Origin of the sequence: Halobellus salinus (genome assembly GCF_014646875.1) — an archaeon.
Taxonomy (GTDB): domain Archaea; phylum Halobacteriota; class Halobacteria; order Halobacteriales; family Haloferacaceae; genus Haloquadratum; species Haloquadratum salinum.
This window is the reverse complement of the sequence record NZ_BMOC01000012.1, coordinates 56710-102298: the sequence shown is the minus strand read 5'-3', so window position 1 is coordinate 102298 and position 45589 is coordinate 56710. Positions and strand designations below refer to the sequence as shown.

Sequence of the window (45589 nt, the reverse complement as noted above, 5' to 3'; positions counted from 1 at the left end):
GACAACCGCCACGGAGAACACTTCTGTTGCCAGAAGTGTGAATACGAGGTGAACGCGGATTATAATGCAGCGAAGAATATCGGGCTACGGTACGCCCGAAAGCGGACACACAGACTCCGTTCCTCGCCCAAGTCGGGGAGCGGAGACGCAGAAGTAGACCTGCGTGTGAATGGTGGGATGTTGAACGGGGAGAGTCACCGGCCTATTGCTGGTGACTGATTGCCGGGAGTCCACATCAAAGCCCCACCCTCAAGAACCGAGGCGCGTATGCGCCGAGGGAGTAGGGTGGGGTAGTTTACGTCCGTGTCGACCCCGGCGCCGCGGGAGTCGCGTCGGTGGGCGTACACCCGATCCGGCTCCCCGAGGAACAGCCGCGCGGCCGACACCGCGTAGCAGCCGACGTCCGCGAGTGCGCCGCCGGCGAGCGACGGGTCCAGGCGCACGTCGTCTGGCCGGCCGTCGAGCCGGAACTTGAACGACGCGTTCACCGCGTGGACGCCGTCGAGTTCCGCCTCGACGAGTTCCACCGCGCGTTCGGTTCGGGGGTGGTACCGGTACATGAACCCCTCAAGCAGCGTCACGCCCGCGTCGCGGCAGTGCTCGACCACCGACACCGCCTCGTCGGCGTCGGCGGTCAGCGGCTTCTCCGAGAGGACGTGGAGCCCCTCGTCGGCCGCCCGCTTGGTCCACTCGCCGTGGAGACCGTTCGGGAGCGGGTTGTACACCGCATCCAGGTCCGGCGCGCCCAACAGCGCCTCGTAGGAGCCGAACGCCCGCGGGATGTCGAGCTCGTCGGCCACGGCGCGCGCCCGCGACTCGTCACGGGAGGCGATGGCGTCGACCGTGTGGTCGGTCCGCTCGATGGCCGGGATCAGTGCGTTCTGAGCGATCTCCGCGGTTCCGATTATTCCGAATCGCATACCTCGAAATCGCCGCCTGCGGGCATAACTCTCCCGTGGATCCGGGCGCGACAGCGACCCACTTATGACCCAGCGCCGGCGTCTTTCGATCGAGCTGTTCACGCAATGTACGAGGTACGCGCCCCCGGCCGAGTCAACCTCATCGGCGAGCACACTGACTACACCGGCGGCGACGTGATGCCGGTGGCGACCGACCTCCACACCTCACTGGTCGCCGACCCCGCTGACGCGGTCGAGATCCGGTCGGACGCGCTCGACGCCACGGGTCGGTTCGACCCGACGGAGTTTGACTCCGACGGCACCTGGCTCGACTACGTCAAAGGCGTCTACCACGCCCTCCGGGCCGCGGGTCACAACCCCGGTGGGTTCCGCGGGGAGCTCGGCGGCGACCTCCCGCTCGGGTCGGGGCTGAGTTCGTCGGCGAGTCTCGAACTCGCCGTGCTCGCGTTCCTCGAGGAGGCGTACGACCTCGGGGTCGACCGGACGGAGCTGGCGCGTCTCGGCCGGCGGGTGGAGAACGACTACGTCGGAGTCTCCTGCGGGATCATGGATCAGTTCGCCGTGGCGCTCTGCCGGGCGAACACCGCGCTCCACATCGACACGGAAACGCTGGACTACGACCCGGTCTCCATCCCTGCCGACGCGCGGGTGCTCGTGTTCCACACCGGCGTGGAACGCGAGCTCGTGGAATCGGCTTACAACGAGCGCCGCTCGACTGTTGAGGCCGCGTTAAGCCGGCTCGGCCGGGACTCCTCGAAGGCCGTGACCGAGGCCGACCTCGCGGCGCTGTCCGGGGTGGAGCGCCGGCGTCTGGGGTACCTCCGCCGGGAGAACCGACGCGTCGTCGAGGCGAAAGACGCCCTCGCGGCCGGCGACCTCGACCGGTTCGGCGACGTGTTGGTGACGGCACACCGCGACATCGCCGGCAACTACGAGGCGAGTTGCCCGGAACTCGACTTCGTCGTCCGGGCGGCGGTCGACGCCGGCGCACACGGGGCGCGGCTGACCGGCGCGGGGTGGGGCGGGGCCGCGGTCGTGATCGTCGATGCCGACCGCGCGGAGTCGGTCGCCCGCGGCCTCGAAACGCGCTACGCCGACCGGTACCCCGAGCACGACTCCGAGACGTACCTGATCGCACCCGCCGGCGGCGTCACGGTCCGCACGCGGGAGTGAGACGCCCGCGCAGCGGGCCGGGTCACTCGAGGCCGGTGACGTCGTCGCTCCGGCGGGTCGTCGCCGCCACTTCGGCCGTGCTCCGGACCGGTCGGGGACACAACCCACTTGCCCCCGGCGGCCGAACCCTCGGAGCATGACAGACGCGCTGCTTTCGGCCGGGATCGACCGGTGTCGCCGCGCCGGATGGACGGTCTCCCGATCGACTGACGCCGCTGAGCCGCCGGCGATCGCTACCCCGACCGAGTCGGCCGACAACGCACTCCGCGCCGGCGATTCACCGGAGGCTCCGCCCGACGAGGCAGCGACCCCGCCGACCACCGAGGCGCTCTTGGCTCCGGGCCGGCCCGTCGCGGTCGAACCGCTCCGGGAGGCCGACCCGACGATCACGCTCTCGCGGGTGTGGAACAACCGGAACGAAAGCCGGGCAACGCTGTTCGTTGTCCCGACCCACGAGGTCGCCGAGAGCGTCGAGCGGGTGCTCGCCCCGCCGGCCGGGGTCCCAGAGGCCGACGACAACGGGCGGCGGTTCTACTCGGGACCCGACCGAATCCGCCTCGAAGAAGGCGGGTATGCGGCGGTGCCGACCGGCCAGGAGGTGGTGTGGCGCGAGACGCGGACACCGCCGGAGCCGACGGGGATTCGACGTTCCGACCCCACCGAACAGGGCCCCGACGCGGACAGCGACACGTCCCCCGCGCCGGCGGTGGCGCAACCCGGTGAGTCGACCGCGCCGTGGCTGGAACTCCGCGCGGGTGACACCGTTCTCGCCCGGCTGGAGGGCGTCGACGCCCTGGCGTGTCCGCCGCGGGCCCGGTTCCCGTACGCGTACCGCCGCGACCGCGACAAGCAGATCCGAGTGTGTGACTTCGCCGGTCGCCCCGTCCAGCGGTACCCCGGGGTCGCGGCGATGCGCCGCGGGGGGTTCCGGCCGGTCCCCGCGCCGCTCGTCCCCGAACAGCTGTTCGACGGCGCCATCGAGGGGTGGTGGGCCGTGCTCCCGACGGTCGCGACGGAGTAACCCACGCCGCCCGCCCCAACCCACCCCCGATCGGCGGTCCGCTCTTTAGTCCCGGCCTCCTATCGGGGCCCGTGACACGCCTCTCCGAGACCGACCGGTCGAAGATCGACTCGGGATCCGACGCGACGTTCTACGACGACCCGCGGTTCGTGACCCACGCCGACGACGGGTTCTGTCGGCGTCTCACCGAGGTGTACGATACGGTGCTCGCCGACGGCGACCGGGTGCTCGACGCGATGAGCAGCTGGGTGTCGCACCTCCCACCCCGCGGGTACGACCGAGTGGTCGGCCACGGCCTCAACGGTGCCGAACTCGACGCCAACGACGCGTTCGACGAGTGGTTCCTCCAGGACCTCAACGCGGATCGGAGCCTCCCGATGGCGGACGGCGTGTTCGACGCCGTGCTGTGCGCGCTGTCGGTGCAGTATCTCCAGTATCCGGGCGAGGTGTTCGCGGAGTTCGAGCGGGTGCTGGCGCCGGACGGAGTCGTGGTCGTGAGCTTCACCAACCGGATGTTCCCAACAAAAGCGATCCGCGCGTGGCGGACGGCCGACATGGACGAACGGGCGGAACTGGTGTCGTCGTACTGCGACGCCGGCGGGCTCGGTACCGTCGACGTCGTCCGCGACCGTCCGGAGACGGATCCGTTCGTCGCCGTGGTCGCCCGCCCCGAGTAGGGCCGGCGGCGCCTCACCCGAACAGCCGCTCGCGGATCGAGCGCGCCGACGGCCGCTCGGCCAGGAGCACCGGCGTCTCGAGGGTTTCGACCGCGTCGATCACGAGCGACCCGCGGACGATCCGCGACAGCAGCCCCCTGTCGGTCGCCCCGACGATCACCAGGCTGTAGTCGTCGCCGATGCGGCCGAGAACGTCGCCGATTCCCCCGGTCTCGACGAGGATCTCGGCGTCGGGGAGGCCGTGGTCGTCTGCCCACCCGGTCAGGAACTCCCGGCCCTGCGTCTCTTCGCCCGCATCGACGGCGTGGAGGAGCGAGACGTCCGCGCCGACGGTCGTCCGGAGCGCCCGCGCCACGTCGGCCGAGAGGTCCGACGAATACCCCCCGGCGGTCGGGACCACCACGTCGGTTACGTCGAGGTCCGCGCCGTCGAGCACCAGGAAATCACACGGGAGGTCGTGGGTGAGTTCGTCGAGCGCGCCCTCGACCCGCCCGGCGGCGAACTGCGCGCCGCCGTAGCCCATGACGACCGTGTCGGCGTCGTTTGTCTGTGCCGCGTCGAACACCTCCTCGATCCCCCGGTGTGACAGGATGGTCTTGGTGTCGATCGGGACGTCGAACTCCTCGGCGTCCGCCGTCGCGGCCGACAGCAGGTCCTTCGACGACGCCTCGATCCGCTGCCTGTTCTCGGCGGCCCGGCTGAGTGCGGTCTGGTCGGGCACTGTGACGATGTGGGTCGCGAGCACGCGACCGCCCTCGGCTTCCGCAACGGCGCCGGCGAGCGTGATGAGCGCGCTCTCGGTCCGGGGGTTCGACAGCGCGACCATGACCGTCGGCCCCTCGTCACCGGTTGGGGCGACGGTGTCGGCGGCGTCAACGACCTGGTCGGGGAGTTCGGCCTCCCGACTCCGGATGTAGTTCGAGAGCACGCCCTGGTTCGGCGTCTCCGAGCGGGCGTAGAGGAAGTACCACACCACCGCCGCGACGACGAACCCGCCCGACAGCGCGATCTCGATCGCGTCCATGAACGCCACGAGCCCCAACGACAGGACCGCGCCAAGGATCGGCGTGATCGGGTATAACGGAACCGTGAACTCGGGGTCGTACTCGGAGACGTCGGCCTCGCGGAAGACAATGAGTGCGAGGTTCAAGAGCGCGTACACGATGAGGTGGAGCACGCTCGCGGCCTTGGCGAGCACCTCGATCTCGCGCCCCAGAAACGCGATGAACACGACGATGAGGGCGCCGGTCACCAGAATCGACCGGTAGGGCGTCGCGTAGTTGGGGTGGATCTCGTTGAGCCAGTCGGTCACGATCCTGTCGCGACCCATAGCGAAGTTGATCCGGGCCGACGCGAGGATCGAGGCGTTCGCGGAGGAGGCGGTCGCCAGCAGCGCGCCGATCGTCATCACGGCCGCGGCCGCGGCCGCGACGCCGCCGACCGGCCCCACCGATGACGGGAACGCGATCGACGCCGCCTGCGCGACGGGGGCGTCCTGGCTGAGCTCCGGCCACGGCACGATCCCGAGCATCGTGGTCACCAGGATCGCGTAGATGACGGTGACGAGCCCCACGCTGCCCAGGATCGCGATCGGGAGGTTCCGTCCGGGGTTTTTCAACTCTTCGGCCACCGTCGCGATCTTCGCGTACCCCAGAAACGAGACGAACACGAGCGCAGTCGCCGGCAGGATCGCACCGGTGCCGAACGGCGTGAGCCCGTCCGCGCCCGACAGCGTCGCGTAGTCGAACGAGAAGAAGCCAGCGACCGCGAACGCGGTGAGGATCGAGAGCAGAATGAACACGATGACCGTCTGGATCCCGCCGGTCTCTTTCGCGCCGATGTAGTTGATGCCGACGAACAGGACCCCCGCGATCAGGGCGCCGAGTTGGATCGGGTTCAGGAACGCGATTTCGGGGAGTCCGACGAAAACGGCCAGATACTGGCCGAACCCGATACAGTAGAACGCCGACGCAAAGGCCAACCCCATCCAGTCGCCCATCCCGGCGATCGACCCGAACATCGGCCCCAGCGCCTTGTTGATGTAGTAGTACCCGCCGCCGGCTTTCGGCATCGCCGTCCCGAGTTCCGAGACCGACAGCGCGTTCACCATTGCGATGATCCCGCCGACTACGAACGAGACGACGACGATCGGCCCGGCCGCGTTCGCGGCGACTCCCGGCAACACGAAGATGCCCGCCCCGATCATCGTCCCGATCCCGATGGTCATAGCCGACACGAGGCCGAGGTCCTTCGCGAGTTCGTCCTCGGTCATCCGCCGGTGTTGCTGTCCGGCAGCGCGATCACGGGCCGGTCGGTCTCGGTCACCAGCCGAAGCGATTTATCACCCGACAGGAACTGTACCAGCCGGTTCCCGTCCCGGGATCGGTACGCGACCGCGGTCGCCCCGACCTCGGCTCCCGCCTCGAAGATCGCCCCGACGACGTCTCGGGCGTACGCGGTGTGGTCCTCAGCGTCGGGAAAGACCTCTCGGACCGCGGCGTAGGACGCCTCGGCGACCTCTTCGGACTGTGCGACCGGCGTCTTGTCGGGGACCCCTTCACCCTTCTCGACGACGTGGAGCGCCGTCACCCGACCCGGAGCGTACGGCTCCAGGGCGGCTGCCGTCTTCCGGGCGTCGTCCTCGTGGGCAACCGGGAGAAGCACGTGCCCCAACAGCTCACGGTCGGTGTCTGCGGCGTCGTTCGTCACACCAAGTTTAATCTCGTCCTGGTATAAAGAAGTGCGTGACGGCGCCGGCCCACGTGACCCCGAGCCACACCGCGAGGCCGCCACCACCGAGCACGACAACTGCACCCCACCCCAGACGATCCGCCGCTCCCAGAGGCGTCGCGTCAGCTCCGGCCTCCGGAGCAACACCACCTCGACGCCCACCATCCCGACACACCCGGCGACGGCGAGAAACGGGGTCACGAAGACGCCACCCTCAACGCCGAGCGACAGGGACCCGACCGGGAGAACCGCACACGTCGCTGCCGCGAGCGGACCGTCGCGGTAGAGCTGTCGCCGGTCCATCGCTTCGGAGTCGCGGTCCGACCGTCTTGTGTGGATCGGGGTGGTGGACGACGGTCGCCCCCGGCCCCGATGGGGTTTTGAGAATCCCGGTTCTACGCCCCCTATGTCCGAGATCGACGCCGACGACATCCTGCCGAACGATCGCGTCCAACAGTCCGTTTCTGACGGCGAGATCACGCAGTTGACCCGCGGAGCGAGCAACCGGTACGCCACCGAGGGAGACACCTTCGAGATCGACGGCGACGCGTTCGAGGTGGCCGGCGTCGAGCGCCGGACGCTCGGCGACTTCACCGACGCCGACGCGCGACGCGAAGGGTCGGAGTCGCTTGCGGCGTACAAACGGCGGATGCAGCGGGTCCATCCGGGCGACTTCACGTGGGACGACACCGACGAGGTGCTCACTTACCGGTTCGATCGGGTCGATTGATTCTCCGGGCGGCCCCAACTGGATTGCGAGCGGTCGGGCGCGGTCTTCCTCCAACGGGCCCCAGTTCCAGCTCTCGCCGGATTCTATCAAATATATGGGTTATATAGAGAGTTGAAATAAAAGCGGAGAAATAGGATTTCAGCGCCCGAAAAAGCTGAAAAGAGTACCCAAGATAAGATATCTGAACTATACAACTCCCGTTATATGTGGTATCTGTCTTATCGTGGTCCGGAGAGATCGGGACCGCGTTCTCACCCGGCACGCCCCGACTGCCCGCGGCGCCGCTACCACTCGTCCCACGGACCGACGTCGTCGGTCGCGGCCTCGTGGTACGAGTATTCGGGTTCCCAGCCGTAGGCCGCGCCCGCGTTCGCGGTGGAGAGTGCCGATTCGGTTCCCGCGAGGTCACACGGCGTCGGCACGGACCCGAACGCCTCCTCGAACAACTCGCGGGTTGGCCGACCGACGTAGTTCTCGGCAGCGGCGGCGTGGACCGTTTCCTCGCCGTCCGGTGGAGATTCGAGCGCCGCCCGGACCAACCTGACCACGTCCCGGACATCCACGTACGACCAGAAGTTGTCCACGACGTCTTCGCCGTCGGCGTCGGTGCACTCGTAGGCGCCCGGGTGTTGGATCCAGGAGGGCCGGATCGTGGTGACCGGAACGTCGTACCGGCGGGCCACCGACTCGGCGGTCGCTTCCGCAGCGGCCTTCGAGACTCCGTACTGGTCTTCGGGTCGACACGCGTGATCGACCGAGACCGGCAGCGCGTCGGGGAACACCTGCTCTTCGGCGAACACCCACCCGTACACCGACTCGCTCGACGTCCACACCACGTCCGCGCCAGCCTCGCCCGCCGCGGTCAACACGTGGTACGCCGCGAGCGTGTTGTTCTCGTACACCCGCGAGGGGGCGTAGTACTGCGGACCCACTGCGGCGAGGTGGACGACCGCCTCGGGGTCGACCGCGAGGACTGCCTCCAGCGTCTCCCCGGCGTCCGTGAGGTCGGTTTCGACTGCCGTCACGCCGGGTGGCGTGTCCTCGGCGGGGTGTTCGTGATCGAGGCATCTGACCCGCCAGCCGGCACGCACCAGCGACCCGACGACCCATCGGCCGAGGTCCCCACCGCTGCCGGTCACGACTACGTCTGCCATCTCCGAATCCTAAGTGTGCTGGCCGTATTAGCTTCTTTGCCCACTGGACGGCTGGCGGGTGGGCGACATCATTCACGAAAGCCGAACAGAATACTATTACAATAGTAGTACTGTAATTGCTACACGGATCAGACCACCGCCCGTACTGCGTTCTTTGCATCCAGTCCGGGAAGAGACGCCACTCCGCGAAGGCACCACTCGGGCGGCGGTGGTTGCTCCACCCCCGAAACGTCGGGATTCCGTCCGGTAGGTGCGCAGAGCCGTTTGCGACGCGCAAACGGGGCCGTGAGCAGCCGACCCGTGGACCGCTTCGGCTGCGGTTGAGCCTCAGCGGGTGTCGGAAGCGAGTGTAGCAGCGCCTGCAGGTGGTTACACATCTGACCGACTGCCGTCGTGCGACCGCGTGAGCCACGGGTTGGACCCCGGCTACTCCCGGACGCAGTCAACGGGTGTCGCGCCACCGGAGCGACGGAGCAGACAGCCTCCCGCGACGAACCCGCGTCCAGCACGCGGCCGGTCGGGACCCGGGTAGCCGCCGCGGCGTTCGCAGAGGGCGAACGGTTACACCTGCACCGCGTTGACCTCGATGACGTTCGCCGCGTCCCGGATCAACTCCGGCAGCGTCTCGTGGAACCGGTCACCCTTGAACCGGCTCGTTGGGCCGGAGACACTGATCGCAGCCGCCCGATCGCCCGCAGTGACCGGCGCGGCAACGCACCGGAGTCCTTTGACAACCTCCTCCTCGTCGAACGCGACGTTCCGTTCGCGTACCGTCTCCAACTCCGCGAACAGCGCCTCAGAGTTGGTGATGGTGTTGGACGTGTGGCGCGGCAGCCCCGTCTCGTCGATGATCGCTCGGATCCGCTCCCTGGAGAACTGCGACAGGATGGCCTTCCCCAGAGCCGTGCAGTGGAGTTGCATCCGGCTCCCGACGTACGAGGAGGTCTGGATCGCGTTCTCACCGCGTGCCTTGTGCAGGTACACCCCCTTGCCGTGCTCTTCGACCATGAACTGCGCGACTTCCCCGGTTTCCCGTGCTACCCGTGGCACCTCTTCGCCCGCGATGTCGTGGATGTCGACGCCGGATTTGGCGTGCTCGCCGAGTTCCACAAACCTGAGGCTGAGCGCGTACTCGGTGCCCTGCTTCACAACGAACTCCTGGTCGAGCAACGTTGCGAGGTGGCTGTGCACCGTGGCCTTCGAGCGTCCGAGTTCGGCCGCGAGCTCGGACACCCCCGCGCTGTTGAACCGTTCGAGTGCTGTCAGTAGCTCACACGAGATCTCGACCGCCTGAATCCGGCGTCCCTTCGAGGCGTCTCCGTTGTCCATACCCGGATGTGGAACGGGTCGTACTTAACTATTCGCGAGAGGCGAACGGACGCACCGACGGGGTGGCAGGGTCGGTCGGGTCACGGTTCGGGGTGGTTCGAGGGATCGCCGAGTCGGTCGACGTTGCTGTTTTTGATCGCCGCCCCGTCGGCCTGATCGAACAGGTGGATCTTGTCCTCCGGAAACACTACGTGGACCTGTTCGCCGGCGACGGTGCGACGCTCGCCGTCGATGCTCGCGGTGTGTGTCGCCCCCCCGACGGTGAAGTACGCGTAGGTCATCTCCCCCATCGGCTCGACGACTTCGATCTCGGTTGCAACGGCGTTCGGTTCCTCGGCCGTACCGAGCTCGATGTGCTCGGGTCTGATACCCATCGTGAGCCGGCTCGAGGCGGTATCAACCGCGTTTCGGGTCTCCGAGGAGATCTGATACGAGAAGGCGCCGGCTTCGAGGGTGTCGCCACTCCGCTCTACGTCGATGAAATTCATGGACGGGGAGCCGATGAACCCCGCGACGAACTGGTTTGTGGGTTCGTGGTAACACTCAAGCGGCGTGCCGAGCTGCTGGAGTTCGCCGCCGTCAAGCACCGCAATCTTGTCGCCCATGGTCATCGCTTCGGTCTGGTCGTGGGTGACGTAGATGGTTGTCACGCCCATGTCCTGCTGGAGCTGCTGGATCTCGGTCCGCATCGTGGTTCGGAGCTTCGCATCCAGGTTCGACAGCGGCTCGTCCATGAGGAACACCTCGGGTTCGCGGATGATCGCCCGCCCGAGCGCAACGCGCTGCTGTTGGCCGCCCGAGAGCTCTTTCGGCTTCTTGTCAAGGAGGTCCGGGATTTCGAGGAGCGCTGCGGTGTCCTCGACCCGGTCGTTGATCTCGGAACTGTCCAGGTCGGTGGTGATCTTCAGCCCGTACCCGATGTTCCGGCGGACGGTCATGTGCGGGTAGAGGGCGTAGTTCTGAAACACCATCGCCATGTCCCGATTCTTCGGTTTCGCGTCGGTGATGTCCCGGCCGTCGAGCCGTATCCGTCCGGATGTCGCCCGCTCTAACCCCGCGATACAGCGGAGCGTCGTTGACTTCCCACACCCCGAGGGCCCCACGAGCACGAGGAAATCACCGTCTTCAACCGTGATGTCGAGTTCGTCGACGGCGACGATCACGTTCTCCCCCTCGTCGAAGGTCTTCGTCAGTTGTCTTATGTCTAGTCGACCCATCGTGTGTTGCCGCACGTTTCACATCTCACATAATAAATCCCTTCCATTCACCGGGGTCGTGTCGCGACACCGTGTCGGCGGGGACTGGGGTACGGCTGCGGGGTCCGTATTCCGTGGCCCCTCACCACTGCGCCACCACCGACCCGGTGTCCGTGACGGCCCACTCTCCCGCGTCCGGATCCTCGCCAACGCGTGCGAGCGACTCCCCGTTGACGACGAGGGCAGCCGGCGTTGACACCCGGTCGGCGGTTCGGAGCACCACGGTGACGGCCCCGGCGCTCACCTCGCCGCACTCGACTGTGACCCGTTGTCCGTCGTGGTCGACGGTCACCGAGACCATCGTGTCGGCGTCCTCGTCGTAGACCCGCCCCTCTGCGACCTCTCGGCCACGGCCCACTGTGGCGTGGAGTTCGAGGTGTTCGGGAGTGCCGGGACGGGTCCGCTGTGTCGGTTCCCGCTGTGGGACCACGCTCCCCGCCCGGACGAACATCGGCTGTCGCTCCAGCGGGGCATCGACCGTGACCCACCGGCCGCCCTCGTGATACTCGTCGGTCCAGTGGTCCCGCCACTCGCCTTCGGGAAGGTACACGTCGCGTTCCGTGTCGGCGGCGAACACGGGCGCGATCAGTAGGTCCGGCCCCAGCGTGTACTGATCGTCGAGCGTGTGAGTGGCAGGGTCGTTCTGGTACTCGAACACGAGCGGCCGCACCACCGGCAGCCCGGTCCGGGCGGCGGCCTCCGCGGCGGTGTAAATGTACGGCAGCAGCCGGTACCTGAGTTCGGCGTACGCCCGGAAGACGTCGAGCGCTTCCGAACCGAACTCCCAGGGTTCCCGGGGCGTGGTTCCGTGACACCGGCTGTTCGACGACAGCAGCCCGAACTGCGCCCACCGGACGTAGAGGTCCGCCGACGGCGTCCCCCGGAACCCGCCGATGTCGTGACTCCAGAGCGCGATCCCTGACAGCGACGCCGACAGTCCACCACGCAGCGCGGCGCTCATGCCGTTCCAACTGGTCTGGGGGTCGCCGCCCCAGTGCATCGGGAACGACTGACTCCCGGTCCACGCCGACCGGCCCCACACCACCGCCTCGCTGGCCCCGTTGACCTCGCCGACCGCCTCGTAAACCGCCTCGTTGTAGAGGTAGGGGTAGAGGTTGTGCATCGACGTTCCGGTCTTGCCGTTGGCGAAGACGGCGTCTTCCGGGACGTACTCGCCGTAGTCTGTCTTGAATACCGCCACGCCCTGCTCGAGCAGCCGCCGGTGTTTGGCTTTCCACCACTCGACCGCGTCGGGGTCGGTGAAGTCGACGATTGCTCCGCGGTAGTCACCCTGACAGGTGTGATCCATCACGTAGGGGCTCCCGGTGCCGTCGGTGACGAAGTACCCCTCCGCGACGCCCTCGGCGAACGCGTCAGTGCCGACCGGGACGTGGGGGTGTTCCCACAGCGACACCCGGAACCCCTCGTCCCGTAGCCCCTCGATCATCCCCTCGGGGTCAGGGAACTGGTCGGTGTCCCACTCCAGGTCACACGAGGCGCGATCCCGCATCCAGAAGGGGTCTAAGTGGAGCACGTCGCTGGGGATCGACTCCGCGCGAAGCCGGTCGGCGACCGCTTCCAGTTCCGCCCGGGACTCATACCCCAGCCGGGACATCCAGGTGCCGAACGACCATTTGGGCGGCCGGTTGGGGCGGCCGGTCACGGCGGTGTACCGCCGGATGATGTCCGGAAACTCCGGCCCGTAGAAGAACACGAACGCCATGGTGTCGCCGTCGACCCCCACCGTCCCCGACGCGGTCGACTCGTTGCCGAAATCGTAGGTCACCCGAGCGGTGGTATCCACCAGCAGGCCGTAGCCCGCCGTCGAGAGGTGAAACGGGATGTTCTTGTACGCCCGTCCGGTCTCGGTTCCGAGCGGCTCCTCGTGCCAGAGTTCGATCTCCTGGCCGCGCCTGTCGAAGTCGGTGAACTGCTCGCCCGCGCCGTAGATACGCTCCCCGGGCGACAGCCGGAACGCCGTGCCCGTCTCGGTCACCTTCCGAGGGTTGTGGTTGATCTCCGCTTGGGTGAACCCCAGCGGGTCGACGCGTCGGCGGCCAAACACGTCTGGATCGGACCGCTGTTCCTCGAAGACCGTCTCCCCGGTGTCGGCGTCGGCGACCGTGAAGGCCCACTCGTCGAGCCCGACCGTGATCCTGAGCGCGCCGGTGTCGATAACGAGTGACCCCTCGGTCTCGGTCGTCCCGAGGTCGACACCGGTCGCGACGGCGTCGATGTCGAGTTCGGGATACTCGTCGTCGGCCGGAACCTCGGGGGTCGCCCGGAGCTCGAACCGGAAGGTTCGGGGGCCATACACGGTCAACGTCACGGGCAGGCTCCGGGGTGTGACGGGATCGGGGGCGGCCGTGTCGCAGTCGAATACCACGGTGTTGCCGTCAACAGTGTAGTCGGCCACACCCGTGACGGTTACGCGTTCGGTGGTCATACTCGGTTTGGAGCGCGCAGCACAGGGTTAAAATTGCCCCGCTTCCCCGGACCGGGTGTGCGGCAGCGCGTCGATCCAGCGGCCAACGACTGCCGCGCCCGACATCGACGCGCTGCTCGCCCGACCGTCGCTGGCGACGGGCCGAAGAGACGTTCGGCGAGGGTCCCGCGCTGGCAACGGCGACAGCCGAGCGGGTCGTCTGGGGGCTGTCGCCGAGAACACCACAATGTTTAACGGTGTATTCGCCGACTGCCCGGGTGATGACAGACGACGAGCAACCCGACTACCGGATTCCGCAGGGCGGCGGCGTGCCGTGGCGGGACATGGGAATGGAAGAGACGCACCGGCCCCCCGAGCGCGACGTGTCGATCACCGGCATCGAGACGATGGCGGTCGCGGGGAACTTCACCTGGGGGATCGTGAAAGTCGAGACCGACGCCGGCGTCTACGGCCTCGGGGAGACGTTCCGCGCGGAGGCTGCGCTGGACATGGCCGACCGGATGGACGTCGATCTGGCTGGGGAGAACCCGCTCGACACCGACCGGGTTCGGGAGCTACTCGAACAGCGATACACCGGGTGCGGCCGGATCGGCCGGGCCGCGTTCACCGCGATCGAGACCGCGTGCTACGACATCAAAGGAAAACTCCTCGATGTGCCCGTTTACGAACTCCTCGGCGGAAAGTACCGCGACGAGATCAAGATCTACTGCGACACCCACGGCGGGGAGTCGCTGGGCGAGGCGAGCGAACACGACCCCCAGGACATCTACACGCCGGAGTCGTACGCCCGCGCGGCACGGGAAGTCGTCGACGAGGGGTTCGAGGCGCTGAAGTTCGACCTCGACGTGCCCACACACGCCGACTACGACGAAGCCAACCGACGGATGGACAACGCCGCCTTGGAACACAAAGTCAGCCTCATCGAGGCCGTCCGCGACGAGGTCGGGTACGACGTCGACCTCGGGGTGGACCTCCACTGGAACTTCACCACCGAGACCGCAGTCCGGTTGGGGACGAAGCTCGAACGCTTCGACCTGGCGTGGATCGAGGACCCCGTGCCGCCGCAGAAAACGGAGTCGCAGGCCCGCGTCACCGACGCCTTGGACACACCGGTGCTGACCGGCGAGAACCTGGTGACAGTCGACCAGTTCAACCACGCTGCCCGGGAGGGGATGTTGGACATTGCCGCGCCCGACGTGAACAAGTGCGGCGGGCTCGGCGAGTACGTCGACATCGCCACGGTGTGTGACCTCTACGGCGTACCGATCGCGTCGCACAACATCTCCAGCCCGCTCGGGACGGTCGCGGGCGCTCACGTGTCGGCGGCGATCCCCAACTTCCTGTGTATGGAGTGGCACGCCCGGGACGTGCCGTGGTGGAACGACATGGTCACCCGGACGGGTGGGTCGGGGCCGATCCTCGAAGACGGCTATATCGACCTCCCCGAGGGGCCGGGCCTCGGCGTGGAACTGAACCGCGACCTGGTCGCGGAGTATCTCACCGACGGCTCGGAGCTCGTGGTATGACCGACCACACGGTCGTCGTGACCGACCACGACTTCGAGGATCTGGGGATCGAACGCGAGGTGCTCGACGGCGTCGCGGAGGTCGTCGAACTCGCCGACGACGTGGGCGACGTCCCGACCAACGCCGACGAGCGGTTGGCCGACGCGGACGCGGTGCTCAATCTCCGCTACGACATCGACGCCGACGCGGTCGCGGAGATGGACGACTGCCAGGTCATCGCTCGGTACGGTATCGGCGTCGACAACGTCGCGGTCGAGGCCGCGGCCGATCGCGGGATTCCGGTCACAAACGTCCCCGACTACTGCCACGAGGAGGTGGCGACCCACGCGCTCTCGCTGATGCTCTCGCTGGCCCGCGGGCTGAAGCGGTACGACGCCTCGGTCGCGGCGGGCGGGTGGGACCGCGGCGCTGCGCTCCCGTTACACCGCTTTTCCACCCGGACCGTCGGCGTGGTCGGCTACGGCGCCATCGGCCGCGAGGTGGGTGCCCTGGCGGCCGCGCTCGGTGCCGACGTGGTGGCGAGCGACCCCTTTCTCAACCCCGAGGACGTCGCCGACGACCCCGCGGCCCTGACGAGCTTCGAGGACCTGTGTGCCCGCGCGGACGTCGTAACCGTCCACTCGCCGCTGACCGACGACACCCGCGGGCTGCTCGACGCCGACGCGTTCGCACGGCTGGACGACTCAGCAGTCGTGATCAACGTCGCCCGCGGTCCGATCGTTGACGTCGACGACCTCTACGACGCCATCGAGGCGGGCGAACTCGGCGGGGCCGGGCTGGACGTCTTCCCTGAGGAACCCCCCGTAGCCGACCACCCGCTCCGGGACCACCCGCGAGTCGTCACGACCCCGCACGTGGCGTGGTACTCTGCGGAGTCGGCCGAGGACCGCCGGCGGCGGGCCGCTGAAATCGTTCGGGACGTCCTGACCGGCGGCGACCCGACCCACGTTGTAAACGCCGTGTAGCCGCGACCCAGCACACGTCGTGAACGCCGTGTAGCCACGACCCAGCACACGTCGTGAACGGAGTGTAGCCGCGACCCAGCACCCGTGGCGAAGATGGTGTGCGTTTATATGCGATGTTTTCCAACACAAGAACGTCCATGAATAGCCGAACGCCACCGCCCGACGGACCCGATGGCACGCTGTCGCGGATCCGTGAGCGTCTCGCGTCGGTCGACCGAGGCTGGAAGGCGACGCTCGTCGGCGTGGCGATCACCCTCCTGTACGCCGCCGGCGTGGTCTGATGGGTCGGGACAGCGTCCGGGGGGTGCTCCCGGGAGTGGCGCTCTTAGCCGTGCTCGGGATCGTCGCCCGGGAACTCGGCCGGGCCACGCCGTTCAGCCCCTTCGTCGTCGCGATCGTCGCCGGAGTGGCCGTCGCGGCCGCAGTCGACCTCCCGGGGTGGATCCGGGCGGGCGTTGACCAGTACAAACTGCTGTTGGAGACCGGAATCGTCCTGCTCGGAGCGGGGTTGACCGTGACCCAACTCGTCGACACCGGCCCCGTGGTGATCGTACTGGCCGCGGGCGTGGTGGTGTTCGGGGTCGTACTCGGGGAGTCGATCGGCCGGGTGGCGGGTGTCGAGCCGACCACCCGGTCGCTGCTGTCGGCGGGCGCGAGCGTCTGCGGCGTGTCGGCGGTCCTGGCGGTCGCCGGGAGCATCAGTGCCGACGAGGCCGACATCACGTACGCGGCGGGAACCGTGCTGCTGTTCGACGCGGCGACGCTGCTGGTGTTCCCCACGGTCGGCGTCGCGCTCGGGCTGCCCGACCCGGTCTACGGGGTGTGGGCCGGGCTCAGCCTCTTTTCGACCGGGCCGGCGGCGGCGGTCGGCTTTGCGGTCTCCGACGTGGCCGGCCAGTGGGCCACGGTGACCAAACTGGTCCGGAACGCGTTCATCGGGGTGCTCGCGGTCGGATACGCCGTCCACCACGCCACCGCCGGCGGGGAGCGGCCGGGGCCCAAAGAGGTGTGGTACCGGTTTCCGAAGTTCCTGCTCGGGTTTCTTGGGGTCGTGGTGATCGCGAACGCCGGCCTGCTGGACGCCGGCGCCCGCGCGTCGCTTTCGACCGCAAGCGACTGGCTGTTCACCGTCGCGTTCGTGGGACTGGGGATGGATCTCAACCCCCGGCGGCTCCGCGCGACGGGCGTCACCCCGATCGCCGTGGTGCTCGCACAGTTCCTGCTCGTCACCGGGGTGGCGTACCTGGCGGTGACGGTTCTGTTGTGAGCCCGGATGCGCAACCACGCCGCCCACGGCGCCGACCCGGACGTAAACGCTTTGTAGGTTGCCGGTGACTCCACGGACGCGTATGGTAGAACGACATATTCAGGTGGTCGAACCCGAAGACAACGTCGCGACGGCGTTGCGGGAGATCGAGGCGGGAGAGACGCTCGAGGTCGCGGTGGGCGACAGCACAGTCACCGTGGAGGCGCTGGCCGACGTCGAGTTCGGTCACAAGATCGCCCTCGAGGAGATTCCGGCGGGCGAGACCATCGTCAAGTACGGCAAGAGCATCGGTAACGCCACCGAGGACATCGACGCCGGCGCGTGGGTCCACGTCCACAACGTCGAGTCCAACTACGGCCGCGGCGATCTGGCGGCCGACGAAGCGGAGGCCGAAGCGTGAGCGAGTTCCTGGGGTACGAACGCGACGACGGCAGCGTCGGCATTCGGAACCACGTCGCGATCATCTCGACGGCGCCGTACGCCAACGACACGGTGAAGCGCGCGGCGGAGATCACCGAGAACACGGTGCCGATCACCCACCCGCTGGGTCGGTGTCAGACCAAACCCGACGTGTTCCAGACCTACCGCACCCTGCTGGGGTACGGCACCCACCCCAACGTCTACGGCACCGTTGTGGTGGCTCACGCCGGCGAGATCGTCGACGGCGACGAACTCGCGAGCGACGTCGCCGAGACGGGGCGGCCGAGCGCGTCGATCAACATCCACGAGGAGAAGGGCGTTATGAACGCGCTGCAGGCGACCGTGAACGCCGCCCAGGAGATGGTGCTCGACGCCAGCGACCAGCGCCGGGTGCCCGCGGACTACTCCAACCTCACGTTCGGCATCAACTGCGCCACCTCCGACACCACGAGCGGACTGTGTCAGCACAAAGCCACCGCCAAGGCGGTCTGGCGGCTGATCGACGACCACGGCGGCCGCGGCGTGTTCGCCGAAACGGCCGAGTTCTTCGGCGGCGAACACGAGTTGGCCGAGCGCGCGGTGAACGACGACGTCAAACAGGAGGTCCTCGACCGCGTGGAACACTGGGACCAGCGGCTCAAAGACACCGGTTACGACGTCCGCGGCGCCCAGCCGACCCCGGACAACATGGACGGCGGGCTGACCACGATCGAGGAGAAGTCGCTGGGCGCCCTCGTGAAGTCCGGCAACGGCCCGATCCAGGACATCGTCGACTACGGCGCGAAGATCCCGGGCGACTCCGGGATGTACATCATGGACACCCCGGGCCACGGCGCGGAGTCGGTCACCGGGATCGGCGCCGGCGGCGCTCACTTCATGGTCATCTCGACCGGGCAGGGCCACACGCTGTCGAACGCCATCATGCCGACGATCAAGATCACGGGGAACCCCAACAGCCGCGAGCGGGTGCCCGAGGAGACCGACGTCGACGTGAGCGAGGCCCTGGTCGGCGATGAGGACTACGACTGGGCGGCCGACCAACTCTGGGACAACCTCACCCGGATCGTCGACGGGAAACTCACCATGAGCGAGGCGCTGGGTGAGAGCCAGTTCGCCATCCACCGGATCGGCCCCTCGACGTAATGCGGGTCGAACGCGAGCGGGCCGAGGCCGTCGCGACCGCGGCGCTCGAGGCCCACGGCATCACGCCGGCCGACGCGGCGACGACCGCGACGGTGCTCGTGAGCGCCGACGCCCGTGACAAACAGTCGCACGGGCTGCTCCGCCTCCCGCGGTTCGTCCGCGGGATCGAACACGGCAACGTCGATCCCGACGGCGACATCGAGGTCGTCCGTGACGCCGGGGCGGCGGCAACGCTCTCGGGCGGGTCGCGGCTGGGTCCAGTCGTCGCCCGCGAGGCGGTGGGCGAGGCGACCGCGCGGGCCGACGACTACGGGATCGGCGCGGTGGGCGTCCACGACACTAACCACCTCGGAATGCTCGGCTACTACACCGACGTGGTCCGGCAGGCCGGCTACGTCGCGGTTGCGGTCACGAACACCGAGCCCGCGATGCCGCCCCACGGCGGCGCCGAGCCGATTCTCGGGACGAACCCGATCGCGGTCGGGATCCCGTCGGACCCGCCGTTCAACCTGGACATGTCGACGTCGAGCATCGCCCGCGGGACGGTCCTCCGCGCCAGGGAGAACGGCGAAACGCTCCCGGAAGGCGTCGCACTCGACGCCGACGGCAATCCCACGCGGGACCCGGAAGCGGCGCTGAACGGCGTCATCAGGCCGTTCGGCGGCGCGAAGGGTTCCGGACTCGCGATCGCGGTCGAGATCCTCGCCGGCGGGCTGGTCGGCGCGGCCATAGGGACCGACGTGACGGGCACCTACCACACCGAAGACGCGTGTACGAAGGGCGACCTGTTCCTCGCGATCGACCCCAAGGCCCTCGGCGGGGGTGGCTTCACCGACCGCGTGAACGAGTTCGTCGCGGAACTGAAAGCCGGAGACACCGCCGCGGGGTTCGACGGAATCCGGCTTCCCGGGGAGTCGTCGGCCGCCGCGGCCGACACCGGCGCCATCACCGTCGACGACGAGGTGTGGGCGGACGTCTCGGCGATGGCCGACGCCGAGTAGTCGGAACCGCCCGCACTCGGCCGGACCCCGTCGCCCCGCCGGACGCAATATCACACGGGCAGAATCCAAAATTATAAATAGTGTATTACTGTACCGTGAGACTATGGCAGCGAATGACAAGCCGATCGAGCGGCGTCGTATCCTGCAGGGAATCGCAGTCGCCGGTGGTACCGCACTGGCAGGCTGTTCGGGAGGCGGTGGCGGCGACGGCAGTGGGGGCGACACCGACACCCAAAGCGACTCCGAGGGAGACAGCGGCGGCAGCACCGAGATGGACGACAGCGGCGGCGGCGTCTCCGGCGAGGTCAACTTCGTCCACATCTCGTCGTTCGAGCCGTCGGCGCAGGACTTCGCCGGGCAGTTCAACGCGGCGAGCGACGCCACGCTCGAGACCCAGGGAACGCCCGCGGAGTCGAGTTCGACCCGCGAGTACTACATCAACCAGTTTGCCGCCCAGTCCGGTAGCTTCGACGTCGGGATGATGGACGTCGTCTGGCCGGCGGAGTTCGTCGGCGCCGGGTGGGCTACGTCGGTCTCCGACCCCGACGGGAACATGGACACCATGTTGTCGACGCCGGTCGAGGCAGTCACCCTCGACGGCAGCACCTACGGGATGCCGATGTTCACCGATGCCAACGGGTTCTACTACCGGAGCGACTGGCTCGAGGCGCTCGGCTACGACGAGCCGCCGGCGACGTATACGGAGGTCGTCAACATCGCACAGGAGGCCAAAGAACAGATCGACGCCTGCGAGAACGGCTACATCTGGCAGGGCGGTGCAAACGAGGGGTTGACCATCATGTGGCTCAACTGGGTGTGGGGCTTCGGCGGCTCCATCCGCGACGGCGACGGCAACCTGGTGGTCAACTCCGAGGAGGGGATCCAGGCGCTCCAACATGCGGTCGACCTGATCTACGAACACGACGTCACTCCCGAGTCGATCCCGTCCAGCGGGACCGACGGGAACCGCCAGACGTTCCAACAGGGCGGGACGATGTTCATGCGCAACTGGCCGTACGCGTACGGCCTGTTCCAGGACGACACCCCCGTCACCGACAGCTTCGACGTGACGACGATGCCGAAAGCCGAGGGCAACCCCGACGCCAACAACTCCTGTCTGGGCGGGTGGAGCCTGTTCATCAACAACTTCACCGAGAACGCGGCCGCGGCCCAGGAGTTCGCACAGTACGCCGGGACGCTCGAGGCCCAGGAGATCCTGTCGGGCGAACACGGCCGACTGCCGGTCCGCCAGGAGCTCTACGAGGACAGCTACTGGGAGGACAGCGACTACGACAAACCGGGCAACCTCGACATCTTCTCGGAGATCCTCCAGCAGACCAGTGCCCGCCCCGCGACCGCCCAATACTCGCAGTTCTCGAACCTGGTGTACACCGAGTGCAACCGCGCGCTCACCCAGACAAAGTCCCCCGAGGAGGCGTTGAACGACGCCCAAGCCGAGATCGACAGCGAAATCAACAACGGGTGACCGGCCCGGTCGGTTGGCCTCGGACCGCGCGGCCACGCTCACCGAACAATCACCCATATTTATAATGATGTACGGGAACACCCAAGCGTAATGGCGGACTCGATAGCAAACGTACAGGACACCATCGCGCGGCCGGGCGAGGAAGGGATTCGCGCCCGTCTCAGACGGTATCGCGAGCTCAGGCTGACCGAAGAGGAGCTAGCGACGGTCCTGCTGACGCCGGTTCTGTTGTTCCTTCTGGGGCTGTCGTTCTACCCGATCCTCGACACAGTCTGGGCCAGCCTCCACACGGGGTACGTCATCGAACTCCCCGGCCAGCAACGGGCGTTCGTCGGCTTGGAGAACTACCGACAGATCCTGCTTCCCATCGGGGAGACCCGGTTTTGGAACGCCTTCGGCGTGAGTATGTTTTACACGTTCGTGAGCGTTCCCGCCGAACTCGTGTTCGGGCTCGGGTTGGCGCTCCTGCTCCAGAAGGAGTTCACATACAAATACGTCGCCCAAGCAGCGATCCTGTTCCCGTGGGCGCTGCCGACGGTGATCAACGCGAAGGTGTGGGCGTGGATGCTCCACCCGGACTACGGTGTCATCAGCGACATTCTCGTCCGACTGGGGCTCCTCGCGGAGCCGTACGCGTTCCTCTCGAAGCCGGACATCGCGTTGTACACGATGACCGGAATCACCATCTGGAAGACCACATCGTTCATGGCGTTGATCCTGCTTGCGGGGCTGTCGAGCATCCCGGACCAGCTCTACGAGGCCGCCCGGATCGACGGCGCCTCCCGGTGGCGGCAGTTCCGCGACATCACGCTCCCGCTCCTGAAGCCGACGCTTCTGGTGGCGCTCATCTTCCGGACGCTACCGGCGTTTCAGGCGTTCGGGCTTCCGTTCGGGCTGACCGGTGGCGGACCCGGGGAGGCGACCGCAACGCTGGTGTTGTACGCCCAACAGGCGGCGTACAACAACCCCGGGCCGACCAACGGCGGGTTCGCGACCGGGTCGGCAGCGGCGACTCTGATCACGCTGATCGCGCTGGTGATTGCGTTAGTCTACGTCACGACCCTCTACGAGCCGGAGGTGCGGTGAGATGAGCGTCCGCGACCTCACGCTCGAAGACGTCGCGTTCTGGGAGGTCGGCAAGCGCCTGGGGTATTTCGGTTCGATCCTTGCGATTGTCCTGATCTCGATGTTCCCGGTGTTTTGGATCCTGATCAGTTCGCTGAAACCCTCGGGGGAGCTGTTCGTGTTCCCGATCGAGTATCTGCCGTACACGGTCTCCTTCGAGAACGGGATCAGCATCGTCCAGCAGTATCCGCTCACGCTCGAGAACTACGAGACGGCGCTCGCCCAGCGCCCGGTGGGGCAGTACCTGCTCAACAGCCTCATCGTGGCGTCGGGGACCGCGGTCCTTGACGTGGCGCTCGGGGCCCTGGCGGGGTACTCCCTCTCGCGGCTGAACTTCCGATATAAGCTTCCGGTCCTACTTTTGATCCTGTTCACGGCGCTGTTGCCGTTCATCTCGCGGCTGATCCCGCTGTACAAGCTGGCCATCGACCTCGGGGGGACGCCGGTCGGCGGATTCCTCGGACTGAACACGTACCTCGGCTTGATCCTGCCGTACGCCGCGTTTCAGCTCCCGTTTGCGGTCTGGATCTTCCAGGCGTATTTCAAGGAACTGCCCGACTCCCTGGAGGAGGCGGGGCTGATGGACGGGCTCTCGCGGATCGGCGTGCTGTTCCGCATCATCCTCCCGGTGTCGATGCCGGCGATGGCGACGGCTGCGATCATCGTGTTCATCTACGCGTGGAACGAGTTCCTGTTCGCGCTCACGTTCATGACCGAAGACTCAAAGCGGACCATCACCGTCGGGATCGCGCTGTTCGGCAACCAGTTTTCCACGCCGTGGGGGACGATCACCGCCGCGGTGTTCCTCTCGCTGATCCCGCTTTTGCTCTTCATGTTCTTTTTCCAGCAGAAGATCGTCGAGGGGATGACTTCCGGCGTGGGGAAGGCGTAGTCTCCCACCTTCGGGTTTCGGACGTCACTCCCCGACTGTTCCGCTCGGGACCGAACACCAACCGGTCGCGAGCCGCCCCCGGCGGTTACTCGATCGTCCGGTCGGCGACCGCACGGTAGGCGACATCGAGGCGCTCCTGTTCCGCGGGAGACACCGGAGCGACCGGGGGAAGGGGGTCGCCGATGTCGAGTCCGTTCCGCCGGACGAGGTGTTTGATCGCGGCCGCGGTCGGGATGTCGTCGTAGGTGCTGACAATCGGGACCACAACCTCCCGCAGAATCCGGTTCACGGTCGCGTCGTCGCCGCGGGCGTGGGCGTCGTACAGTTCCGCGAGCTCGGCGGGGAAGACGTTCGCCGGTCCCGCAATCAGCCCGTCGGCACCGAGGTTCAGCGCCGCGCCCGCGATGTCGGTCGACCCTTGGAACACCACGAACTCCGGCGGTGTCTCCTCGACGACGCGGTACTGGTACCCCAGGTCGCCGGAGGTGTCTTTCAGCCCCACGACGGTGTCGAGGTCGGCGAGGTGCGAGACCGTGTCGACCGAAAGTTGGTTGCCGGTGAGCGCCGGGATGTTGTAAAGGAGCAGGTCGAGGGGTGCGTCGGCCGCAACGCGCTCGAAGAACCGCCGAAGCCCGTTCTGCGTTGTCGAGAGGTAGTACGGCGTCACGACGACGGCCGCGTCGGCACCCGCTTCCCCCGCCGTCGAGACCCGGGCACGGACGTCGCCGATACTCGTGGCACAGCACCCCGCGATCACCGCAGTGGTGTCGTCGGCCGCCTCCACGACCGTCTCGACGAGTGTTCGGTGTTCCTCTGCGGTGAGACTGGGGAACTCCCCGATCGAACTCCCCGGGAACAGCCCGTGTACTCCCCGATCCACGAGCGATCGTGTAAACTCCGCGAGCGCCGCCTCGTCGACACCACCGCCGGCGATAGGCGTCGCCATCGGCACGATTGTACCCGAGACATTCATGTCCTACCACTCGGTGACCGTGGTTTTATACCTTAGGGACGCGGTCGGACCGAGGAGCCAGATTTAAGACCGATGTGGACCGATCACACAGGTATGAGCCAGAAAGCAGCAGCGCGTCTCGACAAGCAGATGTTGATCGACGGCGAGTGGACTGCGGGCGACGGCCGGATCGACGTGATCCACCCCTACGACGGGAGTCGCGTGGGGTCGGTCCCACTTGCGACCGCAGACCAGGTCACGGCCGCAGTCGACGCCGCCGAACGTGCGTACGAGGCGTCGACGCTGTCGGCCTACGAGCGGTACGAGCTCTTGGAGCGGACCGCCGACCTGCTCGAGGACGACGCCGACCGCGTGGCGAACGTCCTGACCAGCGAGCAGGGCAAGCCGATCACCGAAGCCCGCGGGGAGGTCGACCGCGCGGTCCAGACGCTGCAGTTATCCGCCGAACAGGCAAAGCGGATGTTCGGAGAGTACGTTCCGATGGACGCCCAGAAGGGGTTCACCCGGGATCACTGCTTCACCCAGCGGGAACCGCTGGGCGTTGTCGCGTCGATCACGCCGTTCAATTTCCCCATCAACCTGATGGTGCACAAGGTCGGCCCCGCGCTCGCGGCGGGCAACGCCGTCGTCGGCAAACCCGCCTCGAACACCCCCCTGGTCTCGGTGCTCCTCTTCGAGTATCTCCAGGAGGCTGCCGAAGCGGTCGGCGCCCCCAACGGGCTGGTGAACCTCGTCACCGGCAGCGGGTCGACCGTCGGCGACGCCATCTTGGAGCACGACGCGGTGGAGGCCATCTCCTTCACCGGGAGCACCCCTGTCGGGAAATACATCGCGAACAACAGCGGTATGACGGAGGTCACGCTGGAACTGGGGGGCAACGACCCCACCATCGTGTGGGACGACACCGACATCAACAAGGCGGCAGAGGCGGTCGTCGGCGGCGCCTGCTCCAACGCCGGACAGGTGTGTAACAGCGTCGAGCGGGTCATCGTCCACGACACGATCGAAGGCGAATTCATCGACGCCGCCGTTGACGCCGTTGAGTCGCTGTCGGTCGGCAATCCCTTCGAGGAGTCGACGAGCGTCTCGGCCATAGTCGACGACGAGCAGTTCGAGACGGTGGTCGACCTCTACGAGGCCACGGTTGACGCGGGCGCGACCGTCGAAACCGGCGGAAATTATGGTGGGGACCTCGGCGAGCGGGTGTTCGAGCCGACGGTTCTCTCGGGCGTGACGCCCGACATGCCCGCCGCGACGGAGGAGACGTTCGGCCCGCTGGTTCCGATCCTCAGCGTGGGCGACTTCGACGAGGCCATCGCGGAGGCGAACAACACCAACTACGGGCTGGAGGCCGGCATCTTCACCCAGGATATCGACCGGGCGCGCCGGGCGGCCGACGACATCGACGCCGGCGGCGTCAACGTCAATACGGTCAGCGGATTCCGAGCGGATCATATGCCCTACGGCGGGTTCAAGGACAGCGGCGTCGGAAAGGAGGGAATCAAATACGCCGTCGAGCATTTCTCTCGGGAGAAACTCGTCGGGTTCCACGACGGGTTTACCGACGCTTGAACACGGGTCAGACGGACTCCGCGCTCGCTTTCCTCGCTACACCTCGACCCAGGTGTCGCGGTCGGCGGCCTCGTAGACGGCCTCCATCACCTCGACGTCGACGACGCCGTGGCGTCCGTCCGGGTAGATGTCGGCGCCGCTCCGCAGCCGATCCGCGAAGTAGTCGAACTCCTCGCGCATCTGGTCGACGCGTTCGACCGCGACCTCCGCGCGACTGTCCCCGCGGGACAGTTCGAGTTTCCGGTCCTGATCCTGGAAGAACGCCGGTTCGATCCGGACCTGGCCTTCGGTCCCGGTGACGGTGATGCTGCTCGACTGCCGGGCGTTGTGGCTGGCGAAACACGCGGCCGTGACGCCGCCGGGGAACCGCAGCGAGCACGTCACCGTCTCTTCGACCGCGTCGAAGGCGTCGTGGGTGCTCCCGGTCGTGCCCGCAACCGCGACCGGGTCGGCGTCGAGGAGGAACCGCGCGGTGTTGAGCGGGTACAGACCGATGTCGAACAGCGCGCCGCCGCCGGCCAACTCCGCGTTCAGCCGCCACTGGTCGGGGTCGGGGTTGACGCGCTTGAGCAGGCGCTGGGACATGTCTCCACGGACGGCCACGGGGTCGCCCACGTACCCCGCGTCGATCAACTCCTTCGCCCGGCGGACGGTGGGCTCGGTGTGCATGCGGTAGGCGGTCATCACCTCGACACCCGCGTCGTCGCAGACGCCGACGAGGTTCTCGGCTCGGCCGCTGTCGCGCTCGATCGGTTTCTCACACAGGACGTGTTTGCCGTGGTCGGCGGCGACTGCGGCGTGGTCCAAGTGGAACGCGTTCGGCGTACAGACGTACACCGCGTCGTAGGCGTCGGTCCCGATGCCTTCAGCGTACTCGTCGTAGGTGAGCGTCCGCTCGACCGCCTCGAACTCCGCGGCGACGCGTTCTGCCTTCTCTGCCGACCCACTCACGAGCACCGTGGGTTCACACCGGTCGCTGTCGGCGAGCGCGGGCAGCGCCCGACCCCGCGTGTACCATCCCAGTCCGATTGCTGCGATCCGGACCGGTTCCGCGGTCGCCGCGTCCGTGTGCTCCCAGTCCCGACGGCACTGACTCCCGATGACCGCTTGTATCTGCATACTCGGCTCTGAGGCGGACTGTACTTAATACCCCTCTACCCGACCGCTTATCGCCGACGGCACTCCCGCGGATCCTGCGGCCCGATGCCGGGTGTGCGTCCGTGATCGGATCGGTCGCCCCACCTCGGTAACCAGTGGTGCGTGCCGGACGACCGCGGGAGGCTGATCCCAAATCCGAACTCACGCGTAGCTCCCAAAACATATACAAGTTTACTATCAATTTCATACTAGAAATATATCTAAACTCTTCGAGAAACGAATTTTGAGCGCTCTGACGTTATGTCTACACATAAAGGTTTCAATATATTCAAGAAAGTATATGCAACTATATATAAAATATCCCGACCACATCGACGAATCAGCGCCACCCGCGAACCGGACCGTTTTTTCACTCGGCCGGTGTGGGTGAGGTCGATGACGACAGCCGACCTCGCAGGTTACATTCAGCACACGGAAGTGAGCGCGACCGCGGACCGCGCCCGGATCGAGCAGGTGCTCTCGGAGTGTGAGGCCCACGGGTTCGCCGGCGCGATGGTCCAGCCGTGTTGGGTCCCGCTCGCGGCCGCACGCCTGGCCGACACCGACAGCAGTGTTTGTACGGCGTTGGGCTACCCCCTCGGCGGCGACCGCACCCTCAGTAAGGTGACCGGCATCCGCGACGCGGTCGCGGCCGGCGCTGACGAGATCGACGTGATGGCGAACATCGGGTGGCTCAAATCCGGTGACGATGACGCCTTCCGTCGCGAACTCGACGCCTTAGTCGACGCCGCGGGCAACGCAACGATCAAACTGATGTTGGAACTGGGCGGGCTGACCGACGCCGAGGCCGAACGCGAAATCGAGTACGCGGTCGATGCGGGGTTCGACTACCTCAAGAACTCGAGCGGGTTCGGCGTCGGCGGGCAGGCGACCGTCGACCGGATCCGGTTCATCGCCGACCGCGTCGACGGGTCAGTCGGGGTGAAAGCAAGTGGCGGGATCAAGACCGGGTCGGACGCCCAGGCGCTGCTCGACGCCGGCGCGGACCTGCTCGGCGCCTCCAGCGGCGTCGAGATCGTCTCCGGGGACGCAGGCGCCGCCGAGGAGGACGGCGGCGATGGCTACTGAGTCCCCCCAGATCGCGGTCGTCGGTTCCTACAACCACGGGTTGTCGATGGCGGTCGAGGCGCTGCCGGCGCCCGGCGAGACCGTCCTCGGCGGCGACTTCGCGGAGGGTGTCGGCGGCAAGGGGTCGAACCAGGCGGTCGGGGCCGCCCGCCTCGGCGCTGCGACCTCGTTCGTGGGGTGCATCGGCGAGGACCGGTTCGGCGACGCGGCGGTGGACCTGTGGGACGAGGAGGCGGTCGACGCCCGCGACGTCCGCCGGACCGGCGCGACCCACACCGGCGTCGGGTTCGTGATCGTCGACGGGGACGGCGAGAACGCCATCTCGGTCGCACCGGGGGCCAACAGCCGGCTCTCGGCGGCCGACGTCCGGGACGCCCGGGAGACGATTCGTTCGGCCGACGTACTGCTCTGCCAGCTCGAGACCGAACTCGATCCCGTCGTTGCGGCTGCCGACATCGCGGCCGACGCCGGAACCGAGGTGATCCTCAACCCGGCGCCCGCCCGGGAGCTTCCGGAGTCACTCCTCGCGAACGTGGATATACTGACCCCCAACCGGGGGGAGGCGTGCATCCTCGCGGGCCATGACCCGGCTGCTGACGTTCCCGAGTCGTCCCTGCTCGACGCGCTCTCGGACCTCGGCGTCTCCGGGGTGGCGCTCACCCTCGGGGCCGACGGTGCGCTCGTTGACGACGGTGGCACCCGGGAGCACGTCGACGCGATCGACGTGGATGTGGTCGACACCACCGGCGGGGGCGACGCGTTCAACGCGGGCGCCGCGGTCGCGCGAGCGAACGGCCAGCCCCTCGCGGAGGCGGTGCGGTTCGGGAACGTCTGCGGCGGCCTCGCGTGTACCGCCTTCGAGGTTGTCCCCGCGTTACCCGACCGGGCCGCTGTCGAGGCGTACCTCGCGCCGTAACCGGGCGGCCGCCGCCAGCGTTCGATAGCTATTTGCGCCGCGTTCGACCACCGTTGTGTATGAGTGACCCGGCTGATTCAACCGCGGACGCGGAGGCACGCAGCGTCATCATCGACACCGACACCGCGGGCGACGACACACAGGCGCTCTTGCTTGCGGCGCTCTCGGACCGGATCGATCTTGCGGGAGTCACCATCTGCGCCGGTAACGTCGAGTTCGACTACGAGGTCGAGAACGCGAAGTACACCCTCGACCTCGCGGGGGTCGACGACGACGTCACCGTCTACGAGGGCGCGCGCGACCCCCTGTTGAAGGACCACGACTTCGCTGACTACGTCCACGGCGAGGGTGGCCTCGGCGGGTCGCTGTTTCCCGACACGGGGATCGCCTCCGGCGACCGCCACGCCGTGGACTACATCGTTGACACCGCCCGGGAGCGCCCCGGCGAGATCACGCTGGTCTGTATCGCGCCGCTGACGAACGTCGCACTCGCGCTCCGGACGGAGCCCGAGCTGAACGACCTCCTTGACGAGGTGTGGGTTATGGGCGGGAACGTCAACTGTCTCGGCAACGTCACGCCCGCGGCGGAGTACAACTTCTGGGTCGACCCCGACGCCGCGAAGATGGCTCTGAATGAACTCGACGTGACCCTCTTCGATTGGGGGCTCACGGAACGGGACACCACTTTCGACGCCGACACCCTAGCGCGGATCGAGTCGATCGACACTCCCTACGCCGAGTTCTACACCGAGATCACGACCCAGGTTCGGGCGTTCAACCGGGAGTCATTCGGCAGAGACGCGACGACCCAGCCGGACTCCGCGGTGGTCGCGGGACTCATCGACCCCGACCTGATTGAGGAATCGCACACCTACCACGTCGACGTCGACGAGCGCGAGGGGATGACCCGCGGTTACTCCGCGGTTGACGAGGACGGCGTCGGTGACGGCGAACCTCGGACCGACGTGGTCGAGTCGCTTGACGCGGACGGGCTTCGAGAGATGTTCGTCCGGACGTTCGAGAGCAGCGATCCCGACCCCTGATACGGATCGGTGCCGTCGATTGCCGGCCAACCCCACACGGGTCGGCAACGACCGGGCGTTCGGCACCCCCGTGTTAGTTGTCCGCGGGCGGGACTCCGGGCTCCGGCTCCGGTTCGGAGTCGCCGTCCGGCCCTTCGCTCCGAGTCACCTCGTCGGTCAGGTTACCGTCGCGCCACGACCCGCTCTCGAACCAGACCGCCGCCACTACCGCGGCGATGATCCCCGAGGCCGCAAACCCCAGCCAGATCCCCTCGGGGTTCGGCGTCCGGAAGATCCAGACGTCGAGCGGGACCAGCCCCTGGGAGGCCACGTACGCGATCGGGAGCCTGATGAACCCGAACAGTACGACCGCGATCGTCGCCGCGGTCAGCGTCTTCCCCGCGCCGCGGAACCCGCCGCTGTACGCGCGGAGCACGCCCACGAACCCGAATGTCGGCGCGATCCACCGGAGGAACGTCGCCCCCTCGGCGACAACCGACGGGGTATCGTCGAACACCCGGATGATGTCGGGCGCGAAGACGAACGTGAGTACGCCGAGGCTCGCGAGGATCAGGAACGACGCCTTCGCGGCGAAGCGGTTGGTCTCGGAGACGCGGTCGAGTTTGCCCGCGCCGATGTTCTGTCCAGTCATCGTCTCGACCCCGCGGTCGATCGCGATTGCGGGCATGAAGATCATCGAAAACACGCGGATCCCGACCCCGAACCCGGCGACCACGGGCGTCGCAAACAGCGTCACGATGAGCAACACGGCGTTGATCGAGAGCGCGCGGCCGGTGTTCTCGAGCGACGCCGGCGCGCCGATCCGGAGCAGCCGCCGGATGTACGCGGGGTCGGGCCGCATGTCCCGCGGATTGATTCGGATCCCGTGGGCGCCGCGAAGCATGATCCAGACCCCGACCACCATCGCCGACCCTCGGGAGAAGACCGTGGCCGCGGCGGCGCCTTCGATGCCCATCCGCGGGAACGGTCCCCACCCGAAGATGAGTACCGGGTCGAGCGCCACGTTCAGGATCACTGTCCCCAGCATCACAACCATCGGCGTCACCGTGTCGCCCGCGCCGCGCATCAGCGCCACGAAGACGGCGAACCCGAACAGGAACGGCAGCCCACCGGTGATGATGCGCATGTACTCGGTCGCGAGGGTGAGCACCACCGGCTCCGCGCCGAACACCTGCAGGAGTTCGTCGATGAACACGAACCCCACACCGCCGACGACGAGGCCGGCGGTGACTGTGAACACCACCGTCTGTGACGCCGCATACTCCGCCTCTCCGGGCTGTTCGGCGCCGGTGTGCTGTGCCACCAGGACGCTGCCCGCGACCGTCAGCCCCAATCCCAAGGAAATGAACAGGTACACCAGCGGGAACCCCAGGCTGATCGCGGCCAGCGCGTCGGTGCTGAACCGGCCAAGCCAGAAGGTGTCCGCCAGGTTGTACCCCACCTGGAGCATGTTGGTGACGATGATGGGAAGCGAGAGGAAAAACAGCGACCGCGGGATCGACCCCCCGGTGAGGTCCAGGTCCTCCTTGCTTTTGAACACGCTTCCGACCCGGTCGCGGACGCTCATCCGTCGACCCCGGCGGTCGGACCGGCGGTCGTTTCGCGGCACGACTGACTGTCGACAGACACACGGGATCCCGCGGTCTCCGGCCACACCTGTAGCCGTGTGAATGGAGGGGTATCGACCGTCGGGAATCGGGATGTTGCAACCGAACTCACTACCTGTGATTGGAGTGCAACGGTGATAAATGACTCCGTCCGGCGGCGCGGCTCCCGGCAACGACGCGGGCCCACCCCGACGACGCGGACCCCCTTGTCGACAACCCACCGCGATACGCGTGACACTACCCCGCGGCCCACTCGATCCGGTAGACCTCCGCGTCGACGGCTGCGGTGTCGGCGTCGTGGAACTCGAACTGCCGATCGATCTCAAGCGGCGCCCGGAACGCGTGGGTCACCGTCCCGGCGTTGTCGGCCGCGAACGCCTCGACGAACCCCTCCGAACCCGCGTTGTGGACCGAGTACGAAACCTCGGAGACCCGGGCGGCGGTCGCGAGAAACGCCCGGTCGGCGTGTTCGTTCCCGTCCTGCGCGCCGAACGGCGGGTTCATCACCACGGTCGTCGGGTCCGGCGGGCACAGCGGTGCGTCGGTCGCGTCGGCGCAGACCCACCCGATCGGCGTCTTGGTTCCGACCCGGCGTCGGTTTTGGGCCGCCGTAGTTAGCGCCGACCGGTCGACGTCGACGCCGACAACGCTCTTTGGCCCACGGAGGGCGGCCCCGAGCGCCAGCATCCCGGTACCGGTGCCGAGGTCGACCACCACTCGATCCTCAACGTCGCCGTTCAGGTCGGCAGCGTGGACAACGTGGGCGGCGAGTCCGGCCGGGGTGGGGTACTGTTCGAGGTCCGCACGCGGGTTGTCGAACCCCGCGACGACCGCCAACTGGGTTTCGAGCGCGGATCGTGTCGCCATCAGACCCACCCGCCGACGGCCGCCGACGGGGGGCGCGCAGATCGTAGTCGCATCGCGTGTGGATCTTTCCGGCGGAACAAAAACCTTCTCGACGCCGGCGAGCCGGTCAGTACGACACTCGAATCACCGTCGCCCCAGTGGCGTTGCGAACGGTGACCGTATCGCCGTCGTTGTTCCAGACCGCGCCGGATTCCCCCCAGTGGTAGGTCGTCTCCGTGTCCGTTCCCGACCCTGTCCGGAGAGTCACCTCGGCACCGGAGTCGACCACGGCCCCCGCCGGGAAGGCGTAGGTGTGCCCTCCCTCGTCGGCGACGGTCCACTCCGAGACGTCGAGCGGTTCGTCCCCGGCGTTCCGGAACGTCACGTACTCGTCGCCGAGATTCTCGTTATCGTTCCCCGCAGCGTCGTCGTTGACTGCGGCAACCTCGAGCGTCGTGTCACCGACGGCCCCGTCCGTCGGCGTCACGCCACCATCGGCGTCGATACACGACCACAACCCCCGGCGGTCGTCGCGGGCCGTCGCCGCGGTCCGCTTGTATCGTTCACGTTCGGTGAATGCCGTGTCGTAGACGCGGGCGTGTCCGGCCTCGACGAGCGCGTGGTTAACCGACTCCCCGCCAACGACGACGTACGCCAACAACCGGCCGTAGTAGCCCCTGCGCTCGGATCGTTCGTCGAACACCAGGGTGACCGACTCGCCGGCGAGGCGGTCGGTGGCGTACGCCGAGGCGTTCTCTCCGGCTCGCCGGAGACACCGGGCGCCGGCTTCGGTGGCGGGGACGCCGTCGAACTCCTCCGGGGTGTTGTCCGTGTGAACCTCCGGGGTGTCGACTCCGAGCAACCGGACTGTGTCTCCGGTTCCGTTCGGGTACGCGATGTCGACTGTATCGCCGTCGACGACCTCAACGACGGCGACTTCGACGCCCTCACCAGACGTCTCGGGGCCGGCCGGTCGGGCCGGGTCCGTGGCCCCGCCACCCGGACTGCCGACCCCCGAGAGGCACCCGGCGGAGACAACCACTACGAGAACGGCAACTGCGAGCACACCACGGGACCGCCCGCGGTTCGACCTGCCGGCCGGACCGCGGTCTGCGGGGAACACGGTGAGACTGTGTTTTCCTGCCAGCACAAAGGTTTAAACCCACGCTTCACCACAAACCTTATAATGGAACGCTCGCGTCCTCAGCGTCAGCGGGAGCAGGAGACCGAACAGACGGACGAGGAAGTGGTCGTCTGTCCGGAGTGTGATTCCGAGGAGATCGTCACCGACGCTGACCAGGGGGAACTGGTCTGTGACGACTGCGGCCTCGTCCTCGACGAGCGCCAGATCGATCGCGGCCCCGAGTGGCGGGCGTTCAACCATTCCGAACGCCAGTCGAAGTCCCGAGTGGGTGCACCCATCACCGAGACAATGCACGACCGCGGGTTGACGACGACGATCGACTGGAAAGACAAAGACGCCTACGGCCGGTCGCTCTCCTCGGAGAAACGGTCGCAGATGCACCGGCTCCGGAAGTGGCAAGAGCGGATCCGGACGAAGGACGCGGGCGAGCGCAACCTCCAGTTCGCGCTCTCGGAGATCGACCGAATGGCGTCGGCGCTGGGCGTCCCCCGGTCGGTCCGGGAGGTCGCCTCCGTGATCTACCGGCGCGCGCTCAACGAGGACCTCATCCGCGGCCGGTCGATCGAGGGCGTCGCCACCTCCGCGCTGTATGCGGCGTGCCGACAGGAGGGCATCCCCCGGTCGCTCGACGAGGTCGCGGAGGTCTCGCGGGTCCCGCAGAAGGAGATCGGCCGGACGTATCGGTATATTTCGCAGGAGCTCGGACTCGAACTCAAGCCGGTCGATCCGAAGCAGTTCGTCCCGCGCTTCGCCTCGGCGCTCGAACTCTCCGAGGAGGTGCAGTCGAAGGCCACCGAGATTATCGACGTGTCCGCCGAGCAGGGGTTGCTCTCCGGGAAGTCACCCACGGGGTTCGCGGCGGCGGCGATCTACGCGGCGTCGCTGCTCTGCAACGAGAAGAAGACCCAACGCGAGGTCGCTGACGTCGCCCAAGTCACGGAGGTCACCATCCGGAACCGGTATCAAGAGCAGATCGAAGCGATGGGGTTCCGGTAGCGCCGAGTCGCGGTTCCGGTCGGTCCTCGACGCCAGCCGTCTCTCCGTTCACGAAAACGACCACCTCGCGGTTCCACAGTCCCAACCGGTAGATCGTGGCTTCGTAGCCGTCGCCCAGCTGGTCCGCCAGCGCGTCCCGGTGGGTCGGCTCCGCGATCACCACCGGCGGCACGGTGGCGTTCCCGTACGCCGTCTTGAACGTCGACGCGTTCGCCGTACTCGTCGCGTCCGCGCCGGCGGACGCCACGTACCACGGCAACGGCAGCCGGTTGCCCCACGCGTCGCCGACGGGTGGCGTCCCCGTCGTCACCGCCGCGGGAACGTGGTACGACGACCCGACGTACACCACCTCCGCGGTCGCGGGGTCGCCGTCGGCCGCCGTCCGCGCTACAACCCCGATCGAGTCGAGATCGTCGGCGGGTTGGGCGAACTGCGCCAGTTGGGTGGTTCGGTCGGGTGGCCCGTACACGTCGGCCCCGACCGCTGCGGTCCCCGCTCCGACTGCGAGCGCGACCAGGAGCACCGCAACCACGGTCCCGGCGTCAATCGCCGGGGTGTCACCTCCGGCGTGGGCGCCGACTCCACCGGATCCGGCGTCCGTCGCGGCCGACGCGCCCCACCGCAGGGCGCCGACGAGGCCGACGGCGGCGGGCAGCGACAGCGGCACCACGACGTGGACGAGCGTCCACGGCGCAGACACCTCCGAGAGGGTGGGGAATACCACGACCGCGAGCAGTCCCCAATACCCCACACCCTCGACCAGCGGCCGGCGCTGCGGGGCGTACCGCGCGTAGAGCGCGGTCCCGACGCCCAGGACCGTCACCGGGAGCGCGAGGGCGACCAGGAGCTCCCCGGCGTCGCCCAGGTATGGGAGGACGGCGTGGGTGCCATCGGGGAACCGATCCACCACGCGAACGCCGACGAACCGCCGGACCGCGCCGACGGTCCCCTCGTAGACCGCGAGGTGGATCGTCGTCGGGTCGTCGAGACCGACTCCCGTAGTGGACCCCGACCGAGGCGCGAACAGGACACTCGCCACCGCGGTCGCGAGGAGTCCGGCGCGGGCCGCGGGCGTCGCGGTGCCGGCGACCCGGTCGCGGAGTGCCGCAACGGACGCGCGCGCTCCCGCTCCGCTGTCGCTCGCGACGCTCCGCTGGTCGACGACCAGACCCCACGCGCCGAACCACGAGAGGAGGTAGCCGACGACGAACCCCGACGCCGCGGCCGCGAGCGGGAGCGCGACCGCGACGGCGTAGGCGTCCCGCCGGCTCCGGCGGTCCCACGCCCGGACGGTGAACCCGACGGCGGCCACCCCGAACAGCGCCAGCGGGACGTCGCCGCGGAGGAACCGGGAGTAGTAGAGCACCACCGGCTGGACCGCGAGGATCGCGGAGAACGCCACGGTCTCGGCGTCGCCCAACCGGTCTCGGAATAGCAGCGCGGTGAGCGGGAGCGCGGCCCCGAACAGGGCCACCGGGAGTCGGGCGATCCGCTCGGAGACGCCGAAGAGCGCGAACACGACCCAGTCAAGGTGGTACAGAAGCGGGCCGCCCGCGACGGGTCGGTACCGGAACGCGCCGGTTTCGAGGTATCGAAGCGCCCAGTACCCAACCCGCGCCTCGTCCCAGTGGAACGGCCGCGACCCGAGCCCGACCACCCGGAGTGCGAGTCCGACGGCGGCGACGACGGCGACACCCACGACCACGCGATCGTTCCGGAGCCGCCCGCCGTCCGACGGACCGTCAGCGACACCGGGCTCGCCGTCTCCACGCTCGGGGTCGCGCGACATAGCGACCTCTCCCGACTGGGCGGATAGAAGTTTTGTGATCCGTCCGGGCGCCCGATCCCACCAGGTGTGAAACAGGGCGGGGTTTCTAACCCGCCCGCAACATAGGCGCGGACGCATCTATGTACGACCGAGTGCTGGTTCCGACCGACGGGAGTACCGCAAGCGAAGACGCGATCGAGCACGCCATCGGCCTCGCAAAGCAGTACGACGCGACGCTCCACGCCCTGTACGTCGTCGACGCGGGGACGTACTCATCGCTGGAAGCCGCGGCGGACGTGGTTGCAGACGAACTCCGGGCGGAGGGAACCGAGGCGGTTGAGGCGATCGCGGCACAGGCCGACGACGCCGGCGTCGCGGCCGAGACCGCGATCGAAACCGGGATCGTCCACCGGTCGATCGTCGACTACGTCGACACTGAGGACATCGACCTGGCGGTGATGGGGACCCACGGCCGGACCGGCGTGGGCCGGTTCCTCCTGGGCAGCGTCGCCGAGAAGGTCATCCGAACCGCGGATGCGCCGGTGATGACGGTTCGCGCGACCGACGTCGAGACCGACGACACCGAGGAGTGATGTGGTCGCGGGTCCGCACAGTGTCCGTTCCTCGCGGGAGCCCCGGCCGCCCCGGTTTCGCAAAGAGTTTTGTCGCGATCCGCCGAACGACGGGGTATGACCGACTACACCGTGGAGTTCGTCGGCACCGACGAGACCCTCCAGGTCTCCGACAAACAGACCGTCCTGAAAGCCTGCATCGAGGCGGGAATCGCACAGGAGTACTCCTGCCGCGTGGGGATGTGTCTGGCGTGTTCCGCCGAAATCATCGAGGGGGAAGTCACTCAGCCGGCGGCCCGCGGGCTGACCGACGAGGAGGCCGAGCGGTTCGCCCTGACGTGTATGGCCCGCCCGCAGAGCGATCTGAAGCTCCGACGTGGCGTCTATCCGGCGAGCATCGGGAGCGACGAGGCCGACACCTCACAGGCCGCAGCGGACGACTGAGCGGCGCCGGGCCGTCGCCCCGTGCCGTCGGCAGTGGCGGGTCGTCGCTCACACGGGTCGGCGAGGACCGGCACGTCGTTCCCGTCCCGTATCAGTCGGCGTCGACCCCTGCGGCCGCACAGTTGTTCGGTCCGAGCTCCATCTCGAACGCCTCCCCATCGTCGACGCGCTCGCGCCCGAGGTTCGTCGCGATTATCCGATGGTGGTTGTTCGGCCGCGGTGGCATCGCCGAGAGCACGTGGTCGACGAACCGGTCGGAGCCCATCGATAGCGCGCCTACCGACGCCTGAAGATCGCCCAGCGTGGCGGCGTAGGCCCCCGAGTCGGCGGCCGTCGTGGCGGCGTCGTAGTGGCCCGGTGCCACGAGGACATCGTCGGGAAGACCGGCGAACCGCTCCGTCAGTGTCCGGTGGAGCAGCGCAGCCAGCTCGGGCGCGCCGTCGACGCCGTCCTCCAAGTCGGGGCGTGCGACCGAGCGCAGAAACAGGCTGTCACCCGCGAGCAGGACGTCGCCTCCGGCGGTGCCGGTCTCGCCCCCGTTCCGAGCGGCGTCGCCGACCACGAACGCCGTCATCTCGTGGGTGTGGCCGGGGGCCCCCAGCGCACGCAGGCTCGCCCCGCCCACGGTGAGCGTCTCGCCGTCACCGACGAGTGTTGCGTCGAAGTCGAGTCCGCGGTCGGCCGCGCCGGCGGGCAGGACCACCTCGGCGTCGGTCCGGTCGGCGACTGTGCGGACCCCGCTGACGTGATCGGCGTGGACGTGCGTGTCGACTGCGTAGGATATGGCCGCATCGAGGTCCGCGGCGTCTGCGACGTACCGCTCGGTGAACGCCCGGAGCGGGTCGACGACTGCGGCCTCGCCGTCGCGCTCGACGAGGTAGCCGAGACAGCCGCTCGAGGGACGCTGGTACTGGCGAACAGTAGCCTGCCAATCGGTTGGCACCTCGACGGCGACCAGCAGCTCCGCCCAGGCGCCCATCCCGCCCGCCAGGTTCGCCGCCTCGACGCCGGCCGTCGCTAGGAGGCCTGCGACGTACGCGCTGGCTTCCCCCTCGCCACAGACCACGACGATCGGTTCGGGGAGGTCCGGCACGACGTCGGCCACACTCCCCTTGATCTCCGCCTGGACGAACCTCACGTAGGGGATCTGTCTACTGGTGACGCCCGGGCCGTCGACGTGCCAGGCGTCGTACTCGTCGCGGTCTCGGACGTCCAGGATCGAGACGGACTCGCCCGCCCGGATCCGGGTAGCGAGTGTCGCCGGCGAGAGGGTGTCGACCTCGCCGCCCTGCTCGGGGTAGTCGGCGTCGCTCATACTCGGAGCTACGACGCCCGGCGGATTAAACCGCAGGGTGGGGTGCGGCTCGGAGCACGTGCCTCAGCCGGACGCGTGTCCACGTTGCGAGGCGTGGATCGACGCCACCCGCCACCAACGCTTATCGCCGCCCACGTCGAAGCGGGAGTATGAATACGGACGACCTCAGAGCCACCGTGGAGACGGCCAAGGAAACGGAACTCGACCGTCTCGGTTCGAGCAAGCTGCTGCTCGCGCTGACCGACGCCGAACTCGACCGCGAGAGCGTCCTGCGGGCGGCCGCCGCCAGCGAAGTCGCCGCCCGCGAGACCTTCTCCGCGTGGGCCGCCGACGAACCGCACGACGCAACCGCCGACCTGTTCGCCGACGTCGCAGATCAAGAACAGCGCCACTATGAGCGGGTCGTCGACCTCCTCGGCGAGGCGGTGGAGCCGCCGGGCAGCGGCCCGATGCACGCCTACCTCCGGGATCGGGAGGCGACTGTCGAACGTCTGGCCGGCGGGCTGCTGGGCCGAACGCTGGTCAGCGATCGCACGCACCTTCAGGTGGTCAGCTTCTTCGTCAACGAGGCCGACGAGGCCGCCGCCGACGCCTTCCGCGACCTGCGGATCGAGACCAGCGAAGCCCAAGGGCGGGGGCTGGAGTTGCTCGAATCGGTCTGTGAGACAGACGAAGAGTGGGAGACCGCCGAGTCAGTCGCGAACTACACGATACAACTCGCCTACGACGACTTCGCCGACGTGCTCGTCGGAATGGGTGTGGACCCGAAGCCGATCTGCTGAGTCGGGAAGACCGGGTAGTTCACCCGCCCGACCTATCGAATCCTGCGACCCGGTCGGCGAAGCCGTATCCGGGGAGCGTTTGGTGGAGCCCATCCAGGGTCGGCGGACGGCCCTGACGGGCGATACTTGCGGCAGCGGCCTCGCGACCGCCCTCTCGAGGCTGGCCGCCACAGTCAGTCACTGACGGATCACTCGAGCGTGAGGCCGACGTGCGTCTCGTTTGTCACGTTGTCGGAAACCGGACACCGTTCCTCAACGGCCGACAGCCAGGCATCGAGGTCGGCGTCGCTCGCCGTCTCGACCGAGAGCGTCACGTCCAGTCCCCGGAGTCCGGGACGGTCCTCGGAGGTCTTGCCCAGGTACGTCGCGTAGTTCACGTCGCCCTCGATCGTAGCTTCGAGGGACTCGATATCGATCTCCATGTCGCGGGCGACCATCGTCGCAGTCGAGTTGATGCAGGCCAAGAGGGATCCGAGGAGGTACTCGACGGGATTCACGTCGTGTCCGACCACGAACTCGCCGTCCTCGGTCGTGACTTCCGTCCGTTGGGGGCTGCGACGCGTTGCACTGACTTCGTAGTGGGTTAGTTTGGAGTTACTCATCGATCGACGGTTCGCCGTTGGAGGCAGTATAGTTTGGGTTCGATCCTCGCCCGGCCCGGCGGAGCGCAACGAACACGACGTCGCTCCGCTCAGTTGACCGTCGTCAGGGTCCCTCCACCGAGACTGGTCCGGTTACGTGGGATCGAACAACACAACTCGGAGATTTATTGACTCGACGTCGCTTCGCTCAGTCGAACGCAGTGAGGCTGCGCCTCACGAGTTTGATCCGGCTTACGGAGAATTGAGGAGAAAGCCCCGTGCTTTAGCGCTGTCTCTTACCTATAAGTCTCAGGAGTGCAGTTCGTATCCCTCCGCCCAGGTCTGAACTTTCTTGAGACCTTTCCACATCGTTTCCCAACCAGGCGGTGGATCAGAGCTCCGGTCAGGATAGCCACCGATCTTCGCAACCGCAATTGCGTACGCTTGAGCCTCATTATCGGTCAATTCTGGAAACAGAATTTCCAGAATTGACCGCTCAGTCTCGCTCAAGAGAGCCTCCGGTGAACGGTGTATATCTCCCCGAGCAAGCTCTCGCAACTCTAGCACCTTCCACGCAATCACCGAATAGACACTCAACAAAACCTCCATCCGTTCCCACGTTTCCAGCCGGCGTTCCTCGATCCGGCAGCCAGTTTTCAACACCTTGTGCCAGTCTTCGATCGTCCATCGAACGCGGTAGGACTCTACCACACTCAGCGAGTCACCGAAGCTAGCGACCGATTCAGTGGTGAGTAACACCCACTGAATCGGGTCGTCTTGCTCTCCGCGTTCGTCGATTCGCACGACGTTTACCTCGACTGGATTGGTGTGAGTTGGATCGTTCTGCGGTGGAAGCAGCTCACACGAGCCGGCTTTAACGATCAGCTCAGCCTCTCGGGCTTTCCTTCCATTCCCCTGTTCGATCTCGATAGATGTGCGACCGTGTTCGGGGAGATCTTCACTCCAGTCAATCAGACGCCCGTCCGTTCCGGACGGCGTCTGAATACAGCGATTCTGATTCGCACGGACGATGAACCCAGCGTCCAAGTCGTCTGTCACTTCACGGCAGAAGGCAAATGAGTCAGCGCCTCGGTCATGGATGAATATCGGTCGAACCTCTTCGGCAAGCCAGTTGCTGGCTTGCCTGTCTCCACGAATCCATTTTTTCTGTTCGCTCTCTAATTCGATTGGCTCACCTTTCCCATTCGCATCGTGTTTGGTGCTGGCTTGCTGGTCCTCGATCAGCGAGCCTCGTCGAACAACTCCTCGCCGTCGACCATGTGCTCCGCGACGGCGTCCATATCCAGGGTCACCCCGAGTCCCGGCTCCTCGGGGATCTCGATGTAGCCGTCCTCGATGACGGTCTCCTCGACGAGGTCGTCCCACCACCCCAACTCGTAGGAGTGGTACTCGACGGCCAGGGCGTTCGGGATCGCGGCGCCGACGTGGGCAGCGGCCAAAGTCGCCACCGGCGAGGAGACGTTGTGCATCGCGACCGGTACGTAGTACTGGTTTGCGACGTCGGCGATCTTCCGGGTCTCGCGCATCCCGCCGACCTTCGGGAGGTCGGGTGCAATGATATCGACCGCCTGGGTCTCGATCAGCCGGCGCTCCTCGGTGACGCGGTAGCGGTTCTCCCCGACCGTAATCGGGGTAGTGGTCGACTTCGTGACCTCTTCCTGGACATCGAGGTTCTCCGGCGGCACGGGATCCTCCAGCCACCAGACGTCGTACGCCTCGATCGCGTCGGCGAGCCGCTTTGCGCTCCCCCCGGAGAACGTCCAGTGACAGTCGAACGCGACGTCGGCGCGATCCTTCACGCGCTCTGTCACCCGCTCGACGATCTCGGCTTTGTGCCGGATCTCGCCCGGCCGGAGGTGGCGGTTGGCGCGGTCTTTTTCCAATCCGGAGGGCACGTCGAGGTCGAACTTCAGCGCGTCGTAGCCGAGCTCTTCGACCACCCGTTCGGCCTCGTCGGCGCAGGCGTCGGGGTCGGCCTCGTCGGCGGTGTGGCAGTCACAGTACACCCGCATCTCGTCGCGGTATTTCCCCCCCAAAAGCTGGTAGGCGGGCACGCCCAGGATCTTCCCCGCGAGGTCGTGGAGTGCGACCTCGATCCCCGAGATTGCGGTGACGGTCACACCCTCGATCGACCCCTCGCCCGACATCTTCTGGATCAGGTGCTCGTAGAGCCGATCGATGTCGAGGGGGTTCTCCCCGACGACCATCGGCTTCATGCGCTGGATCAGCTCCGGGACGCCCGCACCCCAGTACGCCTCGCCCGTCCCGACGACGCCGGCGTCCGTGTAGACGCGGACCAACGTCCACGGGAAGTTGCCGTCGACCATCGTGGTCTGGACGTCGGTGATCGCCACGTCGCGACCGCTGCCGCGGTCGTTCGTGACCCCCATCGTGCCGGCGGACAGCTCCCGCATCGTGTACTCCGCGTTCGGATCGTGTAAGTCGGCGTAGTCGACGCCCATGTGGAGTGCTTTACTCGATATGAGGTAAACCTTTGGAGGGCGTGAGGCCGGCCCCCGGGGTCGGTACCTCCGTCGGCTCAGTACGGCCAGTCGCCGATCACCCGCATCCCCTCGGCGAGGTCTTCGGCTTCCAACTGGTCGGCGATCGACTCCGGCGACCGGTGTGCGACCGTCGTGTCCTCGGCCGCGAGTTCGACGACCAGCTCGGTCAGCAGGATCGCCTGCTCGCGGAGGTCGCGTGGGTCGAGTTTGTCGAGGGTATCGGCGTACGTGTGCCCCCACCCGCGGCCGGCGCTCCCGGTGTCGGAGCGAACGAAATACCCCGGCACCCCCCACGTTACGTACGGCCAGTGGTCGCTGTGGGGGCCGAGTTCCGGCGGGGTGTCGATCGGGTGGTCCATCCGGTCGGCAACCCGGGCAGCGGCGTCGGCGAGATCATCAAACCCGTGGGTGTCACACACTAGGTCCCGGGCGCGTCCCACCCCGTCGTTGTTCACGACCGCGGTGATCGCGTCGTGGTCCCGCCGTTCGGCGTCGTATCGGGAGCCCACGAGGCCGACCTCCTCGGCGCCGAACACGATGACGTGGACGCGGGTGTCCAGCTCCGCCTCCCGCCGAGCGAGCGCCCGGGCGATCTCGACGACCGCAGCGGTTCCTGCGCCGTTGTCCGCCGCCCCCTCGGCGATGTCGTGTGCGTCGACGTGACTCGTGACCAGCACCTCCGAGTCGGTGTCCGGTCCCAGCTCCGCGTGGACGTTTTGGCTCGTCGCCCCCGAGATCTTCGCATCGACGGAAACGGACACGGACTCCCCCTCGAACCGGCGTGCGAGACGCGCACCGACCTCCTTCGAGACCCCGACCGCGGGGATATCGCCGATCGGCGACGCCTCGGTGCCGACACTGCCAGTCGGCGGAAGGCACCCCTCGACGTGGTTGGCGTAGACGAACGCCGCCGCGCCGGCCTCAACCGCGCGGTAGTACTTTTCCCGCCGGTGGAGATATCGGTCGTACCACCCCGGCACGTCGCTGGCTGTCATCACGACCGCTCCCGCCAGATCTCGGTCGAAATCCGCGGGCAGCCCGTGTCCGAGGTCGATCAACTCCCCCGTTGTCTCGCCGCTGGGGCTCCGAGGGAGTGCGATACACTCTTGCGTGGTGTCGCCGGCGTCGATCGCGGACCCCCCGCGTTCCCACCCCTGTATCGGGACGGTCTCGAGCCGCGCGTCTCGCGCACCCACCTCCGTGAGCGCGTCGCGCGTCGCCTCCGCCGCGCGGCGTTCCCCGTCTGTGCCCGCCATCCGGGTATCGGTGTCGACCAGCGTCTCCAGGTGGTCCCATCCGGCCGAACTCGTGAACGTGTCGCCGATCCAGTCGGTCATCGGTCCGTTTTGTGCGGGTAGTCGGATATAGTTCGGGACACTGCCTCACCACTCGTCCAGCCGGTTCAACACGGACGCGATCCGTAGCACCGACCCCGCGTCGCCGGGGTCGTACACCAGCTCGTCGGTGGCGCGGACGTGGTCGAGTACCGACGCCGAAGCGTGGCTCGGCGCGGCCGCGATCCCCGAGTCGGTCCGGTCGGCCCACTCCATCACCCGGAGGTCGGACTTGCTGTCGCCCATCACCACCACGAACGGATCGTCGATCTCCAACACGTCGAGTGCGGCCCGGACGCCGGTTGGTTTGTCGAGGTCGAGCGACCCGATCTCCGCCGCGTCGGCGTGGTAGTACGCCACGTCGATCCGGTCGAACCGCTCCCCGACCGCTCCGGGGACGTCATCGACCTCCCGCTCTGGGGTCGCGGCCTCACCCTCGAGGACGGCCGCGATCTCGGGGTCCGCGTCGGCGTAGTACGCCCGGGCCCAGTCGGCAGCGCGGTCGGTGCCGCCGCCAGTTGTGGAGTCGACCCCGTCACCCCCGCCCACGTCCAGCGATTCGACCACCGCCCGGCCCAGGAGGTCGACGAGGTAGACAAGCCCTTGATCGATCACCCGCTCGGCGGCGTCGCTCCCGACGTCGAAGTTGGGTTTCAGCGTCACGTTGAACTCGTTGCCTTGGAGGTGGACACATTGCCGGAGCTCCGGCGGCGCGGCGGTCAACACGCGCGATCGGACCCGCGAGAACACCGACCGGATCGACTCGTCTACCCCCTCGTAGAGGAGTCGCTTGGTGTCCGATCCGTGGCCGGGGGTGAACACTCCCGTCCCGGCCTCGTAGACAATGCTCAGGGACCCGGAATGGACGAGTCCGGTCCCCAGCCCCTGGATCATAAACCCCTTAACGTTTTCGAGCGTCTGGCCGGTACAGATCACGATCGGGAGCCCCGACTCGTGGAGTTCGGTCAGGAGGTGCAGCGTCTCCCGGGGGATTTCGTTGTCGGTCCGGCCGGCCGACCGGAGCGTCTCGTCGACATCGAGTACCAGTGCGTTGACCCGACGGCCGTACTTCGAGTGGAGGTCCACGGCGGTGAACGTCTGCTCTCTGGTCGCGCGGGCGGCGATGTCGGCGAGGATATCCACCTGGGGGTACGCCCCCTCTATCTCGCGTTTCCGCGCGTCGAGTTCGTCACTCGCGTCCTCCCAGTATTCGAGTGCGACCCGGGAATCGACCGGCGGAAAGAGGTCGACGAAATCCCGAAGATCCCGGAGAGTGTCGGTCTCCGTCTCGTCGTAGAGGCGGTAGAGGAGGTCGTATCGGTCCATATCCCGCAGTCTTTTCGCAGGCAAAAATTCCTTTCCGTAGTGGCTCGGCCGCGTTTCGCTCCCATACGGCGCCGCCAGGCCCGGGGAAACGCTGAAGCCGGCGACCGCCGTACCGGGCGGTATGACCGACTGGACCGACAGCATCGTCGGAGACCGGATGACTGTCGACAGGGAGTTCAACGACCGCGTGCGGAGTTCGGAGTTCAGCAGCCAGGAGTGGGGGCTGATCATGACCGCAACCGAACTCGACATCGAACACGCCGACGACCCCGAGCGAGCACGGATCGTCGCCGACACCGAAAAGCTCCCGCAGATCATGCCCGAACTCGAGAACGTCCGCTCGCAGATGTCGCAGATG

The 45589-nt window shown here is 67.4% G+C and carries 41 protein-coding genes and 2 pseudogenes (1 of these 43 cut by a window edge); 24 read left to right on the top strand and 19 right to left on the bottom strand.

Annotated elements, in window-relative coordinates; all coding sequences use genetic code 11:
• Positions 1-219, top strand: a 219-nt coding sequence (locus IEX72_RS15240; protein ID WP_449405231.1) for a zinc ribbon domain-containing protein, incomplete at its 5' end; no start/stop codon positions are given.
• A gap of 77 nt (positions 220-296) precedes the next feature.
• Here IEX72_RS15240 and IEX72_RS10335 read toward each other — a convergent pair.
• Positions 297-920 (bottom strand): annotated as a pseudogene (locus IEX72_RS10335) (Gfo/Idh/MocA family protein); the annotation flags it as partial.
• A gap of 105 nt (positions 921-1025) precedes the next feature.
• On the opposite strand from IEX72_RS10335, the gene galK reads away from it, so the two are divergent.
• From galK to IEX72_RS10320, 3 genes are all read left to right on the top strand, one after another.
• Positions 1026-2093 carry a galactokinase gene (galK, locus tag IEX72_RS10330; RefSeq protein WP_188787305.1) on the top strand — a complete coding sequence of 356 codons (1068 nt, stop codon included), beginning with the start codon at positions 1026-1028 and terminating at the stop codon, positions 2091-2093.
• A gap of 136 nt (positions 2094-2229) precedes the next feature.
• Positions 2230-3114, top strand: a complete 885-nt coding sequence (locus IEX72_RS10325) for a hypothetical protein (RefSeq protein ID WP_188787304.1) — start codon at positions 2230-2232, stop codon at positions 3112-3114.
• 71 nt (positions 3115-3185) lie between these two features.
• Complete coding sequence (locus tag IEX72_RS10320; protein ID WP_188787303.1) at positions 3186-3791, top strand: class I SAM-dependent methyltransferase; 606 nt, start codon at positions 3186-3188, stop codon at positions 3789-3791.
• A 13-nt stretch (positions 3792-3804) separates the two neighbouring features.
• Here the strand turns inward: IEX72_RS10320 and IEX72_RS10315 are convergent, their stop codons facing one another.
• Positions 3805-6063 carry an amino acid permease gene (locus IEX72_RS10315; protein WP_188787302.1) on the bottom strand — a complete coding sequence of 753 codons (2259 nt, stop codon included), beginning with the start codon at positions 6061-6063 and terminating at the stop codon, positions 3805-3807.
• The gene (locus tag IEX72_RS10310) at positions 6060-6500 is read right to left on the bottom strand and encodes a universal stress protein (protein ID WP_188787309.1); all 441 of its coding nucleotides are present in this window, start codon (positions 6498-6500) and stop codon (positions 6060-6062) included. The genes IEX72_RS10315 and IEX72_RS10310 overlap by 4 nt, the downstream gene beginning before the upstream one ends.
• Positions 6501-6927: 427 nt before the next feature.
• Here IEX72_RS10310 and IEX72_RS10305 point away from each other — a divergent pair, with 427 nt between their 5' ends.
• A complete protein-coding gene (locus IEX72_RS10305; RefSeq protein ID WP_188787301.1) occupies positions 6928-7251 on the top strand; it encodes an ASCH domain-containing protein in 324 nt (107 codons plus the stop codon).
• Positions 7252-7535: 284 nt separating this feature from the next.
• Here IEX72_RS10305 and IEX72_RS10300 read toward each other — a convergent pair whose 3' ends face one another.
• The 4 genes from IEX72_RS10300 to yicI all read right to left on the bottom strand — a co-directional run bounded on the left by IEX72_RS10300 (position 7536) and on the right by yicI (position 13436).
• On the bottom strand, positions 7536-8405 hold the full coding sequence (locus tag IEX72_RS10300) for an NAD-dependent epimerase/dehydratase family protein (protein WP_188787300.1): 870 nt from the start codon (positions 8403-8405) through the stop codon (positions 7536-7538).
• A gap of 561 nt (positions 8406-8966) precedes the next feature.
• Positions 8967-9734, bottom strand: coding sequence for an IclR family transcriptional regulator (locus IEX72_RS10295; RefSeq protein WP_188787299.1), 768 nt, complete (start codon positions 9732-9734; stop codon positions 8967-8969).
• Positions 9735-9814: 80 nt separating this feature from the next.
• Positions 9815-10951, bottom strand: a complete 1137-nt coding sequence (locus IEX72_RS10290) for an ABC transporter ATP-binding protein (protein ID WP_188787298.1) — start codon at positions 10949-10951, stop codon at positions 9815-9817.
• 121 nt (positions 10952-11072) lie between these two features.
• Positions 11073-13436, bottom strand: a complete 2364-nt coding sequence (yicI, locus tag IEX72_RS10285) for an alpha-xylosidase (RefSeq protein ID WP_188787297.1) — start codon at positions 13434-13436, stop codon at positions 11073-11075.
• 260 nt (positions 13437-13696) lie between these two features.
• Here yicI and IEX72_RS10280 point away from each other — a divergent pair, with 260 nt between their 5' ends.
• The 10 genes from IEX72_RS10280 (at position 13697) to IEX72_RS10235 (ending at position 23261) form a co-directional block, all read left to right on the top strand.
• Complete coding sequence (locus IEX72_RS10280; protein ID WP_188787296.1) at positions 13697-14962, top strand: mandelate racemase/muconate lactonizing enzyme family protein; 1266 nt, start codon at positions 13697-13699, stop codon at positions 14960-14962.
• Positions 14959-15927: a C-terminal binding protein gene (locus tag IEX72_RS10275; protein ID WP_188787295.1), complete on the top strand. Its 969-nt coding sequence runs from the start codon at positions 14959-14961 to the stop codon at positions 15925-15927. Before IEX72_RS10280 ends, IEX72_RS10275 begins: the two co-directional genes overlap by 4 nt.
• Before the next feature lie 137 nt (positions 15928-16064).
• Positions 16065-16208 (top strand): hypothetical protein, encoded by a 144-nt coding sequence (locus IEX72_RS10270; protein WP_188787294.1) that lies wholly within the window; start codon positions 16065-16067, stop codon positions 16206-16208.
• Positions 16208-17194, top strand: coding sequence for a YeiH family protein (locus IEX72_RS10265; RefSeq protein WP_188787293.1), 987 nt, complete (start codon positions 16208-16210; stop codon positions 17192-17194). The genes IEX72_RS10270 and IEX72_RS10265 overlap by 1 nt, the downstream gene beginning before the upstream one ends.
• Positions 17195-17276: 82 nt before the next feature.
• The gene (locus tag IEX72_RS10260; protein WP_188787292.1) at positions 17277-17594 is read left to right on the top strand and encodes a UxaA family hydrolase; all 318 of its coding nucleotides are present in this window, start codon (positions 17277-17279) and stop codon (positions 17592-17594) included.
• Positions 17591-18757, top strand: a complete 1167-nt coding sequence (locus IEX72_RS10255) for a UxaA family hydrolase (protein ID WP_188787291.1) — start codon at positions 17591-17593, stop codon at positions 18755-18757. Before IEX72_RS10260 ends, IEX72_RS10255 begins: the two co-directional genes overlap by 4 nt.
• Positions 18757-19758, top strand: a complete 1002-nt coding sequence (locus IEX72_RS10250; protein WP_188787290.1) for an Ldh family oxidoreductase — start codon at positions 18757-18759, stop codon at positions 19756-19758. Before IEX72_RS10255 ends, IEX72_RS10250 begins: the two co-directional genes overlap by 1 nt.
• A gap of 103 nt (positions 19759-19861) precedes the next feature.
• Entirely contained in the window at positions 19862-21244 is a 1383-nt protein-coding gene (locus tag IEX72_RS10245) for an extracellular solute-binding protein (RefSeq protein WP_188787289.1), read from the top strand.
• A 90-nt stretch (positions 21245-21334) separates the two neighbouring features.
• A complete protein-coding gene (locus IEX72_RS10240; protein WP_188787288.1) occupies positions 21335-22330 on the top strand; it encodes a carbohydrate ABC transporter permease in 996 nt (331 codons plus the stop codon).
• Position 22331: 1 nt separating this feature from the next.
• Positions 22332-23261, top strand: coding sequence for a carbohydrate ABC transporter permease (locus tag IEX72_RS10235; protein ID WP_188787287.1), 930 nt, complete (start codon positions 22332-22334; stop codon positions 23259-23261).
• An 85-nt stretch (positions 23262-23346) separates the two neighbouring features.
• On the opposite strand, the gene IEX72_RS10230 is transcribed toward IEX72_RS10235, so the two are convergent.
• Entirely contained in the window at positions 23347-24234 is an 888-nt protein-coding gene (locus tag IEX72_RS10230; RefSeq protein ID WP_188787286.1) for a dihydrodipicolinate synthase family protein, read from the bottom strand.
• Positions 24235-24327: 93 nt separating this feature from the next.
• Here IEX72_RS10230 and IEX72_RS10225 point away from each other — a divergent pair, with 93 nt between their 5' ends.
• A complete protein-coding gene (locus IEX72_RS10225; protein ID WP_188787285.1) occupies positions 24328-25806 on the top strand; it encodes an aldehyde dehydrogenase family protein in 1479 nt (492 codons plus the stop codon).
• Between the two features lie 36 nt (positions 25807-25842).
• On the opposite strand, the gene gfo6 is transcribed toward IEX72_RS10225, so the two are convergent.
• Positions 25843-26925, bottom strand: a complete 1083-nt coding sequence (gene gfo6, locus IEX72_RS10220) for a D-xylose 1-dehydrogenase Gfo6 (protein WP_188787284.1) — start codon at positions 26923-26925, stop codon at positions 25843-25845.
• 414 nt (positions 26926-27339) lie between these two features.
• On the opposite strand from gfo6, the gene deoC reads away from it, so the two are divergent.
• From deoC to IEX72_RS10205, 3 genes are read left to right on the top strand one after another with little or no spacing between them, the layout of a single operon-like run.
• Positions 27340-28032 carry a deoxyribose-phosphate aldolase gene (gene deoC / locus IEX72_RS10215; protein ID WP_188787283.1) on the top strand — a complete coding sequence of 231 codons (693 nt, stop codon included), beginning with the start codon at positions 27340-27342 and terminating at the stop codon, positions 28030-28032.
• Complete coding sequence (locus IEX72_RS10210; protein ID WP_188787282.1) at positions 28022-28948, top strand: ribokinase; 927 nt, start codon at positions 28022-28024, stop codon at positions 28946-28948. The genes deoC and IEX72_RS10210 overlap by 11 nt, the downstream gene beginning before the upstream one ends.
• Positions 28949-29007: 59 nt before the next feature.
• On the top strand, positions 29008-29991 hold the full coding sequence (locus IEX72_RS10205) for a nucleoside hydrolase (protein ID WP_188787281.1): 984 nt from the start codon (positions 29008-29010) through the stop codon (positions 29989-29991).
• A gap of 73 nt (positions 29992-30064) precedes the next feature.
• Here IEX72_RS10205 and IEX72_RS10200 read toward each other — a convergent pair whose 3' ends face one another.
• The 3 genes from IEX72_RS10200 to IEX72_RS10190 form a co-directional block, all read right to left on the bottom strand.
• Positions 30065-31558: an MATE family efflux transporter gene (locus IEX72_RS10200; protein ID WP_188787280.1), complete on the bottom strand. Its 1494-nt coding sequence runs from the start codon at positions 31556-31558 to the stop codon at positions 30065-30067.
• A gap of 277 nt (positions 31559-31835) precedes the next feature.
• Positions 31836-32465: an METTL5 family protein gene (locus IEX72_RS10195; protein WP_188787279.1), complete on the bottom strand. Its 630-nt coding sequence runs from the start codon at positions 32463-32465 to the stop codon at positions 31836-31838.
• Between the two features lie 106 nt (positions 32466-32571).
• Positions 32572-33510 (bottom strand): lamin tail domain-containing protein, encoded by a 939-nt coding sequence (locus IEX72_RS10190; protein ID WP_188787278.1) that lies wholly within the window; start codon positions 33508-33510, stop codon positions 32572-32574.
• Positions 33511-33630: 120 nt separating this feature from the next.
• Between IEX72_RS10190 and IEX72_RS10185 the strand changes: the two genes are divergently transcribed.
• Entirely contained in the window at positions 33631-34584 is a 954-nt protein-coding gene (locus tag IEX72_RS10185) for a transcription initiation factor IIB (protein WP_188787277.1), read from the top strand.
• Here the strand turns inward: IEX72_RS10185 and IEX72_RS10180 are convergent.
• On the bottom strand, positions 34532-36373 hold the full coding sequence (locus tag IEX72_RS10180; RefSeq protein WP_188787276.1) for a flippase activity-associated protein Agl23: 1842 nt from the start codon (positions 36371-36373) through the stop codon (positions 34532-34534). The two genes, IEX72_RS10185 and IEX72_RS10180, sit on opposite strands and share 53 nt — an antisense overlap.
• A gap of 119 nt (positions 36374-36492) precedes the next feature.
• Between IEX72_RS10180 and IEX72_RS10175 the strand changes: the two genes are divergently transcribed.
• Positions 36493-36945, top strand: coding sequence for a universal stress protein (locus tag IEX72_RS10175; protein WP_188787275.1), 453 nt, complete (start codon positions 36493-36495; stop codon positions 36943-36945).
• A 96-nt stretch (positions 36946-37041) separates the two neighbouring features.
• On the top strand, positions 37042-37368 hold the full coding sequence (locus tag IEX72_RS10170) for a 2Fe-2S iron-sulfur cluster-binding protein (protein ID WP_188787274.1): 327 nt from the start codon (positions 37042-37044) through the stop codon (positions 37366-37368).
• Between the two features lie 91 nt (positions 37369-37459).
• Here the strand turns inward: IEX72_RS10170 and IEX72_RS10165 are convergent, their stop codons facing one another.
• Positions 37460-38683 (bottom strand): MBL fold metallo-hydrolase, encoded by a 1224-nt coding sequence (locus tag IEX72_RS10165; RefSeq protein ID WP_188787273.1) that lies wholly within the window; start codon positions 38681-38683, stop codon positions 37460-37462.
• Between the two features lie 149 nt (positions 38684-38832).
• Between IEX72_RS10165 and IEX72_RS10160 the strand changes: the two genes are divergently transcribed.
• A complete protein-coding gene (locus IEX72_RS10160) occupies positions 38833-39465 on the top strand; it encodes a rubrerythrin family protein (protein WP_188787272.1) in 633 nt (210 codons plus the stop codon).
• 188 nt (positions 39466-39653) lie between these two features.
• Here the strand turns inward: IEX72_RS10160 and IEX72_RS10155 are convergent, their stop codons facing one another.
• From IEX72_RS10155 to IEX72_RS10135, 5 genes and pseudogenes are all read right to left on the bottom strand, one after another.
• Entirely contained in the window at positions 39654-40067 is a 414-nt protein-coding gene (locus tag IEX72_RS10155; protein WP_188787271.1) for an OsmC family protein, read from the bottom strand.
• A gap of 288 nt (positions 40068-40355) precedes the next feature.
• Positions 40356-41321, bottom strand: a pseudogene (locus IEX72_RS10150) (IS4 family transposase); the annotation flags it as partial.
• Positions 41288-42529 carry a mandelate racemase/muconate lactonizing enzyme family protein gene (locus IEX72_RS10145; protein WP_188787270.1) on the bottom strand — a complete coding sequence of 414 codons (1242 nt, stop codon included), beginning with the start codon at positions 42527-42529 and terminating at the stop codon, positions 41288-41290. The pseudogene IEX72_RS10150 and the gene IEX72_RS10145, both read right to left, overlap by 34 nt.
• A gap of 77 nt (positions 42530-42606) precedes the next feature.
• Positions 42607-43908: a M20/M25/M40 family metallo-hydrolase gene (locus IEX72_RS10140; RefSeq protein WP_188787269.1), complete on the bottom strand. Its 1302-nt coding sequence runs from the start codon at positions 43906-43908 to the stop codon at positions 42607-42609.
• 45 nt (positions 43909-43953) lie between these two features.
• Positions 43954-45231 carry an HAD hydrolase family protein gene (locus IEX72_RS10135; RefSeq protein ID WP_188787268.1) on the bottom strand — a complete coding sequence of 426 codons (1278 nt, stop codon included), beginning with the start codon at positions 45229-45231 and terminating at the stop codon, positions 43954-43956.
• Between the two features lie 121 nt (positions 45232-45352).
• On the opposite strand from IEX72_RS10135, the gene IEX72_RS10130 reads away from it, so the two are divergent.
• On the top strand, positions 45353-45589 hold the 5' portion of the coding sequence (locus IEX72_RS10130; RefSeq protein ID WP_188787267.1) for a DUF5799 family protein. 210 nt of this gene lie beyond the right edge of the window; the window shows 237 of its 447 coding nt (coding positions 1-237); the start codon lies at positions 45353-45355; its stop codon lies beyond the right edge, outside the window.

Bases quoted from the DNA above. Each gene is read 5' to 3' on its own strand.
- IEX72_RS10145 (WP_188787270.1), bottom strand. From the start codon at position 42,529: ATGGGCGTCGACTACGCCGACTTACACGATCCGAACGCGGAGTACACG.
- IEX72_RS10235 (WP_188787287.1), top strand. From the start codon at position 22,332: ATGAGCGTCCGCGACCTCACGCTCGAAGACGTCGCGTTCTGGGAGGTC.
- IEX72_RS10175 (WP_188787275.1), top strand. From the start codon at position 36,493: ATGTACGACCGAGTGCTGGTTCCGACCGACGGGAGTACCGCAAGCGAA.
- IEX72_RS10205 (WP_188787281.1), top strand. From the start codon at position 29,008: ATGAGTGACCCGGCTGATTCAACCGCGGACGCGGAGGCACGCAGCGTC.
- IEX72_RS10245 (WP_188787289.1), top strand. From the start codon at position 19,862: ATGGCAGCGAATGACAAGCCGATCGAGCGGCGTCGTATCCTGCAGGGA.
- IEX72_RS10305 (WP_188787301.1), top strand. From the start codon at position 6,928: ATGTCCGAGATCGACGCCGACGACATCCTGCCGAACGATCGCGTCCAA.
- IEX72_RS10200 (WP_188787280.1), bottom strand. From the start codon at position 31,558: ATGAGCGTCCGCGACCGGGTCGGAAGCGTGTTCAAAAGCAAGGAGGAC.
- IEX72_RS10265 (WP_188787293.1), top strand. From the start codon at position 16,208: ATGGGTCGGGACAGCGTCCGGGGGGTGCTCCCGGGAGTGGCGCTCTTA.
- IEX72_RS10230 (WP_188787286.1), bottom strand. From the start codon at position 24,234: ATGAATGTCTCGGGTACAATCGTGCCGATGGCGACGCCTATCGCCGGC.
- IEX72_RS10135 (WP_188787268.1), bottom strand. From the start codon at position 45,231: ATGGACCGATACGACCTCCTCTACCGCCTCTACGACGAGACGGAGACC.
- IEX72_RS10280 (WP_188787296.1), top strand. From the start codon at position 13,697: ATGACAGACGACGAGCAACCCGACTACCGGATTCCGCAGGGCGGCGGC.
- IEX72_RS10260 (WP_188787292.1), top strand. From the start codon at position 17,277: ATGGTAGAACGACATATTCAGGTGGTCGAACCCGAAGACAACGTCGCG.
- IEX72_RS10180 (WP_188787276.1), bottom strand. From the start codon at position 36,373: ATGTCGCGCGACCCCGAGCGTGGAGACGGCGAGCCCGGTGTCGCTGAC.
- IEX72_RS10165 (WP_188787273.1), bottom strand. From the start codon at position 38,683: ATGAGCGACGCCGACTACCCCGAGCAGGGCGGCGAGGTCGACACCCTC.
- IEX72_RS10240 (WP_188787288.1), top strand. From the start codon at position 21,335: ATGGCGGACTCGATAGCAAACGTACAGGACACCATCGCGCGGCCGGGC.
- IEX72_RS10295 (WP_188787299.1), bottom strand. From the start codon at position 9,734: ATGGACAACGGAGACGCCTCGAAGGGACGCCGGATTCAGGCGGTCGAG.
- IEX72_RS10325 (WP_188787304.1), top strand. From the start codon at position 2,230: ATGACAGACGCGCTGCTTTCGGCCGGGATCGACCGGTGTCGCCGCGCC.
- IEX72_RS10270 (WP_188787294.1), top strand. From the start codon at position 16,065: ATGAATAGCCGAACGCCACCGCCCGACGGACCCGATGGCACGCTGTCG.
- IEX72_RS10300 (WP_188787300.1), bottom strand. From the start codon at position 8,405: ATGGCAGACGTAGTCGTGACCGGCAGCGGTGGGGACCTCGGCCGATGG.
- yicI (WP_188787297.1), bottom strand. From the start codon at position 13,436: ATGACCACCGAACGCGTAACCGTCACGGGTGTGGCCGACTACACTGTT.
- IEX72_RS10275 (WP_188787295.1), top strand. From the start codon at position 14,959: ATGACCGACCACACGGTCGTCGTGACCGACCACGACTTCGAGGATCTG.
- deoC (WP_188787283.1), top strand. From the start codon at position 27,340: ATGACGACAGCCGACCTCGCAGGTTACATTCAGCACACGGAAGTGAGC.
- IEX72_RS10140 (WP_188787269.1), bottom strand. From the start codon at position 43,908: ATGACCGACTGGATCGGCGACACGTTCACGAGTTCGGCCGGATGGGAC.
- IEX72_RS10210 (WP_188787282.1), top strand. From the start codon at position 28,022: ATGGCTACTGAGTCCCCCCAGATCGCGGTCGTCGGTTCCTACAACCAC.
- IEX72_RS10225 (WP_188787285.1), top strand. From the start codon at position 24,328: ATGAGCCAGAAAGCAGCAGCGCGTCTCGACAAGCAGATGTTGATCGAC.
- IEX72_RS10185 (WP_188787277.1), top strand. From the start codon at position 33,631: ATGGAACGCTCGCGTCCTCAGCGTCAGCGGGAGCAGGAGACCGAACAG.
- IEX72_RS10250 (WP_188787290.1), top strand. From the start codon at position 18,757: ATGCGGGTCGAACGCGAGCGGGCCGAGGCCGTCGCGACCGCGGCGCTC.
- galK (WP_188787305.1), top strand. From the start codon at position 1,026: ATGTACGAGGTACGCGCCCCCGGCCGAGTCAACCTCATCGGCGAGCAC.
- IEX72_RS10290 (WP_188787298.1), bottom strand. From the start codon at position 10,951: ATGGGTCGACTAGACATAAGACAACTGACGAAGACCTTCGACGAGGGG.
- gfo6 (WP_188787284.1), bottom strand. From the start codon at position 26,925: ATGCAGATACAAGCGGTCATCGGGAGTCAGTGCCGTCGGGACTGGGAG.
- IEX72_RS10170 (WP_188787274.1), top strand. From the start codon at position 37,042: ATGACCGACTACACCGTGGAGTTCGTCGGCACCGACGAGACCCTCCAG.
- IEX72_RS10160 (WP_188787272.1), top strand. From the start codon at position 38,833: ATGAATACGGACGACCTCAGAGCCACCGTGGAGACGGCCAAGGAAACG.
- IEX72_RS10315 (WP_188787302.1), bottom strand. From the start codon at position 6,063: ATGACCGAGGACGAACTCGCGAAGGACCTCGGCCTCGTGTCGGCTATG.
- IEX72_RS10195 (WP_188787279.1), bottom strand. From the start codon at position 32,465: ATGGCGACACGATCCGCGCTCGAAACCCAGTTGGCGGTCGTCGCGGGG.
- IEX72_RS10155 (WP_188787271.1), bottom strand. From the start codon at position 40,067: ATGAGTAACTCCAAACTAACCCACTACGAAGTCAGTGCAACGCGTCGC.